Annotated in this window: 50 protein-coding genes (1 of these 50 cut by a window edge); 33 read left to right on the plus strand and 17 right to left on the minus strand. The window is 67.7% G+C overall.

Annotated features, from left to right (window positions below):
* Positions 1-103 precede the first annotated feature (103 nt).
* The 13 genes from ACWF4Z_RS18775 to ACWF4Z_RS18835 all read left to right on the plus strand — a co-directional run bounded on the left by ACWF4Z_RS18775 (position 104) and on the right by ACWF4Z_RS18835 (position 15804).
* Entirely contained in the window at positions 104-1153 is a 1050-nt protein-coding gene (locus tag ACWF4Z_RS18775) for an ABC transporter ATP-binding protein (protein ID WP_452244338.1), read from the plus strand.
* On the plus strand, positions 1150-2124 hold the full coding sequence (locus ACWF4Z_RS18780; RefSeq protein ID WP_452244339.1) for an ABC transporter permease: 975 nt from the start codon (positions 1150-1152) through the stop codon (positions 2122-2124). Before ACWF4Z_RS18775 ends, ACWF4Z_RS18780 begins: the two co-directional genes overlap by 4 nt.
* Positions 2125-2126: 2 nt before the next feature.
* Entirely contained in the window at positions 2127-3161 is a 1035-nt protein-coding gene (locus tag ACWF4Z_RS18785) for an ABC transporter permease (RefSeq protein ID WP_452244340.1), read from the plus strand.
* Positions 3158-4162 carry an ABC transporter ATP-binding protein gene (locus tag ACWF4Z_RS18790; RefSeq protein WP_452244341.1) on the plus strand — a complete coding sequence of 335 codons (1005 nt, stop codon included), beginning with the start codon at positions 3158-3160 and terminating at the stop codon, positions 4160-4162. The genes ACWF4Z_RS18785 and ACWF4Z_RS18790 overlap by 4 nt, the downstream gene beginning before the upstream one ends.
* A gap of 14 nt (positions 4163-4176) precedes the next feature.
* Complete coding sequence (locus tag ACWF4Z_RS18795) at positions 4177-5574, plus strand: GH1 family beta-glucosidase (RefSeq protein WP_452244342.1); 1398 nt, start codon at positions 4177-4179, stop codon at positions 5572-5574.
* 206 nt (positions 5575-5780) lie between these two features.
* Complete coding sequence (locus ACWF4Z_RS18800; protein ID WP_452244343.1) at positions 5781-7073, plus strand: cytochrome ubiquinol oxidase subunit I; 1293 nt, start codon at positions 5781-5783, stop codon at positions 7071-7073.
* 13 nt (positions 7074-7086) lie between these two features.
* Positions 7087-8034: a cytochrome d ubiquinol oxidase subunit II gene (cydB, locus tag ACWF4Z_RS18805; protein ID WP_452244344.1), complete on the plus strand. Its 948-nt coding sequence runs from the start codon at positions 7087-7089 to the stop codon at positions 8032-8034.
* Positions 8035-8047: 13 nt separating this feature from the next.
* Positions 8048-9757: a thiol reductant ABC exporter subunit CydD gene (cydD, locus tag ACWF4Z_RS18810; protein ID WP_452244345.1), complete on the plus strand. Its 1710-nt coding sequence runs from the start codon at positions 8048-8050 to the stop codon at positions 9755-9757.
* The gene (cydC, locus tag ACWF4Z_RS18815; protein ID WP_452244346.1) at positions 9754-11541 is read left to right on the plus strand and encodes a thiol reductant ABC exporter subunit CydC; all 1788 of its coding nucleotides are present in this window, start codon (positions 9754-9756) and stop codon (positions 11539-11541) included. Before cydD ends, cydC begins: the two co-directional genes overlap by 4 nt.
* A gap of 29 nt (positions 11542-11570) precedes the next feature.
* Entirely contained in the window at positions 11571-12755 is a 1185-nt protein-coding gene (locus ACWF4Z_RS18820; protein WP_452244347.1) for a sensor histidine kinase, read from the plus strand.
* Positions 12752-13423: a response regulator gene (locus ACWF4Z_RS18825; RefSeq protein WP_452244348.1), complete on the plus strand. Its 672-nt coding sequence runs from the start codon at positions 12752-12754 to the stop codon at positions 13421-13423. Before ACWF4Z_RS18820 ends, ACWF4Z_RS18825 begins: the two co-directional genes overlap by 4 nt.
* A gap of 92 nt (positions 13424-13515) precedes the next feature.
* Complete coding sequence (locus ACWF4Z_RS18830) at positions 13516-14163, plus strand: dihydrofolate reductase family protein (protein ID WP_452244349.1); 648 nt, start codon at positions 13516-13518, stop codon at positions 14161-14163.
* Positions 14164-14196: 33 nt separating this feature from the next.
* Positions 14197-15804 carry a beta-N-acetylhexosaminidase gene (locus ACWF4Z_RS18835; RefSeq protein WP_452244350.1) on the plus strand — a complete coding sequence of 536 codons (1608 nt, stop codon included), beginning with the start codon at positions 14197-14199 and terminating at the stop codon, positions 15802-15804.
* A 174-nt stretch (positions 15805-15978) separates the two neighbouring features.
* Here the strand turns inward: ACWF4Z_RS18835 and ACWF4Z_RS18840 are convergent, their stop codons facing one another.
* From ACWF4Z_RS18840 to ACWF4Z_RS18860, 5 genes are all read right to left on the minus strand, one after another.
* Positions 15979-18054, minus strand: a complete 2076-nt coding sequence (locus ACWF4Z_RS18840) for an NPCBM/NEW2 domain-containing protein (RefSeq protein WP_452244351.1) — start codon at positions 18052-18054, stop codon at positions 15979-15981.
* Positions 18055-18086: 32 nt separating this feature from the next.
* Entirely contained in the window at positions 18087-20093 is a 2007-nt protein-coding gene (locus ACWF4Z_RS18845; RefSeq protein WP_452244352.1) for an alpha-galactosidase, read from the minus strand.
* Positions 20090-20911: a carbohydrate ABC transporter permease gene (locus ACWF4Z_RS18850; RefSeq protein ID WP_452244353.1), complete on the minus strand. Its 822-nt coding sequence runs from the start codon at positions 20909-20911 to the stop codon at positions 20090-20092. The genes ACWF4Z_RS18845 and ACWF4Z_RS18850 overlap by 4 nt, the downstream gene beginning before the upstream one ends.
* Entirely contained in the window at positions 20908-21858 is a 951-nt protein-coding gene (locus ACWF4Z_RS18855) for a carbohydrate ABC transporter permease (RefSeq protein ID WP_452244354.1), read from the minus strand. The genes ACWF4Z_RS18850 and ACWF4Z_RS18855 overlap by 4 nt, the downstream gene beginning before the upstream one ends.
* A gap of 157 nt (positions 21859-22015) precedes the next feature.
* Positions 22016-23314 carry an ABC transporter substrate-binding protein gene (locus ACWF4Z_RS18860; protein ID WP_452244355.1) on the minus strand — a complete coding sequence of 433 codons (1299 nt, stop codon included), beginning with the start codon at positions 23312-23314 and terminating at the stop codon, positions 22016-22018.
* Positions 23315-23545: 231 nt separating this feature from the next.
* Here ACWF4Z_RS18860 and ACWF4Z_RS18865 point away from each other — a divergent pair, with 231 nt between their 5' ends.
* The 4 genes from ACWF4Z_RS18865 to ACWF4Z_RS18880 are packed head-to-tail and all read left to right on the plus strand — an operon-like array spanning position 23546 to position 26956.
* Positions 23546-24268 (plus strand): SDR family NAD(P)-dependent oxidoreductase, encoded by a 723-nt coding sequence (locus tag ACWF4Z_RS18865; protein ID WP_452244356.1) that lies wholly within the window; start codon positions 23546-23548, stop codon positions 24266-24268.
* Positions 24265-25017, plus strand: a complete 753-nt coding sequence (locus ACWF4Z_RS18870; RefSeq protein WP_452244357.1) for a FadR/GntR family transcriptional regulator — start codon at positions 24265-24267, stop codon at positions 25015-25017. Before ACWF4Z_RS18865 ends, ACWF4Z_RS18870 begins: the two co-directional genes overlap by 4 nt.
* Complete coding sequence (gene dgoD / locus ACWF4Z_RS18875) at positions 25014-26159, plus strand: galactonate dehydratase (RefSeq protein WP_452244358.1); 1146 nt, start codon at positions 25014-25016, stop codon at positions 26157-26159. Before ACWF4Z_RS18870 ends, dgoD begins: the two co-directional genes overlap by 4 nt.
* Positions 26153-26956: a hypothetical protein gene (locus ACWF4Z_RS18880; protein ID WP_452244359.1), complete on the plus strand. Its 804-nt coding sequence runs from the start codon at positions 26153-26155 to the stop codon at positions 26954-26956. The genes dgoD and ACWF4Z_RS18880 overlap by 7 nt, the downstream gene beginning before the upstream one ends.
* A 2-nt stretch (positions 26957-26958) precedes the next feature.
* Here ACWF4Z_RS18880 and ACWF4Z_RS18885 read toward each other — a convergent pair whose 3' ends face one another.
* Positions 26959-28758: an exo-alpha-sialidase gene (locus ACWF4Z_RS18885; protein ID WP_452244360.1), complete on the minus strand. Its 1800-nt coding sequence runs from the start codon at positions 28756-28758 to the stop codon at positions 26959-26961.
* A gap of 147 nt (positions 28759-28905) precedes the next feature.
* Between ACWF4Z_RS18885 and ACWF4Z_RS18890 the strand changes: the two genes are divergently transcribed.
* Together ACWF4Z_RS18890 and ACWF4Z_RS18895 are read left to right on the plus strand one after the other, a co-directional pair.
* Positions 28906-29526: a bifunctional 4-hydroxy-2-oxoglutarate aldolase/2-dehydro-3-deoxy-phosphogluconate aldolase gene (locus tag ACWF4Z_RS18890; RefSeq protein ID WP_452244361.1), complete on the plus strand. Its 621-nt coding sequence runs from the start codon at positions 28906-28908 to the stop codon at positions 29524-29526.
* A 148-nt stretch (positions 29527-29674) separates the two neighbouring features.
* On the plus strand, positions 29675-30607 hold the full coding sequence (locus tag ACWF4Z_RS18895; RefSeq protein ID WP_452244362.1) for a sugar kinase: 933 nt from the start codon (positions 29675-29677) through the stop codon (positions 30605-30607).
* A 120-nt stretch (positions 30608-30727) separates the two neighbouring features.
* Here the strand turns inward: ACWF4Z_RS18895 and ACWF4Z_RS18900 are convergent, their stop codons facing one another.
* The 5 genes from ACWF4Z_RS18900 to ACWF4Z_RS18920 all read right to left on the minus strand — a co-directional run bounded on the left by ACWF4Z_RS18900 (position 30728) and on the right by ACWF4Z_RS18920 (position 38560).
* Positions 30728-32194, minus strand: a complete 1467-nt coding sequence (locus tag ACWF4Z_RS18900; protein WP_452244363.1) for an ATP-binding protein — start codon at positions 32192-32194, stop codon at positions 30728-30730.
* Positions 32194-33855, minus strand: a complete 1662-nt coding sequence (locus tag ACWF4Z_RS18905) for an FAD-dependent oxidoreductase (RefSeq protein WP_452244364.1) — start codon at positions 33853-33855, stop codon at positions 32194-32196. Before ACWF4Z_RS18905 ends, ACWF4Z_RS18900 begins: the two co-directional genes overlap by 1 nt.
* A 101-nt stretch (positions 33856-33956) precedes the next feature.
* Positions 33957-35711, minus strand: coding sequence for a chitinase (locus tag ACWF4Z_RS18910; RefSeq protein ID WP_452244365.1), 1755 nt, complete (start codon positions 35709-35711; stop codon positions 33957-33959).
* 98 nt (positions 35712-35809) lie between these two features.
* Positions 35810-37138, minus strand: a complete 1329-nt coding sequence (locus ACWF4Z_RS18915) for a diguanylate cyclase (protein WP_452244366.1) — start codon at positions 37136-37138, stop codon at positions 35810-35812.
* Positions 37139-37306: 168 nt separating this feature from the next.
* On the minus strand, positions 37307-38560 hold the full coding sequence (locus tag ACWF4Z_RS18920; protein ID WP_452244367.1) for an MFS transporter: 1254 nt from the start codon (positions 38558-38560) through the stop codon (positions 37307-37309).
* A 132-nt stretch (positions 38561-38692) separates the two neighbouring features.
* On the opposite strand from ACWF4Z_RS18920, the gene ACWF4Z_RS18925 reads away from it, so the two are divergent.
* Complete coding sequence (locus tag ACWF4Z_RS18925) at positions 38693-39472, plus strand: class I SAM-dependent methyltransferase (RefSeq protein ID WP_452244368.1); 780 nt, start codon at positions 38693-38695, stop codon at positions 39470-39472.
* Between the two features lie 3 nt (positions 39473-39475).
* Here the strand turns inward: ACWF4Z_RS18925 and ACWF4Z_RS18930 are convergent, their stop codons facing one another.
* From ACWF4Z_RS18930 to ACWF4Z_RS18940, 3 genes are all read right to left on the minus strand, one after another.
* Entirely contained in the window at positions 39476-39952 is a 477-nt protein-coding gene (locus tag ACWF4Z_RS18930; RefSeq protein WP_452244369.1) for a winged helix-turn-helix transcriptional regulator, read from the minus strand.
* Positions 39949-41190, minus strand: coding sequence for an MFS transporter (locus ACWF4Z_RS18935; protein ID WP_452244370.1), 1242 nt, complete (start codon positions 41188-41190; stop codon positions 39949-39951). The genes ACWF4Z_RS18930 and ACWF4Z_RS18935 overlap by 4 nt, the downstream gene beginning before the upstream one ends.
* A gap of 161 nt (positions 41191-41351) precedes the next feature.
* On the minus strand, positions 41352-41717 hold the full coding sequence (locus ACWF4Z_RS18940; protein WP_452244371.1) for a hypothetical protein: 366 nt from the start codon (positions 41715-41717) through the stop codon (positions 41352-41354).
* 202 nt (positions 41718-41919) lie between these two features.
* On the opposite strand from ACWF4Z_RS18940, the gene ACWF4Z_RS18945 reads away from it, so the two are divergent.
* From ACWF4Z_RS18945 to ligD, 3 genes are all read left to right on the plus strand, one after another.
* A complete protein-coding gene (locus ACWF4Z_RS18945) occupies positions 41920-43188 on the plus strand; it encodes a helix-turn-helix domain-containing protein (protein ID WP_452244372.1) in 1269 nt (422 codons plus the stop codon).
* 10 nt (positions 43189-43198) lie between these two features.
* Complete coding sequence (locus ACWF4Z_RS18950) at positions 43199-44326, plus strand: branched-chain amino acid aminotransferase (RefSeq protein ID WP_452244373.1); 1128 nt, start codon at positions 43199-43201, stop codon at positions 44324-44326.
* A gap of 88 nt (positions 44327-44414) precedes the next feature.
* Positions 44415-45392: a non-homologous end-joining DNA ligase gene (gene ligD, locus ACWF4Z_RS18955; RefSeq protein ID WP_452244374.1), complete on the plus strand. Its 978-nt coding sequence runs from the start codon at positions 44415-44417 to the stop codon at positions 45390-45392.
* Positions 45393-45449: 57 nt separating this feature from the next.
* Here ligD and ACWF4Z_RS18960 read toward each other — a convergent pair whose 3' ends face one another.
* On the minus strand, positions 45450-46052 hold the full coding sequence (locus ACWF4Z_RS18960; protein WP_452244375.1) for a TetR/AcrR family transcriptional regulator: 603 nt from the start codon (positions 46050-46052) through the stop codon (positions 45450-45452).
* Between the two features lie 82 nt (positions 46053-46134).
* Between ACWF4Z_RS18960 and ACWF4Z_RS18965 the strand changes: the two genes are divergently transcribed.
* Positions 46135-47490: an FAD-dependent monooxygenase gene (locus ACWF4Z_RS18965; RefSeq protein ID WP_452244376.1), complete on the plus strand. Its 1356-nt coding sequence runs from the start codon at positions 46135-46137 to the stop codon at positions 47488-47490.
* Here the strand turns inward: ACWF4Z_RS18965 and ACWF4Z_RS18970 are convergent.
* The gene (locus tag ACWF4Z_RS18970) at positions 47487-48566 is read right to left on the minus strand and encodes a substrate-binding domain-containing protein (RefSeq protein ID WP_452244377.1); all 1080 of its coding nucleotides are present in this window, start codon (positions 48564-48566) and stop codon (positions 47487-47489) included. The two genes, ACWF4Z_RS18965 and ACWF4Z_RS18970, sit on opposite strands and share 4 nt — an antisense overlap.
* Before the next feature lie 78 nt (positions 48567-48644).
* On the opposite strand from ACWF4Z_RS18970, the gene ACWF4Z_RS18975 reads away from it, so the two are divergent.
* From ACWF4Z_RS18975 to ACWF4Z_RS19010, 8 genes are all read left to right on the plus strand, one after another.
* The gene (locus ACWF4Z_RS18975; RefSeq protein ID WP_452244378.1) at positions 48645-49040 is read left to right on the plus strand and encodes a MarR family winged helix-turn-helix transcriptional regulator; all 396 of its coding nucleotides are present in this window, start codon (positions 48645-48647) and stop codon (positions 49038-49040) included.
* 101 nt (positions 49041-49141) lie between these two features.
* Positions 49142-50782 carry a purine-cytosine permease family protein gene (locus ACWF4Z_RS18980; RefSeq protein ID WP_452244379.1) on the plus strand — a complete coding sequence of 547 codons (1641 nt, stop codon included), beginning with the start codon at positions 49142-49144 and terminating at the stop codon, positions 50780-50782.
* Positions 50783-50975: 193 nt separating this feature from the next.
* A complete protein-coding gene (locus ACWF4Z_RS18985; protein WP_380176056.1) occupies positions 50976-51278 on the plus strand; it encodes an urease subunit gamma in 303 nt (100 codons plus the stop codon).
* A gap of 11 nt (positions 51279-51289) precedes the next feature.
* Positions 51290-51673, plus strand: coding sequence for an urease subunit beta (gene ureB, locus ACWF4Z_RS18990; RefSeq protein WP_452244380.1), 384 nt, complete (start codon positions 51290-51292; stop codon positions 51671-51673).
* Entirely contained in the window at positions 51666-53369 is a 1704-nt protein-coding gene (locus ACWF4Z_RS18995) for an urease subunit alpha (RefSeq protein ID WP_452244381.1), read from the plus strand. Before ureB ends, ACWF4Z_RS18995 begins: the two co-directional genes overlap by 8 nt.
* A complete protein-coding gene (locus ACWF4Z_RS19000; protein ID WP_452244382.1) occupies positions 53369-54163 on the plus strand; it encodes an urease accessory protein UreF in 795 nt (264 codons plus the stop codon). The genes ACWF4Z_RS18995 and ACWF4Z_RS19000 overlap by 1 nt, the downstream gene beginning before the upstream one ends.
* Complete coding sequence (gene ureG, locus ACWF4Z_RS19005) at positions 54156-54866, plus strand: urease accessory protein UreG (RefSeq protein WP_452244383.1); 711 nt, start codon at positions 54156-54158, stop codon at positions 54864-54866. The genes ACWF4Z_RS19000 and ureG overlap by 8 nt, the downstream gene beginning before the upstream one ends.
* On the plus strand, positions 54850-55515 hold the full coding sequence (locus ACWF4Z_RS19010) for an urease accessory protein UreD (RefSeq protein WP_452244384.1): 666 nt from the start codon (positions 54850-54852) through the stop codon (positions 55513-55515). Before ureG ends, ACWF4Z_RS19010 begins: the two co-directional genes overlap by 17 nt.
* A gap of 246 nt (positions 55516-55761) precedes the next feature.
* Here the strand turns inward: ACWF4Z_RS19010 and ACWF4Z_RS19015 are convergent, their stop codons facing one another.
* Positions 55762-56526 carry a TetR/AcrR family transcriptional regulator gene (locus ACWF4Z_RS19015; protein WP_452244385.1) on the minus strand — a complete coding sequence of 255 codons (765 nt, stop codon included), beginning with the start codon at positions 56524-56526 and terminating at the stop codon, positions 55762-55764.
* An 82-nt stretch (positions 56527-56608) separates the two neighbouring features.
* On the opposite strand from ACWF4Z_RS19015, the gene ACWF4Z_RS19020 reads away from it, so the two are divergent.
* Positions 56609-57477 carry the 5' portion of an ATP-binding cassette domain-containing protein gene (locus tag ACWF4Z_RS19020; protein ID WP_452244386.1) on the plus strand. It continues 37 nt past the right edge of the window, so the window shows 869 of its 906 coding nt (coding positions 1-869); the start codon lies at positions 56609-56611; its stop codon lies beyond the right edge, outside the window.

Genomic DNA, 57477 nt, shown 5'->3' on the forward strand with positions numbered 1-57477 from the left:
TCATCCTCACCCTGACGCCCGCCGGCCCCCTGTGTGCCCGGCCGGGGGCGCGGGTTTTACCCGCCCCGGGCGCCGCGGTGCCATGACAGGAGACCCGAATCCCATGACGGTGACCGACACCGAGGTGGTCCTCGAGGCCGAAGGCCTCACCAAGCACTTCCCGGTCCGACGAGGTCTCCGCGACCTCCTCACCCGGGACCGCAAGGTCGTGCACGCGGTCGACGACATCCAGCTGATCCTCCGGCGCGGTCGCGTCACCGCGCTGGTCGGCGAGTCCGGCTCGGGCAAGTCGACCGTCGCCCGGCTGCTCGCCCAGCTGTACGGGCGCACCTCCGGCGACATCCGGCTGCACGGCGACACTGTCACCGTCCACGGTGGCCGCAAGTTCCGGGCGTACTGCCGCCAGGTACAGATGATCTTCCAGGATCCGTTCGCCTCGCTGAACCCGACGCACACCGTGCGGTACCACCTGACCCGCGCGTTGAAGATCCACAAGCGGGCCGGCGACGACGCGGTCGAGCTCGAGAAGAACCTGGGCGACCTGCTGCTCCGGGTCCAGCTCACTCCGCCCGAGCGGTACCTGGACAAGTTCCCGCACGAGCTCTCCGGCGGTCAGCGCCAGCGCGTCTCGATCGCCCGGGCCCTCGGTGCGAATCCCGAGGTGCTGCTGGCCGACGAGCCGGTCTCGATGCTGGACGTGTCGATCCGGCTCGGCGTCCTCAACCTGCTCCGCGATCTCAAGGAGCGGCTCGACCTCGCGATCCTCTACATCACCCACGACATCGCGTCGGCCCGGTACTTCGCCGACGAGACGCTGGTGATGTACGCCGGCCGCATGGTCGAAGGCGGTGACTCCGAGACCGTCACCCAGCGCCCGGCCCATCCCTACACGCGCCTGCTGATCGAGAGCGCGCCCGATCCCGACCGGCTCGATCGCGTCGGCGACCTGCGCGCCCCCGAGGACCAGGGCAGTGGCGAACCGCCGAGCCTGATCGCACCTCCGACCGGTTGCCGGTTCCACCCGCGCTGCGTGCATGCGATGCCGAAGTGCTCGACCGATCTCCCGCCCCGGTTCGACCTGCCGGCCGACGAGGACAACGGCGAGGGGCACTGGGCCGCGTGCTGGCTCTACGAAGAAGGAGTAGCCAAATGAGGTTCCTCCTGCAGCGGATCGTCTTCTATCTCTTCACCGCGTGGGCCGCGCTCACCATCAACTTCTTCGTTCCCCGGTTGATCCCGGGTGACCCGGTCAGCTCGCTGATCACGAAGTACCAGATGAACACCGACGCGATCCACTCGCTCCAGGTGCTCTTCGGTCTCGACAAGAACACGAGCCTGTGGCAGCAGTACGTCCAGTACTGGGGTCAGGTCTTCCACGGTGACCTCGGCCTGTCGTTCGCGTTCTTCCCGACTCCGGTCTCGGAGATCCTCAAGCAGAGCCTGCCGTGGACGATCGCGCTGGTCGGCATCACGACGTTCGCCAGCTTCATGATCGGTACGGCGCTCGGCGTGCTGGCGGGCTGGCGGCGGGGTTCGTGGCTGGACGGCTTGTTGCCGGTGACAACCTTCCTGTCGTCGATCCCGTACTTCTGGCTCGGTCTGCTCGCGATCACGCTGCTGGCCGGTCCGAACAGCATCTTCCCGTCGTCGGGCGGCTACGAGCCCGGCCTGGTGCCCGCCTGGGACACCGTGTTCATCGGGAGCGCGATCCAGCACAGCCTGTTGCCCGCGCTGACGATCCTGATCTCGTCGGTCAGCGGCTGGATCCTCAGCATGCGCAACATGATGGTGACGGTCGCGTCCGAGGACTACATCACCGTTGCCCATGCCAAGGGTCTGCCGGAGCGGCGCGTGATGTTCAGCTACGCGGCCCGCAACGCCTTGCTGCCGAACGTCTCCGGGTTCGCGCTGTCGCTCGGCTTCATCGTCGGCGGCACGCTGCTGGTGGAGATCGTCTTCTCCTATCCGGGCATCGGCTACAACCTGTTCCAGGCGGTCGGGGCCAAGGACTACCCGCTCATGCAAGGCGTGTTCCTGGTGATCACGCTGTCGGTACTGGTCGCCAACCTGATCGCCGATATCGCGTACCTGCTCCTCGACCCGCGCACCCGCAAGGAGGGCTGACAGTGTCCGCACCAGCCAGCACCATCACCGCGGTATCCCCCGGCGGCCCGCAGGTCGCGGCGCAACCGGCCAAGCGGCGCCGGTTGCGGTTCGTCGCCAATCCGAAGGCCGCGACCGGCCTGATCGTGCTCGCGTTCTTCTGCCTGATCGCGATCATCGGCCCGTGGATCGCGCCGTACGATCCGTCCGCCCGTAGCAACCAGTTGGTCAAACCACCGTCGAGCCAGCACTGGTTCGGGACCACGCACCTCGGCCAGGACGTCTTCAGCCAGGTCCTGGTCGGCACCCGTGGTGTCATGTTCGTCGGTCTCCTGGCCGGGATCGTGGCGACCGCGTTGTCGGTCCTGATCGGCGTCAGCGCCGGCTTCCTCGGCGGTGCCGCCGACGACAGCCTGTCCGCGCTGTCCAACGTGTTCCTGGTGATCCCGGCGCTGCCGCTGATCATCATCGTCGCCTCAACGATCCCGAGTGCGGGTGACCTGATGGTTGCCCTCGTCATCGGCTTCACGTCGTGGGCGTGGGGTGCACGTGTCCTGCGAGCCCAGACGTTGTCGCTACGGCGGCGTGACTACGTCGAGGCCGCGCGCGCGACCGGCGAGAGCACGTGGCGGATCATCACCGCCGAGATCATGCCGAACCTGACCGCGATCATCGCCTCGAGCTTCATCGGGACCGTGGTCTTCGCGGTCATGTCCGAGATCACGCTGGCCTTCATCGGCATCTCGACGATCTCCGAATGGAACTGGGGCACGATCCTGTTCTGGGCGCAGAGCCAGCAAGCGCTGGCCCAGGGCGCCTGGTGGTGGTTCGTGCCGGCGGGTCTCGCGATCGCTCTGCTCGGTACGGCGTTGTCGCTGGTCAACTTCGGGATCGACGAGTTCGTCAGCCCGCGGTTGCGCAGCGCCGGTCATACCCGGGTGAAGACCAAAGAGGGCCACTCGGTCCGGATGCGGGTCGGGTTCACCCCGGTCCTGTCGTCGAAGACCGAGCCCGTGACCCCCGTCGTACGCCGCACCGGCAAGGAGGACGCCGCATGAACGAGCCGGTGCTGGAGATCAAGGACTTCCACGTCGACTACGGCCTCGGCGACCAGGCGGTGCAGGCGGTCCGCGACGTGACGCTGACGCTGCATCGCGGCGAGGTGCTCGGACTGGCCGGGGAGAGCGGCAGCGGCAAGTCGACGCTCGCGTACGGCGTGACCCGGCTGCTCCCACCGCCGGGCGTGATCACCGGTGGCTCGGTCGTCTACCACCCGCCGGGCGGCGACCCGTACGACGTGATGGCGCTGACGGACTCGGAGTTGCGCAAGTTCCGCTGGGCCGAGACGTCGATCGTGTTCCAGGGGGCGATGAACTCGCTGAACCCGGTGCACAAGGTCTCGACCCAGATGCTCGACGTGATCAGGGCGCACGAGCCGCAGCTCAGTTCGGCGGCCCGGGTCGCGCGGGCTCAGGAGATGCTCAAGCTGGTGGGGATCTCGGCCGACCGGATGGACGCGTACCCGCATCAGCTGTCCGGCGGTATGCGGCAGCGGGTGATGATCGGGATGGCGCTCGTCCTGGAGCCGCAGGTCGTGATCATGGACGAGCCGACGACCGCGCTCGACGTGGTGATGCAGCGGCAGATCCTGGCGCAGCTGGTCGAGCTGCGGGAGCGGCTCGGGTTCTCGGTGCTGTTCATCACCCATGACCTGTCCCTGCTGGTCGAGTTCTCCGACCGGATCGCGATCATGTACGGCGGCCGGATCGTCGAAGAGGCGCGATCGGCGGACCTCTACAAGGACTCGTTGCACCCTTACAGCGAAGGGCTACTGAAGTCCTTCCCGGCGTTGCGTGGAGCCCGCAAGGAGCTGGCCGGGATCCCCGGTTCGCCGCCTGATCTGCGCGGGATGCCGTCGGGGTGTTCGTTCCATCCGCGCTGCCCGCACGCGTTCGACCGTTGCTCTGCCGAGGTCCCGTTGCTGGGTATCCCGTCGGCGCGCAACGACCCCAGCCGATCGGTCGCCTGCTGGCTGCCCGGCCGCGTTCCCGTTTCCTAATCCGAAGGATGACTATGAGCACAACCTCTGTATCGGGGGCGGCCGACCTGGTCGCGGGCCTGCCGACCGATTTCCGGTGGGGCGTGGCGACGTCGGCGTACCAGATCGAAGGTGCGATCGACGCCGACGGCCGCACCCCGTCGATCTGGGACACGTACTGCCGGGTGCCGGGGGCGATCGACAACGGCGACGTCGGGGATGTTGCCTGCGACCACTATCACCGGATGCCGGCCGATGTTGCCCTGATCAAGGAACTCGGCATGGACACGTACCGCTTCTCGGTTGCCTGGCCGCGCATCCAGCCCAGCGGCAAGGGACCGGTGAACCCACTCGGACTCGCCTTCTACGACCGCCTGGTCGACGAGTTGCTTGCCCAGGGCATCGACCCGTGGGTGACGCTGTATCACTGGGATCTGCCGCAGGAGCTCGAGGACGCCGGCGGCTGGCCGGTGCGGGACACGGCGTACCGGTTCGCCGACTACGCGATGATGGTGTTCGACGCGCTGAGCGACCGGGTCGACACCTGGACCACGCTGAACGAGCCGTGGTGCTCGGCGATGCTGGGCTACGCGTACGGCGCTCATGCCCCCGGCCGGCGTGAGTACCCGGCCGCCATCGCCGCCGTCCATCATCTGCTGCTCGGGCACGGGCTGGCGACGCAGCGGATGCGGGAGGCGTCGCCGCGCAAGCTCGACATCGGGATCACGATCAACGTGGCGACGTCGTACCCGGCCTCGGATGCCGAGCCCGACGTCGAGGCGGCCCGGCGCGAGGACGGGACGAGCCGGCGGATCTACCTCGACCCCATCGTCTTCGGACGGTATCCGGCCGATGTGGTCGCGGACCTGGCGGCTCAAGGCGTCGAGATCCCTGTGGAGGAAGGGGATCTGGAGATCATCGCGGCGCCGATCGACGTCCTCGGGGTGAACTACTACTTCAGCCAGAAGTTCACGGGGTACGCCGAGGACGGCAGCACGACCGACGCCGAGGGTCACCCCGTCACGCGGGACATCCCGATGGGCCTGCCGAAGACGGCCATGGACTGGGAGATCTATCCCGAGGGCTTCACCGACCTCCTGGTCAGCATCGCCCGCGACTATCCCGGCCTCCCGATGGTCGTCACCGAGAACGGCTCCGCCTTCGAGGACGTCCCCGACGAGTCCGGGTTCGTCAACGACGCCGACCGCACCGCCTACTTCACCTCCCACCTCACCGCCGTCGCCGAAGCCATCCGCCAGGGCGCCGAGATCCACGGCTACCTGGCCTGGTCCCTGCTGGACAACTTCGAATGGGCCTACGGCTACGCCAAACGCTTCGGCATCGTCCGGGTCGACTACGACACCCAAACCCGCATCCCGAAGGCCAGCGCCCAGTACCTGAAGGAACTGGCAGACCAGCACCGCAACCGCTGAACCCCGATCTCCAGGCCATCACAATCCCGCCACGAGCGGCCCGTCCCGCGGGTCTGCGTTCGTACGGGCCGATTGTGATGGCCTGGAGATCCGCACGACTACCACTGTGGTGGTACGCGCCGGGCCTGGACGGGGGCCGGATTCGGTAGGAGGGTTCGTCGTTCTGGGGGACGACCGTTCCAGGTCGCGCCAGAAGACTTGGGCGAGTGGACATCATCCCTCTCGACGTGACCGCCTTGGGGCTGGCTCGGCTGCAGTTCGCGTTGACCGCGGGGCTGCACTTTCTCTTCGTGTCGTTGACGCTCGGCCTGGTCCCGCTGATCGCGATCATGCAGACCCGGTACGTCGTCACCGGCCGGGCGATCCATCGGACCATGACGAAGTTCTGGGGTCAGCTGTACCTGATCAACTACGGCATGGGCATCGTCACCGGGCTGGTGATGGAGTTCCAGTTCGGCCTGAACTGGAACGGGTTGTCGATCTTCGCCGGCAACATCTTCGGTGCCCCGATCGCGCTGGAGACGCTGATCGCGTTCTTCCTCGAGTCGACGTTCCTCGGGATGTGGATCTTCGGCTGGGACCGGCTGCCGAGGTACGCGCACCTCGCGCTCATCTGGCTGGTCGCGCTCACCGCGTTCGCATCGGCGTTCTGGATCATGGTCTCGAACGGCTTCCTGCAGCATCCCGTCGGCGGTGTCGTCCGGGACGGCGCCTTCCAGCTGACCGACTTCGCGGCGCTGATCACGAACAAAGAGGCGGTCGTCGGGATGACGCATCTGCTCGGCGGAACCTGCCTGACCGGCGGGGTGTTCGTGGCCGGGATGAGCGGCTGGCATCTGGCCCGGCGTACCAGTCAGCACGAGTTCTTCCTGCGCTCGCTGCGCATCGGCCTGACTGCCGCCGTCCTGGGCGCTGCTCTCGCCGTCCATCAAGGCTTCGCGCAGTTCGACTACCTGCAGACCGACCAGCCCGGCAAGATGGCCACGGCGTTCGGCAGTCCGAATCCGGAGGCGGCACTCCACGCACAATTCGGGCCAGGTCCGGTGATGCCACCGTCGTGGTTGAGCATCCCGGCAAACCTCATGCAGTACGGCGGATTCGTCCTCGGCGCACTCGCTCTGATCTCGTTGATCGTCGTACTCGCGCTCCGCGGCAGGCTGACCCGCGTACGCGGGCTGATGCGGGTACGCGGGCTGATGCGGGTGCTGTCGTGGGTGGTGCCGCTGCCGTTCGTGCTCGTGCTCTGCGGCTGGGTGGTGCGCGAGGAAGGGCGGCAACCCTGGGTGGTCTACGGGCAGTTACGTACCGAGGACGCGCTCTCGCAGGTGTCGCTGGCCAGCGTGATCACGTCGTTCGTGGTCTTCGTCGGGATCCTGTCGCTGCTCGCGGTGATCGACTACGGCGTCATGCGCCGCTACGCCCGCCGCGCGCCGGACGATCCAGCTGTCGACACAGGTCCGATGCCGGTTGAGACCGGCGTCTATCGGCACGAGCTCTGAGGAGGAATCGGACATGCCGCACACACTGTGGTTGATACTGCTCGGCGGTTTGCTGATGGGCTACCTGACGCTGGACGGCGCCACGTTCGGGGTCGGGATGCTGCGGTTGTGGCTGACCCGCGACGAGGCCGAGCGCCGGCTGACGCTGAACGTGATCGGCCCGTTCTTCCTCGGCAGCGAGGTGTGGATCGTCGCGACGGTCGGCGTCCTGTTCGGTGCCTTTCCCACCTTGGAGGGCTCGCTCCTGACGGCGTACTACCCACTCGTCGTTCTGATCGTCGGCAGCCTGATCGCCCGCGATGCCGGTATCTGGTTCCGGAGCCGGTCCGGCAATTCGTGGTGGCGTTCGCGATGGGACCGGACGATCGCGGTGGCGAGCGTGTTGCTGCCGATGGGGTGGGGACTGCTGCTGGGCAACCTGGCGCAGGCAGTGCCGGTGGAGCACGGCGCGCCACTCGGAGCGAGCCTGTTCGATCCGTTCGCGCTGCTGTGCGGTCTGAGCCTCGCGCTGTTGTCCGCATGTCATGGCGCCGCGTTCATGATGCTCCGCAGCCCGCAGCCGTTGAGTGCGCGCGCCGCACGTGTCTCGCAGCGTCTCGCCGTACCGGCAGCGATCGCGCTGGCCGCGAGCGTTGCCCTCGGCACCTTTTCCGCACTCGGAATCGTCACCGCCGTCTTCGCGCTCGCCGCGGTCCTCGCGTTGTTCGTCGTACGGCGTCCAGCCCCCGCTCCCGGGCACTGGATCACCTTCGGGTGTACGGCGCTGTCGATCATGCTCCCGATCATCGGCATCGCCGTGGGCGTGGCTCCCGCCGTACGGGCGATGGCCGCTCCGGCTGCCACCCTCGCCGTGCTCGGCGGATTCCTGATCGTGGTTCTGCCGGTGATGGCCGCGGCGCAGCTCTGGCTGTGGCGTACCTTTCACGGCCGGCTTGCCATCACATCGCCGATGTACTTCTGAGAAGGGAGTGCCCGTGCCACGCGACGAGGTGATGAACCGGATCCGGCGGCTGCCGGGGGTACGCCGCGTTCTGTTGACCTCGACAACTATCGCGGTGGTGTCGGCGGTCCTGATCGTGGCGCAGGCAAACCTGCTCGCGATCACCCTCGCTGGGATCGCACTCGGCACCTCGGCCAAGGCTCCCCTCCTTGCCCTCGGCATCATCTTCGCACTCCGAGCCGGCCTGGCGTGGGTTCGCGAGTCAACCAGCCGGACTGCCGCAGCCCGGGTCAAGCTGGGTCTGCGCCAGCGGCTCTTCGTCGCGATCCAGCAGCTCGGCCCGGTGCGGTTACACCGTGAGCGTGGTGGCGAGCTGGCCACGGTCGCGGCCGGGCTCGACGGCCTGGACGATGCTGTGGCCGGATACCTTCCTCGCCTCGCGCCTGCCGTCGTACTGCCGATCGCCGTCCTGGCGATGACTGCGATCGCCGACCCGCTGTCGGCCGGCGTGATCGCGGTGACGCTGCCGCTGATCCCGATCTTCGGCGTACTCGTCGGGATGCACACACGAACCGCGGCCCGCGGGCAGTGGCGAGCGCTCGGCGAACTCGGGGGCCATTTCCTCGACGTGGTCCGCGGAATGCCGACGCTGCGGGTGTTCGGACGCGTCGAGCATCAGGTCGGGGTGGTCAGGCGAACCGCGGAGAACTACCGCGTCGCCACCTTGCGAACGCTGCGCATCGCCTTCTTGTCCAGCCTGACGCTGGAGCTGGTAGCGACGATCTCGGCGGCCCTCGTGGCGGTGCCGGTCGGGCTGCGGTTGCTGGCGGGTCAGCTCGACCTCACGACGGGTCTGCTCGTGCTGTTCCTCGCACCCGAGGCCTACCGCCCACTCCGTGAGCTGGGCTCGGCCTTCCACGCCGCGGCCTCCGGCCAGGCGGCGGCCGAGCGCGCCTTCGCGGTGATCGACCAGGCCAACGATCCGCCACCGACCACCGCCTCTAACGCGCCCCCGCCTCCCGCCGTTCTGCCCGGCGGTCACGACATTCGGTTGCACCAGGCAACGATTGGCTATCCCGGTGGTGCCACGCCGATTCTGCGTGCTGTCACCCTTCACATCGCCGCGGGCGAGAAGGTCGCTCTGGTCGGGCCGAGCGGGGCCGGCAAGAGCACGTTGCTCGCCGTGTTGCTCGGCTTCCTCACGCCGATTGAAGGAACCGCCAGCGTGGGCGGTGCCGACCTGCGCGACCTCGACGCCGACGGGCTGGCGCGGTGGCGGGAGCGAGTGACCTGGGTACCGCAGCGGCCGCACCTGTTCGCCGGGACGATCGCGGACAACATCGCCCTCGGCGCCCCCTCCGCAACGCCCGCACAGATTCGTACGGCAGCCCGATCGGCCTCAGCGGCCGAGTTCGTCGAGGCGTTGCCCGGTGGGTACGACGCCGTACTCGGCGATCACGGCGACGGCCTGTCCGTCGGGCAGCGGCAACGCATCGCACTGGCGCGAGCATTCCTGCGCGACACACCGATCCTGCTGCTCGACGAACCCACCGCGGGGATCGACGCGGGCAATGAAGCAGCCGTCCTCGACGCGATTCGAACCCTGGCGAACGGACGAACCTTGATCGTCGCGACCCATCGACGCGCGCTCCTGCACGAGGTCGACCGGGTGCTAGCCGTCGTCGACGGCTCGGTCCAAGAACTCGATCACGAGGTCGCCCTCCGCCGGACGGCCGTCGCATGAGCAGCAACTCGTCGGCTGCGCTCACCATGGAGTCGTCGCGGTGGCGCGCAACGGCGCGCGTCCTGCGGCTCATCGGCGCAGCATCGCTCGGCAAACTCACCGTCGCCGCGTTCGCGGGCGCAGCCGCCGAGGCTGCCGCAATTGCGTTGATGTCGACCGCGACGTGGATGATCGTGCGTGCCGCCGCTCAGCCGCCGATCGCGGTGCTCGGGCTCGCGATCGTCGGCGTCCGCGCGTTCGCCCTCGCTCGCCCGGTACTGCGGTATCTCGAGCGGCTCGCCGGCCACGACTCAGCGCTGGCCGCCCTCGCCACCTTACGGGAACGGGTGTACGCCGCGCTGGCGCGGTCCAAACCGGGCAGGCTGCCGGGTGGCGACGTACTCAGCCGAGTCGTCTCGGACGTGGACGCCGTACAGGACCTGCTGCTGCGGGGCCTGCTGCCGGTCGTCGCCGCGGTGGGGAGCGGGACCCTGGCCGTTGTCCTGTGCTGGGTGCTGTACCCGGCCGCGGGTGCATTGCTCCTCGCCGGCCTGTTCCTCGCAATCGGCGTCGTGCCTCTAGCGACCTATGGCATCGCGCGGCGCTTCGCGGTGTCGGAGGCACGGGTCCGGGCAGAGCTCGCCCGCCGCAGTCTCGATCTGATCGACGGCGCCGCCGAGCTGTCCGCGTACGGCGCCGACCACATCGCGCTGGCCGCGGCCGACAGCGTCGCGCATCGGTTGGCGCGCATCCAGCGAGCCACGGCACGCCTCGAAGCGGCGGCCACGGCAACGACTCTCGCGATCCAGGCGGCAACCACCCTCAGCATCCTGATCACGTCGACAAACCATGGCCTGCACCCGATCCTGATCCCGGTGCTCACTTTGACCTGTCTCACGGCGTTCGAGCCCACGATGGCGCTTGCCCTGGCGGCCCGGCAGCTGATCACCGTGACCGCCGCATCCCAGCGCCTGATCGAGGTGTTCGACACGCCGCCGGAGATCATCGATCCGGCTCGCCCGCATCCACTCGATCCAGGACCCGTCACCGTCGACCTTCACGACGTCCGGGTCAGGTACAGCGCCGACCGGCCGCCTGCGCTCGACCGGATCTGTCTGCGCATCGGTCCGGGCGAACGGATCGCGGTGGTCGGGCCGAGTGGATCGGGCAAGAGCACACTGCTCGCCGTACTGGCACGACAGGTAGACCACGAGGCGGGCACGGTAACAGTGAACGGCCACGACGTCCGAACACTCGCCACGGACGAGGTCCGCGCCCGGCTGATCGGAGCCACCCAGGACGCGTACGTCTTCCACGCAAGCCTGCGCGATAACCTGATCCTCGCTCGTCCCGCTGCCACGCCGACGGAACTGGCACACGTCGTACGGCGGGCCGGGTTGGCGGATTGGATCGCGACTCTGCCGGCCGGCCTCGACACCGTGGTCGGCCACGACGGCGCGTCGATGTCCGGCGGGCAGCGACGTCGCCTGGTGCTCGCCCGCGCGCTGCTGTCCGATCCCGACGTACTGCTGCTCGACGAACCACTGGAAGGTCTGGACACCGCCACTGCCGACGCCGTGTGGTCCGAGACCCTCGCCGCGACGCAGGGCAAGACGACGGTGCTGGTCACCCACCGCCTCGCCGGGCTGGACACCGTCGACGACGTGATCGTCCTCGACCGGGGCTGCGTCGCTCAACGTGGCCGGCACGCCGACCTCGTCGCTGTCCCAGGGCTTTACCGCGAGCTCTGGTACGCCGAGCAACTCGCCGACCGGGTGTCGGGCCGGGCGGTGGCTACCACATGATCAGCCTCGGGCGGAGGACAATGCGGAGCGTGCCAACTGCCGGAGGTCGCCGTCGGGACCTGCTGATCGTGGTCGTCACGGTGGCCGTCAATGTCGGCGGAGTGCTCAGCGAAGTCGCCAAGTCCGATCAGACGCCGCTGGGTACGCCGTTTGCCGGCCTGCTGATCGGCGTCGTCGCGGGCGTTGTGCTGTGGTGGCGCAAACGAGCCCCTGCCTGGGTGATGTCCGGAATCGTCGGGCTCTGCCTGCTGTACCACCTCGTCGGCTACCCCGGGCTGGCACCGGCAGCCGCGCTCTTCGTCGCGGCATACGCCGTCACCGCGAACGCGCCGAGCCGCCGCCTCCTGCTCGCGATCGGCCTGATCGCGATCGCCGCCGTGATCCCGCTCCTCCCGCCGCACCCGGCCGACTTCAATGTCGGCGCGCTGTTCGGCCCGCCGATCGGCATGGTCGGCCTCGCGGCCATGGGCGAGGCGACCCGGGTCCAGCGTGCCGCGATGGCCGAACAGGTTCGGGCCGCGCACCACGCGACCCAGCAGGAGGCCGGGCGGCAACTCGCCGAGCAGCGCCTCGAGATCGCCCGGGAACTGCACGACGTACTGGCGCACACCATTACGATCATTTCCGTGCAAGCCGCGGTGGGCGCCGAGGCGCTGGGGAAACGTCCCGAGCAGGTCGCGCAGTCGCTCGCCGCCGTGCGAAGCGCCGCGCGGGAGGCGCTGTCGGAGCTTCGCGGCGTACTCGCCGGGCTCCGGACCGACAGCGACCTCGACAGCGCCAACCTCGACAGCGCCAACCTCGATAGGGTCGCCGCTCCCCAACCCGGTCTCGCTGACCTGCCCCGGCTGATCGATCAGACCATCGCGGGCGGAGTCGCCGTACGGTTCGTCACCACAGGTACGGCGCCGACGATGACGGCCACGATCGAGCTCACGATCTACCGCGTCGTGCAGGAAGCACTGACCAACATCATCAGGCATTCCCACGCCGACACGGCTGCGGTCTCGCTGGCGTACGCGCCGGGACACGTCGTCGTCGACGTGTCAGACGACGGCCCGGCGGTCGAGGCCCGCCTGAATCCGAACCACGTCGGACATGGCTTGGTCGGGATGCAAGAGCGGGTCCGGCTCCTCGGTGGCAGGCTGACGGCCGGGCCGACGCAGCAGGGCGGCTTCCAGGTCCTGGCCGAACTACCGATCCGGTCGTCGCTGTGACGGTCCGGGTCGGGCTGGCCGACGACCAAGCACTCGTCCGCGCGGGCTTTCGGGAACTGCTCGGCCATGACGACGGCATCGAGATCGTCGGTGAGGCCGCGACCGGTCGGCAGGCCGTCGACCTGGCTCGCCGTACGCGTCCCGACGTACTGCTGATGGATATCCGGATGCCGGAGCTGGACGGGATTCGCGCGACCCAGGAGATCTGTGCCGATCCCGCGCTCGGTGCCGTCCGGGTCGTCATGCTGACCACCTTCGAGCTCGACGACTACCTGTTCGCCGCGCTACGCGCCGGCGCCAGCGGCTTCCTGCTCAAGGACATCGAGCCTGATGACCTGCGCGCCGCGGTCCGGGTCGTCGCCGCCGGCGAGGCGTTGCTCTCGCCCAGCGTCACCCGCACCCTGATCGCTACCTTCGCCGGTGAACCCGACCGGCTCCCCGACAGCGACGACCTGCTCGCTCGTCTGACCGCGCGGGAACGCGAACTCACCGTCCTCGTCGCGCACGGACTCGACAACGCCGAGATCGCGAAGCAGCTGATCATCAGCGTTGCCACCGTCAAGACGCACGTCGCCAGGGCGATGACCAAGATCGGCGCCCGGGATCGCGCCCAACTGGTGGTGTTCGCCTATCAGAGCGGACTCGTCCAGTCCCCTCGCAGCCGTTGATGTCAAAAGGGCTGAATCGGCTCCGACCTGGTTGTGCAAGCGTCACCAGGCCCCACATATCCCCGGCGGAGCCGGGCTAGGAAGTGATTCACATGTCCGCAGTTCGCGTGCACAACTTCTCGATCTCGCTGGACGGGTTCGGTACCGGCGAAGGTCAGGCGCTCGAGGCGCCGTTCGGGCACGCCGGCGAACGGCTGCACGAGTGGTTCGTCAGCACCCGGTACTTCCGCTCGATGGACGACCTCGCCGGTGGCCGCCTCGGCGTCGACGACGCGTTCGCCGCGCAGCACGAGCCCGGGATCGGCGCCGAGATCATGGGCGCCGGCAAGTTCGGCCCGCCCGGATGGCAGGACGACCCGGAGTGGAAGGGCTGGTGGGGCCCGAACCCGCCGTACCACACGCCAACCTTCGTGCTCACCCATCGCCCGCGGCCGTCGATCGAGATGGAGGGCGGTACGACGTTCCACTTCCTCGACACCACGCCGCAGGACGCTCTCGAGCAGGCGCGGACCGCGACGAACGGCGCCGACATCCGGATCGGCGGCGGCGCTACCGTCATCCGCGACTTCCTCGCCGCCGGGCTGATCGATCACCTGCACGTCGTTCAGGTCCCGATCCTGCTCGGCCGCGGCGTCCGCCTCTGGGACGGCCTCGAGTCGCTCGAACAGAACTACGACATCGAGGCCGTCTCAACCCCAAGCGGCGTCACCCACCTGACATTCGTCAAGAAGACCCGGTAGTCGGCTCGGGTCCTCCTGCCGCAGACTGCGGGTATGAGTCTTCCCCTGATCCCAGCACCCACGGTGGCGACCACGACAACGACTGTGGACGGCGGGACGTTCGTGGTCACCGACGCCCTCGGAGTCAGCTACCCACCGGAGCTGGCCACCCTCGCGGTCCACTTCGCCGACGACCTGGAGACCGATTCCGGCATCACCCTGACCCCCGGCGCGGCCGGCATCACGCTGGAGCTCAGCGGCGGCGGCCTGGACGACGTCCCGCAGGCCGCGGGATTACGCGCCGATGGCCGCGAGGCTGACGCCGACGAGCGGTACGGCCTGGAGGTCACCGGCGACGGGATCCGGATCTGGGGTCCGACGCCGGAGGCCATCCACCGCGGCCTGACGTCACTGCGGCAACTCGTCACGGCCAACACCGATGACGGTACGGCGACCCTGCCCACGATCCGCATCCTCGATGGGCCGCGGTTCTCGTGGCGCGGGCTGTCCCTGGACATCGTCCGGACGTTCCACGCGCCGGTCGTCGTACGGCGGGTCATCGACATGTGCTCGCTGTACAAGCTGAATGTCCTGCACCTGCATCTGACCGACGACCAGGGCTGGAGGGTCGAGGTGCCGTCCCGGCCCGCGCTCACCGAGATCGCCGCGGCCGGAGCCACCGACGACCGGCCCGGCGGTTTCTACAGCCAGGCCGAGCTGGCCGAACTCGTGGCGTACGCGGCTGAGCGCTTCGTGACCGTCGTACCCGAGATCGACATGCCGGGTCACACGTCTGCGGTCTTCAAGGCCTACCCGGAGCTGGCGCCGGCGGAGATTCGCAGCGTCGAGCTGGGCAACGGCACCACGCTCCAGCTCAACACTCTCGACCCGAGCCGCCCCGAGACCTGGACGTTCGTCGAGGACGTGCTGGATGCGGTCATCCCACAGTTCCCGCACAGCGCCTATGTGCACATCGGCGGCGACGAGGCGTGGGGCATGTCCGACGAGGATCACGCAGCCTTCGTCGACCTGGCCGCAGGCCTGGTTCGTACCCGCGGCAAGCGGGTGGTCGGCTGGCAGGAGATCGCCCGGGCCGCGATCACGTCGGACGACGTCGTCCAGTACTGGCTGGAGCCCGGCGTACTGTCCGACGGCGAGGCTCCGGCCGATCTGCCCCCTGATCTGCTGCCGATTCTGGTTGAGCATCTGCGGAAGGCTGAGCAGGACATCCCGCGCGCGCTGACGCACGGATCCCGGCTGCTTCTGTCGCCCACGAGTCGCCTGTACTTCGACACCCCGCACGCTGACACGTCCTCGGATCCGGCGCAGGAGGAACTCCGCAAACGCGTCGGTCTGCCCTTCTACACCCCGGCCTCGATCCAGCACGGGGTCGACTGGGATCCCGTCGAGTACACGCCGGGCATCGATTGCGACGACCAGGTGGTCGGAGTGGAGGCGGCGATCTGGTGCGAAACGATCACGACCCCGGCCGAGCTCGAGTTCATGCTGCTTCCCCGCCTCCCCGGCGCCGCCGAGAAGGGCTGGTCCAGCGCCGGCCCGACCGACTGGCCGGACTACGCCGGACGCCTCGCCGCGCAGTCTCCCGCCTGGCGGCGCCGGACCTGGAACTACCTCCACTCGACCGAGGTCGACTGGGCATGACGGGCTGAGATGAGTACCTGGTCCGCCGGTCCCATTTGAGGGGCCGACCCCTCAAATGGGGGGTTGGTCACTGATCTTCACCGTCCGCAACCCACCATTTCAGGGGCCAGCCCCTGAAATGGGTCCACATCACCCGAGCCGAGGGGGCAGCCAGTAGCTGCCCCCCTCACTCAGCTAGCAGGTCGCGGTCGGCGCGGCCCAGTCGGCGCGGTCGTTGTAGCCGCCGTCGCCCGCGTCACCGACGACCAGGTCGAGGACACGGACGCCGGTCAGGTCCACGTCCACCTGCTTCGGGGTGAACCGGTCGACGACCCCGCTGTCGAAGAGAACCTTGCCGTCGCCAACGACCTGGAACGTCGACGTCCCGCCTTCCGGCCCGACATTGCTGACGACATCGTCGATCCCGACAGTCCCGGTCAGTCGCGAGCAGGACTTGCCCAGGTAGTACCGGATCAGCGACGGCGACGCGACGCCGATGCCGGTCGGGTACGTCTGCCCAACCAGCTTGATCGGGTTGCCCCCACCGACACTCTCGTCGATGGTCGGCGACATCCAGCCACTGGTCGCGGTGATCCAGTCGTGGTGCGACAGCGGCACCGTTCCCGACGGCGGCGCGGGGGCGATCACGACCGGCGACAACACGGTCGACTGCCGCTGCACGCCGTACCCGATCGCCTGGTACGACGTCGACGCGGTGATGCTCGCGGATCCGGGCGCCGCTCCGGCCGGCAGCGTCAGCGTGAAAGCGAACGTCGCCTGCTTGCCGCCGGCAAGGAGAGTCGGCGCCTTGGACAACGGCTTCACGGTCCAACCAGTGCCGCCGGCAACGGTCACGGCCGGCTGAAGCACCGGCAGCAGACCGTCGTTACGAACGTTGACCTGCACGGTCAGCTCGTCGCCACCGGCAACAACCGGCGAGGCGTCGGCAGGCTGTGCGTCCGTACCGACCTTCGTCACCTGCGGAATCGCAGCTGTGACGTGGGGAATCCCCGGCAGCCCACGGGCCGGACCGACCCGGAACAACGCCGTACCGTGAGCCGGCACCGCCGCGCTGATCGTGCCCGCGCTCTCGGTCACCTTGTTCGTCCACGCATTCTCCAGGGTGAACCGTGATCCGTGCAGTCCGACCGCGGCCGCGGTCGTGGTCAGCGTCTTCGCGCTGTCGCCACGGTTCAGCAGCACTACGGCACGGCTGCCATCCGCGAGTCGCTTCACCCACGTCTCCGTCGTACCCGCGGCACCGACCCGGACAGCCTGAACCGCAGCCCGGTCTTGGTTGATCGCGAGTACGTCGGGATCCGTCAGCATGCCAACGGTCGTCGCACTGAGCTTGCGAATGTCGCTGCCGACGATCAACGGAGCCGCCGCAACCGCCCACAGCGTGAACTGGGTCCGGAACTCCTCGTCAGTCATCCCGAGCTCAGGCGCGAGGTAGTCGGGATCGCTGAACGCGCCGGGCTTGACCACCTCAGGGTGCCGCGCGTTCGCGTCGTAGTTGCGCAGCACGTCCTTGAACTTGATGTCGCCTTGGAAGCCGACATCGGTGTAGGTCCGCCACGACTGGGCGATCCCCGGCGCGTACGTCCAGGAGTTGATCGACTGCTGCGATTCCGGGTAGTTGCCCCAGTCCGGCGAGGTCACCGGGTTGCACAGGTTGAAGATCATCGGCCGATGGCTGGCGTTGTTCCGCAAGGCCTGCGCGAACTCGGTGAACACGGTCTTCGGATCGAGGTTGGCCGCGATCCCGCACAGGTAGTCGACCTTGACCGAGTCGAAACCCCAGGCGGCGAAGGTGTCTGCGTCGTGCTGGTAGTAGCCGCCGCTGCCGAGACCACACTTGCCCGGGATGTACGGACCGGCGTCGGTATAGATGCCGGCCTTCAGGCCCTTGCTGTGGATGTAGTCCACGAGCGGCTTGAGCCCGTTCGGGAACTTGGCCGGATTCGGGACCAGGTCACCGGCCGCACTGCGCGACTGGTCGGCCTGCCAGCCGCCGTCCAGCCAGACGATGTCGTAGCCGGCCTTCGCCAGCCCACGACTCACCAAGGAGTCGGCAACGGACTTGATCGTGTCCGCGGTGAAGTCGCCGCCGAGGCCGTAGTACGTGTTCCAGCCCATGTACGGCGTGGGGCTGAGAACGGCCTGGGTGGTCTGGGTCGTGGCTGCGGCTGGGGATGCGGTGGTCGCGACCGCGCCGGCCACCAGGACCGCCGCGATCACCCCACTCAGCACAGCGGAAAGTCGTTTCATCTGTTGTCCTTTGCTGCCGTTGAGCGGAACGGTCAGTCGACTGGTTCGACGACCAGACAGAGCGAATCGACGGAACCGTTTGATGGGCCCCCGAACGGAACGCCGACCTGCAGCAGGTAGCTGCCCGGGTGGGTTTCGTCGCCCACCCGGTAGTTCTTCGCGGGATCCAGTCCGGCCAGCGGCACGTACCGCGGACGGCTCGGCAGCGTGCCGCGGACATTGCCGTCGCCGGTCTCCCACAGGAACACCACGGACCGCGTCGTACCGACGTACTGGACGCCGGCGGACAATCCGTAGACCTTGCTATCGGCAACCAACTCACGGATGCCCTTGTACTGCTCGAGGTGACGCGTCGCGGTCTTCAGCTGCTCGTCGTTCCACCGCGACAGATCGGCGCCGATCCCCAGGACGCCGGACATCGCGACATGGAAGCGGAAGTCGAGGGACCGCTCGCGCCCGTCATGGGTGCCTTCGGCATCGGTCACCCACGAGCTCATCAGGTGCGGCGCGAACCCGGTCCGGAAACCCCGCTGGATCCTGAGCCGATCCAGTGGAGCCGTATTGTCGCTCGGCCAGAGCGTGTCGACGCGCGCCGCCATCCCGAGATCGACCCGCCCACCGCCGCCCGCGCATCCCTCGACGTACACGTCCGGGTGTTCAGCGCGGATCCTGTCCAGGACGCCGTACACATTCGTGACCACGCGACCATCGAGGTCGCGCCGCTGATCACCGGAGTCCAGCCGCGGCCGGTTGGCGTCCCATTTCAGATAGGAGATGTCGTACGTCGACAACAGCCGATCCAGCGTGGTCCAGACGAACTCCGCGACGTCGTCACGACTCAGATCGAGCAGCAGTTGGTTGCGGATCAGGATCGGCTCACGCCCCGGCGTCCGCAGGATCCACTCCGGATGCTCCGCGGCCAACTGGGCGGACGGGCTCACCGACTCCGGCTCGATCCACAACCCGAAGTCGAGCCCGATCCCCTTCAACTGCGCGATGAAACCGTCGAGCCCGCCCGGGAACTTCGCTGGATCGACCTCCCAGTCCCCCAGCCCGCCGGTGTCATCCGACCGGCCGACGAACCAGCCGTCGTCCACCACAAAGGTCTCAACTCCGATGCTCGCGGCTCGCTGCGCCAGCTCGAGCTGGTGCTCGGCGCGAATGTCGAACTCGGTCGCGAACCAGGAGTTGTAGAGCACTTTCGACGGACGCCCGCGCGACAGCGAGCGCTCGTAGTCGTGGAAAACTCTCGCCAGTCCGTCCGCACCCTCGGCGCTGCAAGCACCCACCGCCTTCGGCGACATCCAGGTCTCACCCGAGGCAAGCTTGAGTCCGAGGCTGGACGGCAGTCGGCCGGCCTGGATCCGCATCAGCCCGGTCGTATCGACATCGGCCGACATCTCCCAGGACCCGCTCCAGGCGAGCTGAACGCCGTACGCAATCTCTCCGTCGACTGCGAGGAACGGCGAGTAGGAGTGACCAGTGATCCCTTGAGCACTGCCGATCGTGAACCGGCCGCGATCCAAGGTCACGGAGGCTTGCTGGAACTCGCTGTTCCACTCACCCCACAGGTACTTGACCGTGTTTCCGGTCGGCACGATGAAGCCCGCGGAGTCGTGCCGGTGCAAGGTGAGGTGGTCGGCTCCGTCGTTGCGGACGCTCACCCACCGCTCGACCACATCGCCGACTCCTCGGTAGTGCAACACCAGCCGTAGTCGACGGACCTCGTCCACGAAGTTCAGCTGCAGCCCATCCACTCCAGTGGTCGCGTCGGCGAAGACGGGACGGAGCTCGTCGGAGCCGTCCGGACCACTCACGACGAGATCCACGGGTGCGCCGTACCGGACGCCCCGCACCGCGTACTCCAACGGCTCGACGTCCGCACGGGGAAGGAAGTGCTCGGTGCCCTCGACCGTGACGACCGAGGGGCCTGCGGCAACCGCATGCGGGCCCCAAGCAACCAGCTGAGCCCATTGGCCATGGTCGGGCACACCGACGACGTACGACGTCGTTGCGCCACGCAACGTCCAGGTCTTCACTTGACGGCTCCGATGGCGAGACCACCGACGAAGTGTTTCTGGAACCGCAGGAACACGGCGACCGTGGGAACCGCGGCAATCACGGTGCCGGCGGCAATCACGTTCCAGGAGGACACGAAGAGCCCTTGCAGACCGAGCAACGCCGGCGTCACGGGCATCCTGTCCTCGGAGCGGATCACGGTGATCGACCACAGCAGGTCGTTGAAGATCCACGTGAACGAGAGCGCGCCCAGTGCGGCGAGTGCGGGCCGGGTCAGCGGCAGGATCACGCTCGCGTAGATCTTCCCCGGTCCGGCGCCGTCGATCGTCGCCGCCTCCTGGATCTCGCGGGGTAGATCACGCATGAAGCCGTGCAGCACGAACGTGTAGAACCCCAGCCCGAAGCCGACATGGACCGCGATCAGCGCGATCAGAGTGTCGTAGATCCCGGCCAGCTCGACGAACCGCGAGATCGGGATCAGCAGGATCTGCGGGGGCAACAGGTTCCCCATCAGCATCAGCAACAGGACGGTTCGCCGGAAGGGGATGTTGTACCGCGCCAGCCCGTACGCCGCGATCGAGGCAAGCCCCAGACTCAGGATCACCGCCGGGATCGTCACCAGCAAACTGTTGATCAACGCCCTGAACTCGTCCGCGTCCTCCCACGCCGACTTGTACGTCCCGAACGTGAACGAGTGCGGCAAAGACCCGAGCCCGTTCGCCGCGACATCGTCAAAACTACGGAACGAGATCACAATCACCCAAAGAATCGGCGCAACCCACAGAAACGACACCAGCCCCATCGCGACGTGGTACCCCGAGGTCCTCAGGCGGTTCATGCTTCCTCCTTGAAGGCACGGATCAAGTAGCCGAGGATGACGGTCAGGGCGAGTAGGAAGATCACCACGGCGATCGCGGAGGCGTAGCCGAGTTGGGTGGACTGGAACGCCGTCGAGTACATGTAGGTGCTCAGGAGTTCGGACGAGTGATAGGGCCCGCCCTTCGTCATCGACCAGACGATGTCGAAGGATCGCAGTGAGTCGATCACGATCACCGAGAGTACGACGGAGTTGACGCCCTTGAGCTGCGGAATCGTGACGTACCGCGTCCGTTGCCAGGCGGTCGCACCGTCCACCTTCGCCGCCTCGTAGAGGACGGGATCGACTGCCTTCAGGCCGGCCAGATAGAGCACCATCACGTAGCCGATCTGTCGCCAGAGCGCGGGCACGATCACGGCGTACAGAGCGGTGTCGGGGTCGGCCAGCCACGGCCGAATGAAGTTGCCCAGGCCAACGGTGTGCAGGACGGTGTCGACCAGGCCGTCGGGCTGGTAGAAGACGCGCCAGATCAGCGCGGTGACGACCAGCGAGAAGACGACCGGCGTGAACAACGCCGCCCGGTAGATCCCAACGCCGCGCCGCTCCCGCTGAAGCAGCAACGCCATCCCGAACCCACCCAGCACGCTCAGCCCACCGAACAACACCAGCCAGATCGCCGTGTTCTTCAACGCCGTCCGAAAAATCGGATCCGACACCATGTCGCCGAAGTTCCCGAACCCCACGAACCGAGGCGCCGACAACCCGTCCCAGTCCGTCAACGCCAGCCAGAACCCCTGCAAAGCAGGCCAAAACACCCACACCGCCTCAACCGCAAACGGCACAAACACGAACAAGAGGATGAGCGGCGACACCCTCCGCGGCCCGTTCCGCTTGTTGCCCCGGCCTCCGGTCGTGCGGGCACCCGACCGAGCCGCCGGCTCCACCGCCTCCACCGCCGTGGACGTCATGCCGACCCCCTCCCGACGTCTTCACCCGCCGGGAACCGGCCGAACCGCTCCCCGCGCCTCAGCCAACCCCCGCCACCGATCCCGGCCTGGACTCTGCTCCAGCTCGTTCCTTCCCGCGGGTCCTGCCGCAGGCGGGACACGCGGGGTGCGGTGGAAGTCACGCCTTGAAGACCTTTGAGGCGGCGGCTTGCCAGTCCTTGAGGATCTGGTCGATCTGGTCCGGCTTGTCGAGGAACTTGGTGAGGGCGGCGTCGGCGGTGGGCTGAAGCGCGTCGCTGGAGTCGCGGTTGAAGAACTGCGTCAGCTCCGCCGCGCTCTCGATCATCGCCTTGCCCTTCTTCACCAGCGCGGTGTCCGCCGACTTCCCGTCCGGGTTCGCGGGAATCGCCGTACCGGAAGAGCTCGCGACGTAGAGCTCCTGCGCCTCCGGCGTCGCCAGCCACGTCATGAACTTCTTGACACCCTCAGGATCCTTCGCCTTCTTCGACGCGAAGTACCCGTCCGTCGGCGCCTCCTCGGCAACCGGTACGGCGGGATCGATGATCGGGAACTGGAAGAAGTCGATGTCGTCCAGCGCATCCTTGGGCGCCGAATCCGCGAAGAACGTCCCGATCAGGAACATCCCGGTCTTCCCACCCAGCAGCGCCGACGTCGCCTCCTGGAACGGGAACGACTTGCCCTTCGGGTCGAAGTACGGCAGCGCCTCACGCCACTTGGTGAAGACCGCCTTCACCTTCGGATCGGTGAAGTCCCCCTGCCCGGCCAGCAATTGCCGATGGAACGGCGCACCGTTGATCCGGATGTTCAGGTAGTCGAACCACGCCGACGCGACCCACGGAGTGTCGCCGAGACCGATCCCGATCGGCGGCACGCCCTTGCCCTGGATCGTCTTGCACACCGCGATGAACTCGTCCCACGTCTTCGGCGGGGTCACGCCCCACTTCGCGAAGTTCGACTTGCGGTAGAACATGCCCCACCAGTAGTAGCTGGTCGGCACGAAGATCTTCTGCCCGGCGCTGCTGGTCGACAGTGTCTGCATCGACTTCGGGTAGTTCGTCATGCTGTCCCACACGCTCGAGACATCGAGCAGCAGGTCCTTCTTCGCGTACGAGTCCGCGACCGAGCCGGCGTACCAGGTGTAGACGTCCGGCGGGTTCGCCGAGGTCAGGTACGTCGGAAGCTGGGTCCGGAAGATCTCCGCCGCGACCGTGTTCAACTTGACCTGGGATCCACCGGTCTTGTTGTACGCGGCAACGAGATTCTCCATCGCGGCCTTCGCCTGTTCACTGGAGAGGTTCGACTGCAGCGAGAGCTCACCAGTGGCCGCGCTACCACCTCCGGCTGTGCCTGCTCCTGGGCTCTTGGTCGAGGTCGCACACCCGGGCACGAGGGTCGCCGCCCCGAGCAGTCCGAGCCCCTTGAGGAAAGTCCGTCGATCTGCTGCCAGACCCGTCATGCCCAACTCCTGAGATCGCCTCGCCCGCATGGTGTCCTGCCATGCCAGTCGAGTGAGTGGTCCTTGTTGCCGACGATCTTGCGGCGGTCCGCCGCAAGTGTCAATATTAATTCGTAAATTACGAGCAAATCGCTTGACGTGACACCGCCGTCACGGTCAACTGGTGCCTCGTTCATCGTTGGAACGAGCCTGCCTGCGTGGTTGGGTAGGGCAGGGTCGAAGGAGGCGCGGGTGCGGCTGGCTGGGCGGGTGATCGTGGTGACCGGGGCCGCGTCGGGGATCGGTGCTGCCTGTGTCCAGCGCTGCCTCGACGAAGGCGCGTCGGTGGTGCAGGTGGACATCCATCCGTGTCCCGAGCAGCCCGGCCGAACCATCGCCGTGCTGGGTGATGTGTCGGCGCCGGATACCTGGGCCGAGGTGCTGTCGCGGGGCCGGGACGAGCTCGGGCCGATCGACGGATTCGTGAGCAACGCCTACATCTCCGACGTACGGCCGGCGCACGAGCTGACACCGGAGTCCTGGCGGCGCCAGCTCGACGTCAACCTGACCGCAGCCTTCCTCGGCTTCCATGCCCTGCACGACGATCTCGCCGCGCGGGAGGGATCCGTCGTACTGATCTCGTCCGTGCACGCTCTCGCCGGGATCCCCGGACACGCCGCGTACGCGGCGAGCAAGGGTGCGCTGGTCGCGCTCGCGCGCGAGCTGGGCGTCGAGTACGGCGGTTCGATCCGGGTCAACTCGGTGCTTCCGGGCCCGATCCAGACCGCCGCCTGGGATCGCTACGGTCCTGAGGATCTCGAGCGCAGCGCGCGGGCGACCGCGATCGGCCGGCTCGGGCAGCCGGACGAGGTGGCTCAGGCGGTCGCGTTCCTGTTGTCGGCGGAGGCCTCGTACGTGACCGCCGCCAGCCTGGTGGTCGACGGCGGATGGTCCGCGGCGAAGGACTCTGCATGAGGGAGAGCGGTGTGACGGGGATTCAGCGCGGTGTGACGCGGGGCCTGCACGGCCAGATCGTGGCGGTGATGGCGCAGCGCATCCTGTCCGGGCAGATCCCGGAGGGCGCGACCATCAACGTGCCGGATCTGCAGGCCGACCTCGGCGTCAGCCTGACCGCGGTTCGCGAGGCCTTGAAGGTGCTGACCGCGAAGGGGCTCGTCGACGCGCGGCAGAAGCGCGGCACGTTCGTCCGGCCCCGCTCGGACTGGAACCTGCTCGACGCGGACATGATCCGCTGGCACTTCGACGACGACGTACGCCCGGAGCTGCTCGAGGAACTGCATGAGGTCCGCGGCATCGTCGAGCCCGCCGCGGCCCGGCTCGCGGCGGTCCGGGCCTCGGACGCCCATGTGCAGGCGCTCGAGGTCGCGCTGGAGTCGATGTCGTCGGCAACCAATGATCTGGCCGCGGTCGACGCGGATCTCGCCTTCCACAAGGCGTTGCTGGCGGCAACGGGCAACGAACTGCTGACAAAGATGGAAGTGATCATGGAGACCGGCCTCGCCGATCGCGATCGGCTCGTGCACAAGGTGAAGCCGTCCGACGATCCGGTCCCGAGCCACCGGCGCGTGGTCGACGCCGTCCGCGCGCACGATCCGGAGGCGGCCGAGCTCGCGATGCGCGAGCTGCTGGCGAAGGCGGCCGAGGACCTCACCGAGGTCCGCGGATCGTCGTCCCGCCGTTCGCCTAAAGGGCGGCGGAAGTGAAGATCGAGCGGATCGAGACGTTCCTGGTCCCGCCGCGGTGGCTGTTCTGCCGGATCGAGACGAGCGACGGCGTCGTCGGCTGGGGTGAGCCCGTGGTCGAGGGTCGCGCCGAGGTCGTCCGGGCCGCCATCGACGTGCTCTCCGAGTACCTCATCGGCCAGGACCCGCTACAGATCGAGCGGCACTGGCAGGTGCTCACCAAGGGCGGCTTCTACCGTGGCGGTCCGGTGCTGAGCAGCGCGGTCGCCGGGCTCGACCATGCGCTGTGGGACATCGCCGGCAAGGTGTACGGCGCTCCGGTGTCGTCGCTGCTGGGTGGCCGGGTCCGCGATCGCGTTCGGGTGTACGCGTGGGTCGGCGGCGACGAGCCGTCCGAGATCGCGGACTCGGTGGCCGAGCAGGTCGAGGCCGGGATGACCGCGGTGAAGATGAACGGCAGTGGCCGGATCCAGACCTCGCCATCGGTTGCCGAGATCAACGACATCGTCGCCCGGCTGGGTGCCGCGCGATCTGTCCTGGGCGACTCGCGGGACGTCGCCATCGATCTGCACGGCCGGGTTGGGGTCGCGGGTGCGCGGCGGATCTTGCATGCGGTCGAGGAGCTGCAACCGTTGTTCGTCGAGGAGCCGGTGTTGCCGGAGCACATGGCGCATCTGGCCGATGTTGTTGCCACATCGACCGTTCCGGTTGCCTTGGGTGAGCGGCTTTATCACCGAGCGGAGTTCGTGAGCCCGCTGAGCGCGGGTGTCGCCGTCGTACAGCCTGATGTGTCCCACGCCGGCGGGATCTCCGAGCTGCGGCGGATCGCCGTACTCGCCGACACACATGGCGCGATGCTGGCGCCGCATTGCCCGCTCGGCCCGATCTCTTTGGCCGCGAGTCTGCAAGTGTCGTTCGCGACGCCGAATTTCCTCATCCAGGAGCAGAGCCGCGGGATCCACTACAACCTGGCGAGCGACTTGACGTCGTACGTGACCGATCCGACTCCGTTCACCTGGGTCAACGGGCACGCCGAATGGAATCCCCTGCCAGGCTTGGGAATCACGGTCGACGAGGACGCCGTCCGCGCCGCCGACAAGACCGGCCACGCCTGGCGGAACCCGGTGTGGACCCACGAAGACGGCTCCTTCGCCGAATGGTGACCTCGGCAGCCGGCCGCCAGGTCGCGATCGACCCCGCCGACGGCGGCCGCTGGACATCGCTGTGGTTGGCCGGCCGCGAATGGCTCTGGGCCGGACCTGGTCTGCTCACCGGTCCACGCACCGGCGACTCGGCGTTCACCGATGCCGGCGGGTTGGACGAGTGCTTCCCGACGGTCCGCGGTACGCCGGATCACGGCGGGCTGTGGAATCAGCCGTGGGACAGTTCGGTCGAGTACGACGGCGCCGTGCTGACCCGCGCTTTCACCGCCGGGGATGACACTCTGGTCGTCGATTACCACTTGGAGGCAAAGCCGGGATTCCGGTTCATCTGGGCGTCCCACGCATTGCTCGACTGTGCTGTCGGAGCAGTCATCTCCGCACCGACAGGGACCGAGTGCAGGGTGTATCCGGAAGCAGCAGCTCTGCTTCCGTGGTCCTGGCCCGAGGGCGCACCCTGGGTGACAACCGGTTGGCCCACTCCGCTGGATCTGTCGGTGTACGGCGAGTCGGACGGGACCGCGGCCGGGTCGATCTTGGTGGACTGCCCAACGGTCTCGGTGCATGATCGCACTGCTGAGCTGACGATGACGTTGAGTTGCCCTGGGCAACCAGTGTCCACCGCGTTGTGGCGGAATCAGGGCGGCTTTCCGGACGAGACGCCGTACCGGAGTCTTGGGGTCGAGCCGATGCTCGGGCGGGTGTTCGACCTCGCGGAGGCTGGTCCTGATGATGCTGCCGTCGTGCCCGCGAGTGGTGAACTGGCCTGGCGGCTGTCCATCTCCGCCAGGCCAGTGTGATGTCAGCCGAGCGGCAGATCGAGGACGACGTTCGGCACGGCTGTGCTGTTGGTGGTGCGGATGCTGTTGAGCTCGGTCGAGGTGAGGGCGCGCTTGTACAGGCGGACCTCGTCCAGCGAGCCGTCGAAGTGATGCGCGCCGTCGAGCCGTTGGCCGACGTACATCGTGAAGGGGCGACCCGGGCTCACGGATCCGGCCGGTGCGGTGACACTGGCGGCTTGGACGCCGTCGACCCAGATCGAGAGGGTTCCGGTTTTGCGTTGCAGGGCAACGTGATGCCACGCGTTGTCGTTGTAGGACTTGGTGGTCTGGACGGCCGCGGTGTTGCCGCCGGTGGTGATCAGTCCGCGGATCCGATTGTCGGCGGGCTCGGCGCGCAGCCAGAACTGCGAGAATTCGTTGATGTTGTACCCCCAGAAGATCGCCTGGGGTGTCGTGCTCGCGCCGTACTTGATCCAGGCCATCGCGGTGAAGTCACCCGCTCCGACCGCGAGCGATTCGGCGTACGGCAACTGGATCGCGTCGTCGACGCCGTCCAGGTCGCGGGCCTGACCGAACTTGCCGGCCACCGACGTCGTACCGCCGCGGAGGTAGCTGTTGTTGCCGAGGCCGGAGACGTCGGGAGTGGTTGGGCCGAGCGGCGCGTCCGGATGACCGATGTCGGTCTCGGTGAAGCGGGCGAACCGGATCTGGTCGCGGGCGTCGACCGAACCGCCTTCGTACAGCAGGCCGATCTCGCCGGTGTCGAGGATCGCCAGGTCGGAGTACCCGGACCAGTCGCTGGTGATTCTGGTGCCCTGGGCAACTGTCTGCCAGGTCTTGCCTTCGTCGAAGCTGGACCGGATCGTCAGGTATCGGCGCCGTTCCGGATCGGCCGGGGCGGCGAACAGGATCCGGTTGTACTTGTCGCCCTGGTCGACGGCACGCAAGCGCTGCAGCGAGCCTTGCACGGTCGGCGTCGTCAGTCCGGCGACGGTCGCGAAGGGCGCCGCGTACGTCTCGCCGCCATCGTTGCTGACCGCGGCCATCCGGCTGGCGCCGGCGCCACCGGCATTGTTGCGGGCACCGGCATAGATGCCGCCGTCAACCTTCTCGACGACGCTGATCTCCTGCGGGGTGGCGTCCGACCTGAGGTCCGTCGCACCCTTGTGCCACGTGACTCCATGGTCATCGCTGTAGACAAGCTGGGCACCGTTCTGAGCGCCGGAGCCGTAGTTGGTCCCGGCGACCAGCCGACCGGCGTGTGCGCCGCGGGTCAGTTGGATGCCGTGCACGGGACCGGTCGCGTACCAGCCCCAGGACGGATCGTCGATCTGGCTGCCGAGGTTCTTGGCCTTGCTCCAGGTCTTGCCGTCGTCGTCACTGAATTGCACGTACGGCGTCCTCGGGGTGCTCGACGTCCCCGGGTCCATGGTGGTCAACAGGACGATTCGCCCGGTCTGAGCGTCAACGATCGGAGTGGGATTACCGCGGGTCGCGACCGCATTCGGGTCGCTGTCGGTTCCGGAGAGAACTGTCGTGGCGGCCGACCAGGTGCGGCCGTCATCCTCGGAGCGACGCAGTACGAGGTCGATCTCCTGAGAGTCCGCGCACCACGTGCGGCGCGCTTCGGCAAAGGCGAGCAGGGTGCCTGCTGTGGTCCTCACGATGGCCGGGATGCGGTAGCAGCCGTAGCCGGCGTCACCCTTGTCGAAGAGCACTGTTTGGGTGACCGCGGCTTGGGCGGGTGTGGGCGGGATGCTCAGCCCGGCCGTTGCTGCAGCCAGGGTGAACGCGAGGAGGAGGGGAAGGCGTTTGGGCATGGGCGGATGCCTCCAGACAACTGGTAAGTAAACAACGGGGCGGTTGCTTACTTTGTTATTTAGCCACACATTCGGCGTCTCGACCAGAGCTCATCGGACGTCCTATGTCTAGATCGATCCACTAGGTTGAGACCTGAGGAGGAACTCATGGATCTGCTTGCCGAACTGCGGCACCGCAAGGTGCTCGCCATCATCCGCGCCGACGGACCGGACCGTGCCCTCGAGTGCATCCGCACGCTGGTGGACGCCGGGATCACGGCGCTCGAGGTGTCGCTGACGACACCGGGCGGCGTCGACGCGATCGCCAAGGCGCGCGCCGAGTACGACCCGAGCATCCTGATCGGCGCGGGCACCGTCATCACCCCGGCCCAGGCCGACGAGGTCGCCGCCGCCCGCGCCGGCTTCATCGTCACCCCCGCCATCACCGACGGCGCCCGCCGCAGCGTCCAACTAGGCCTACCACTCCTCTGCGGAGCCCTCACCCCCACCGAGGTCGTAGGTGCCCTGGCCCTAGGCGCCACCGCAGTGAAAATCTTCCCCGCCAAGGTCTACGGCCCCAGCTACTTCCGCGAACTCCGCGCCCCCTTCCCCGACGCCCCCCTCATCGCCGTCGGCGGCGTGGACGCCACCACCGCCCCCGAATACCTAGCCGCCGGCGCCGCCGCAGTAGGCGTCGGCTCCCCCCTCCTAGGCAACGCCGGCACCGGCGGCCCCCTCAAAGCCCTAACCACCAGAGCCACCAATTTCCGCACAGCCCTAGGCATCTAACAACCGCAGGTACCTCCGCCACGCACTGCTGGATCGGCCAAACGCCCAACAGTCTTTCCGGCCGGCGCGGCCTCGGCCCGGACAACCCGACCGGCCGCATCCAGGACGGCCGAACCCGGCACCACCCACAGAACTCCCGGAGTACGTGATGAGTGATTTGTTGACGGTTGGCGAGACTATGGTTTCGGTGCGGACGGGGCGGCCGATGCGTCTTGGTGGGGAGGCTCATCTGTCGATCGCTGGATCGGAGAGCAACGTGGCGATCGGGGTGGCGCGGCTCGGGCATGACGCCGCCTGGTTAGGTGCCGTGGGCAACGATGAGCCCGGCCGTCTGATCCAGCGGACCCTACGGGCCGAGAACGTCGACACCACCTGGATGCGATTCTCGGACGACTCGTTCACCGGATTCATCGCGTTCGACCAGCCGTCGCACGACATCACCCGCGTCAGCTACCACCGTCGCGGCTCCGCCGGCTCAACCCTCACCGCCGACGAAACCACCGCCGCACTCGACGCAACCCAACCACGCCTGCTCCACGTCACGGGCATTACGCCGGCCTTGTCGGACACCGCGCGCGCCGCGACGGTTGCCGCCGTACGCAAAGCCTCTGCGGCAGGCGTCCACGTCTCACTCGACGTCAACTACCGCGCGCGCCTCTGGTCTCGCGCCGCCGCTGCGGCGGCTCTCCGCGAGCTCCTCCCCCACATCCACACCGTGTTCGCATCGGACGACGAACTCGACCTCCTCACCGACGCTCCCGACCCCGTCGCCGACCTCCTGACGAACGTCGACCACGTCATCGTCACCGCCGGCGGCAAAGGCGCGTGGGCCCACTCAGCCGACGGCACCATCCACCGCCCAGCCCTCCCAGTGACGGTCATCGACAGTATCGGCGCCGGCGACGCCTTCGTCTCCGGCTACCTCTCCGCCACCCTCGACAACCTCTCCCCCGAAGCCCGCCTCGACCGAGCCACCACCTCCGGCGCCTTCTGCGTCACAGCATTGGGCGACTGGGAGTCCCTCCCCACCCGCACCGACCTCGGCCTCCTCAACCACACCCAGGGCACGGCGCTCCGCTGACCGCCGTGCAGCACAACAGGACGTAGTCGTCTACGTATAGCTTCGGCCAAGCGCAGTTCGCCGCCAACCGACGCCCGAAGCAGCACTACTACCTGTCGACCTGCACGCGTCGACTGGCTCTTACGACAGTAACGCCGGGTCGGACTCGAGCTCCTTCTCCGGGTCCAGCGGCAGGACGATCTTGAAGACCGTCCGGCCCGGCTCCGAGTCCACCCGGAGGTCGCCGTGATGCTTCTTCACCACGATGCGCCAGGAGATGTCCAGGCCGAGACCGGTCCCTTCGCCGATCGGCTTGGTGGTGAAGAAAGGCTCGAAGATCCGCCGGCGGATCTCCTCGGGGATGCCGGGACCGGTGTCGCCGATCTCGACGACCGCGTAGGCGCCGTCCTTCCTGGTCCGGATCGTCAGCGTGCCCGAGTCACCCATCGCGCTGACCGCGTTGTCGATGATGTTGGTCCACACCTGGTTGAGCTCTGCGGCGTACGCGGGGATCGGCGGCAGCTCGGGATCGAAGTCCTTCACCACCTCGAAGCCTTGCAGCTTGCCCGACATCATCACCAGCGTGGACTTCAGCAGCTCACGCAGATCGACGGTCTGGTACGGCGCCCTGTCGATCTGGGAGTACTGCTTGGCCGCACCGACCAGCGTCGAGATGCGCGTGACCGAATCGTCGATCTCGTTCATCAAGGACTCGGTGTCGATCGTGTACATCAGCCAGCGCACCGCGCCTTCGAGGTACGTCGGACCGACCGCGTGCCGGACGTTCTCCATCCACTCGACGTCGAGCCCGGCGGCGGCCAGGACCGGGGCCACGTCCCAGCTCGCCTGGACCCCGTGGTCGTCGAGCCAGTCGGTCAGAGTGTCCTCGGCGTCGGACAACTCCATCGGCGGAATGTCCTTGTCCTTGTTCTTCTCCAACCGCTCGACCGCATCGTCCTGCAGCGCGACGATCTGGTGCAGCTTGGTCGCGTCCAGCGTGCCGTCGGCGAGCATCGCCAGCTTCGACCGCATGCCGGCGACCCGCTGCCGCAGCGTCGCCGCGGCCCGGACCGCCGCCGCGGCCGGGTTGTTCAGCTCGTGCGTCAGGCCGGCCGACAACGAGCCGAGGGCAAGCAGCCGCTCGCGCTCGCCGATGGTCTCGCTGGTACGGCGCAGGCCCATCACAAAGCCCTCGATGAGATGCACCGCCATCGGGAACCAGGTGTTCATCATCGTGGCCATCGTGTCCGCGGCGATGAGGTAGAACTCCGACGGCTGGGTCACTTGCATCGTCGCCGTGTAGGACTTGTGGTCCGAGGCGCCGAAGAAGGCGTTGAACGCCCCGGAGTAGACCCCGCGCTGGGTGGTGCGGTTGATCTCGACCAACTCACCGTGCGACAGCTTGCACAGCCGGATCCCGCCCGACAGCAGGACGTAGCAACAGGTCGCCTCGTCGCCCTCGTTGAAGACGGTCCCCTCGTTGACGGTCTCGACGCGCCCCGCCTCGGAGAGCCACTGCAACTGCTCGTCGTTCAGACTCTCGAACAGGAACAGCGTGCGCAGCTCGTCCGCGCTCAGCCGCCGCGGCTCTACTGTCTGGTTGGTCATCAGAGCATCTCCAGGTATCGGTGCACCAGTGTCACGGCCATCGCTCCGTCGCCGACCGCGGAGGCGACCCGCTTCACCGACTCCGCGCGTACGTCCCCGGCCGCGAACACGCCGGGCATGCTCGTCTCCAGGTGGTACGGCTCCCGGTCCAGGGCCCAGCCCGGCGGCTTGCCGTGCAGGTCCGGTCCCGTGAGTACGAATCCGCGCTCGTCGCGCAGCAGGTCACCCGGCAGCCAGTCCGTCCGGGGCGCCGCACCGATGAACACGAACATCCACTCCGTGTCCACCTCGCGACTCTCGCCGGTCGTGCTGTTCTGCAGGGTCACCCGCTCGAGGTGCTCCGAGCCCTTGCAGGAAACGACCTGCGTGCAGGTGTGCACTTCGATGTTGTCGACGTCGTCGATCTGATTGATCAGGTACGACGACATCGTCGCCGTGAGCGATGGTCCTCTGACCAGCATATGCACACGCTTGGCATGCCTGGAGAAGTAGACCGCAGCCTGACCCGCGGAGTTGGCGCCACCGATGATGTAGACCTCCTGACCGGCGCAGGCCGGGCCTTCGGTCGTGGCAGAGCCGTAGTAGATGCCACGCCCACACAGATCGTCCACACCGGGCGCTTCGAGAGTCCGGTACGAGACGCCGGTCGCCAGGATCACCGAGTGCGACGAGATCTCGCTACCGTCCGAGAACCTCAGCCGCTGAGCGGATCCGAGGGTGTCCAGCCCGACTACCTGGCGAGCGGTCAGGAGCTCTGCCCCGAACCGGATTGCCTGTCGCCGGGCCCGGTCCGTCAACTGTGCGCCGGACACTCCGTCAGGAAAGCCCAGGTAGTTCTCGATGCGGCTGGACTGACCGGCCTGGCCACCGGTCGCGAGCTGCTCGACCAGCACAGTCCGGAGACCCTCGCTGGCGCCGTACACCGCCGCACCGAGCCCGGCCGGGCCGCCGCCGACCACCACGAGGTCGTAGAACTCCTTGGCGGGTGACGTAGACAGTCCAACCTTGTCGGCAAGCTCTGCCTCGGACGGCGCGACCATGACGGTGCCATCCGGAGTGATGACCACCGGTAGCGTCGATCCGTCGATCTCGGCCGCCTCGAGGAGTCGCTTGCTCTCGTCGTCGTCCACACTGAGCCAGCGGTACGGCACGGCGTTGCGGGCGAGGAAGTCACGGGCCGCGAACGACGGTGCCGACCAGCGGTGGCCGATCACCCGGGTCTCGTCGGTGGACGATTCCGGGGTCTCCTTCCACAGCTCGAGCATCGCGTCGACCACCGGGTAGAGCTTCTCCTCCGGTGGGTTCCACGGCTTCAGCAGGTAGTGGTCGAGGTCGACGACGTTGATGGCCTGGATCGCGGCATCGGTGTCGGCGTACGCGGTCAGCAGGACCCGGCGGGCCAGCGGGAACAGGTCCATCGCGGCCTCGAGGAAATCGATGCCGGACATCTGGGGCATCCGGTAGTCGGCCAGCAGCAGTGCCACCGGCTCACCGCGGAGCTTCAGCTCTTTCAGAGCGTCCAACGCCTGGGCAGGGGTCTCCGCCCGGACGATGCGGTTCTCCTCGCCGTACCGGCGCCGGAGGTCACGAGCGATCGACCGAGAGACACCTGGGTCGTCGTCCACGGTGAGGATCACCGGGCGGGTTGTTGACGCTGTCATGCCTCCTTCATACCAGCGCTCGGCCACAAAACGGGATCCGTTCATCCTTGGGCCGAATCTGTGGGCCGTCCGCGGGCCCTGTGGTGCCCGCGGACGGTCCGTCAGGGAAGGGCCGCGAGGTAGGGTGCGTGGCTGTTCTGGAACTCCCAGTTGTAGTACCGGTCCCAGTTGATCGACCACGTCATCAGCCCACGGAACGCCGGGGACGTACCGCCCCGGAGGCTGTAACCACCGCAGTTCTGGCCCTTCACGAGGCAGTCCAGCGCTTGATGAACGGCTGCTGGGGCGGTGTAGCCGTTCCCCGCGCTGACCGCCGCCGGTAGCCCGAACCCGATCTGGTCGTCCCGGAGCCCCGGGAACGTCTGACCGGTGTTCGCCACCGGGAATCCGGCCTTGACCATGTCGGTCATCGCAATGTGGAAGTCTGCGCCGCCCATGGTGTGGTACTGGTTGTCCAGCCCCATCACGGGACCAGAGTTGTAGTCCTGGACGTGCAGAACCGTCAGGGCGTCCCGCATCGCGTGAATCACCGGCAGATACGACCCGGTCCGGTTGTCGCCCCCACTGGTGCCGCCGTAGAACTGGTAGCCGACCTGGACGAAGAACGTCTCCGGCGCCATCGTCAGCACGAACTTCGCGCCGTACTTCGCCTTCAGCGTCTTCAGGGCCGAAATCAGGTTCACGATCACCGGTGTGGTCGGGTTGCGGAAGTCGGAGTCACCGGCGTTCAGGTACAGCGAGTGCCCCTCGAAATCGATGTCGAGCCCGTCCAGTCCGTACCGGTCGATGATCGCGCTGACCGAGCTGACAAAGGTGTCCCTGGCCGCTGTGGTCGTGAGCTGCACCTGACCGTTCGCACCGCCGATCGAGATCAGCACCTTCTTGCCGGCGGCTTGTTTGGCCCGGATCGCCGCGATAAAGTCCGCATCGCTCTCCACGTTCGGACACTCGCTCACCGAACAACGGTTGAACCGGATGTCCCCCGAGGTGACGCTGGTCGGTTCGCCGAACGACAGGTTGATGAGGTTCCACTCGGCCGGTACGTCGGCCATCCGCACGTATCCGGATCCGTTCGCGAAACTCGCATGCAGGTAGCCGATGAGCGCGTGCTTCGGCAATCCGGTGCTCGTGCAGCCTCCCGTCGTACCGGAGGTAGACGCTGACCTGGCCGACTCACCAACGCTGTTGTACGCCGCCACCGAGTAGGTGTGACTGCTACACGCCGCGAGCCCGCTGACGGTCGCCGTCGTACCAGAGACCGTCTGTACGACGCTCGACCCCTCGTACACGCGGTAGCCGGTGACTGTGCCCGTGGAGGCCGGCCAGCTCAGCGAGATCGCGGAGTTCGTCGTACCGGAGACTGTCGGCGGACCTGGAACGCTAGGTACACCCGGTGTGCCGCCAGGCCCATCGAGACTGATGTCGTCCGCCTGGTACGCCGGTTGCCCGTACCAGCCATGTACGTAGATCTGGGCCGATGTCTGACCGGCCGCAGTGGTGAACGACAGACTCAGCTGGGTGTAGCTAGCCGCCGACGGCGTCCACGTAGACGCTCCCCCGGTGACTCCGAGGTAGACGTAAGACCCGCGCACCCACGCCGACAAGCTGTACGCGGTATTCGGCTGCACCGCGACCGTCTGACTGCACTGTGCATAGTCGGAGCTCGTCACTCCGCCGTTCAGTGCATAACTCCCGCTCCGCACCGGAGTGGTCACCACAGACCCGCCAGAGCAGGTCCATCCACTCAGCGAACCGCTCTCGAACCCAGGATTGGTCAGAACGTTCGCGGCCTGCGCCGGCACCGTCATGCCCGCGAACAGAACCCCGACGACAACAGCCAGCCACCGTGCACGCATGGAGCCTCCTCAGAAGGTCCATTGAGTAGAGACGCTCCATAACTGAAGGGTCAATGCGTCACGGCCGTCGGAAACCCGACGCTGTCCGGATCCCGACCTCAGTCGACCGGACCGCCGCCGGCGACCGGCGCGGTGACAACCTGGTTCCGCCCCGACTCCTTGGCCGCGTACGTCGCGGAATCGGCCGCCAGCAGCAGGGCGTCGAGGCTGTGGCCGACGAGTGGATACGTCGCCGTACCGATGGAGCAGGTCAGGCCGTCGATCGCGGCCGGACCGCGGAGCGTGGTGGCGCTGACGACGAGATTCGCGATCCGACGACGGATCCGCTCGGCCGTCTGCGCGGTGTCGTCGGGGCTCGTGTTCGGGAGCAGGATCGCGAACTCCTCGCCACCCAGCCGTCCGACCAGGTCGTCGGTGCGAACCTCACGCTTGAGCTCGGCGGCGATCTCCTTCAGGACTTCGTCGCCCGCGAGGTGGCCATGGGTGTCGTTGACGACCTTGAAGTGATCGAGGTCCAGGTAGAGCACACCGAGCGGAGTGTTGTTGTTCTGCGACCGTTCGAGCTCTTTGGTCGCGATCTCGTGCCAGAACACGGCATTCGCCACGCCGGTGTTCGGGTCCGTGCGTGCGGCGAACTGGAACTGTCCCACCAACAGCGCACGGTGCAGCCCGAGGACGGTCACCAACAACGCAGCAGTGAGCCACGGCTGGTAGACGAGCAGGACCGCGGTGGTCACGCCGAGCCCTACGGCGCCGGCCACGATGAACTGGTCCGACAGCTGCCCAAGAGCCTTGCGTGCGGTGGCCTCGGGGTTGGACAGCAGTACGGCGCCGACCACGAGCGCGAAGTTGATCAGCCAGTAGGCCATCGCGGCAACGGTCACCGCGACCAGCCCCACGAGCCCACCGGCGTACCCGGGATCGTTGTGCGGGTTGATCGTCCGTAGGCACATCACGGCCACCGCCGAGCCCAGGATCACGGTCGAGGCGGAGAAGATGTTGCGGTGTGGTGCGCTGCGCCGCAGCCGCGAGCCGGAGTGCACAAAGCTCAGCACGATGATCGCGATCGCCAGTGGCGCCGGCAGGATCAGGATGGCGGCGAAGATCCAGACCGTCTTCAGGTTGGCGTAGGTGGCGCCCTCGGCGGCAGACCATCTGAGTCGCTCGATCTCGCGACCGGCCTCGATGTGGATGGCCGAACCGACCGCGAGAACGGCGAAGCGGATCCAGTCGCCGCCTGCGATCTCGACTCCGACGAACGACGCACCCAGTACGGCGAGTGCGAGCACGTCGACGGCGATGACGTACCCGATCACCGTCGAAGGCGCGGACCACAGCGCCCAACGGCGAGGCGACAACGCGCTCGCGACGGTATCGGTCTCGCGACGACGCCTGCGCCGCGGCCTCCAATGGCGGATACTCAGCATTACCGTTTCCCCCAGCCCCACTTGTCCTCAACAGCCAGAGTAAACGCAGGATCACGCAATGTCACTGCGTTGGCGGGACGGTGACAGGCGAGCCGGAGTTCGGGAGGAGGTGCGTCGCGATGCGGACCAACGACTGGCCGTGATCCGGTCTCGACTCTGCGCTTCGCCTCAGCCATCAGCCCTCCCTGGTCGAACAGCACGCTCAGCGTGCTGGTACCCCCGGGCGGCGCCGATCGCGAAGGCGACGCCGAGGACGCCCGCAGCGGCCACGACCATGGCCGGCTGCCAATGGTCTGCTGCCGTCCCGGCGACCAGAATCCCCATCCCCTGAGCAACAATCAGCGCAGTGCGGGCCAGGCCGATGACCTGGCCCCGCTGCGCGTCAGGAATCTCCTGGACGAACGTGGCCTGCGCTGTGGGCAGGTACGAGGCACACGCCCCCGACAACGCCCAGAGCACGACGGTCACCCAGAGCCCGGGTTGCAGAACGCAGGCGATCAGCACCCCGCAGCTCCCGACCGCCAGCGGCCCCATCAATGCCAGGCGCCTGGCCGGCGCGATCCGGGACGCCAGCAAGATCCCCACGACCTGCCCGGCCGGATTGGCCGCGAACAAGATGCCGGCCGCGATCGGCCCGCCGCCGACCGAGGCCGCGTAGGGAGTCGCGAGGCCTTCGACCGTGATGTAGAAACCCGGCACGCAGACGAGAGCGGTCAGGTACCGCAGCCTCCGATCACCCCAGACAAGCCTGGCGCCCGCCGACAGCGAACCCCACCAGCTCGGTTTGGCCGCCGGATCATCGCCGGTGGGGACAGGGCGATCCTGCAGGCCGAACCGCAGCAGGACGGCCGAGACCGCGAACGACACCGCGTTGAGAGCCAACGCTTGACTCGAGCCGAGGAAGGCGACAATGGCGCCGCCGGTCACGAATCCGACGAGTTGTGCGGACTGGGCGGTGACAGACGACAGGCCGACAGCAGACCGGTAGGTGTCGCCGGTCATCATCGTCGCCATGAACGCCGAACGGGCCGACTGGAACGGCGCCGCGAGCAGTTGCACCACGACCAGCAGCACGCACAGGATCCAGAGCGGTGCGCCCGGAATCGCCATCCCTGCCACCAGAATCGCTCGCGCGGCATCGCAGCCGACCATGATCCGCCGACGCGGAAACCGATCGGCCAGCCCGCCGAGCAGCGGTCCACTGACGATGTCGGGCAGCAGTGTCAGCGCGTAGGTCAGTGCGGACAAACCGGCCGAGCCGGTGCGGTCGAAGACCAGCACCGACAGCGCGACCCGAGCGAGCTGGTCGCCGATCACCGATCCGACCAGCGCCGCCCAGAGCCAGCGGAACTCGACTACGGCAAAGACCTGTGCGTACGTAGCGGAACGCTCGCCTGGATCAGGCCGGCCGGGGCGGGGCATGCAGTCCAAGCTACTCACGGTCCCCAGCAGACTGCTTGCAGTGCCGGTGCGCCGTTATCCGTTCGAGGCCTGCACTAACGACTGCACGATCAGTCGGTCGATGGCGGGCCGCACCCGGCTACCGTGTGAGGCATGACTGGGATCGACTGGGGTGCGGGGCGGTATGAGTCGACCGCTGGGGATTTGCTGCCGGCAGCGCGGGAGCTGGTGGAGGCGGCGAAGATCCAGCCTGGTGAGCATGTCGTGGACGTCGGCGCCGGGACGGGGAACGTTGCGCTGGTCGCCGCGGACCTGGGCGCGCGGGTGACTGCGGTCGAGCCGGCGGCTCGGCTACGTGAGGTCATCGAGGAGGCGTCCGGTGAGCGGGATCTGACAGTGGTCGACGGGACCGCCGCGGACCTGCCGCTCGCCGACGCGTCGGCAGACGTGATCCTGTCCAACTTCGCCGTCATCTTCGCGCCGGACCCGGGCGCAGCGATCGCCGAGCTGTCGCGGGTCGCGAAGCCGCACAGCCGGATCCTGCTGACCAGTTGGCTGCCTGGCGCTCTGGACCAGGTGGTCGGCACCGTCGCCACCACGGTCCGCGAGATCACCGGGACTGTTGCGGGCATGGCGGGTCAGATCGACTGGCACGACCCCAAGGTGCTCGCTGAGCTCTTTGGTGAGCACGGCTTCGAGGTGTCCGCCGTCACCAAGGACATCATCTTTACCGCGGCCTCCCCCGACGAGTACTGGGAGACGCGTATCGCCACGCACCCGCTGGGGGTCGCAACGACTCCCCTGCTGGAGAAGGCCGGTCGACTGGACGAGGTGCGCAGCCGCGTCGTCACAGTGCTCACCGACAACTTCGGGTCCGCGACCGGCGAGGTCCGCCTTCCTGCGCAGTACCTGCTGGCCACAGCCACGCGCTGAGGCTTAACGCCACAGGCTTCGGTCCGCTGGGCTACCCGCAACGGGCTCGAAGACCACGTCCTCATCGGGCACCTCCCGGCCGGCCTTGTCGACGAAACCGACGTCGACGAGCTCCCCGGACACGGTGTTGCGCCGGACCACGGTCGGCCCGTCCGCACGCGGCACGTGCACATCACCCCACTGTTGCAGTGACGCCAGCACAAGCTTCAGGTCCGCACCGGCCGGCGTCAGGTGGTACGACGACCTCGTCCGCTGCCCGTCGTCGTGGTACTCGCGTTTCTCCAGCAGGCCGGCCTCGATCAGCGCGGTCAGCCGGTTCGTCAGGATGTTCGGTGCGATGCGCAGGTAGTCGCGGAAGTCGGCGAACCGGGTCGTCCCGAGGTGCGCATCACGCAGGATCAGAAAGCTCCACCGGTCGCCCACCAACTCCAGCGTCCGGGCGATCGAGCAGTTCGGCCGGGTCGCCGTTCGTGTGGTCATTGCACCTCCTCCACCAACTGGCTGCGGTTGCGGGCCGCCAAGGCTCCTACGGCCGCGATCACGAGCAGCGCCAGGCTACCGATCACGATCACACCCAGGAGCAACGCCGTACCGAGTCCGGAGGCTGTTGCGACCAGTCCGAGTGTCAGCGCGATCGCACCCTGGAAGACATAGGCAACGAGGTAGACGGCCGCGACCGTGCCACCGCGATGGTGAGCGGGGGCGTGCGTGCTGATCAGTCCCAGCCCGCCAGAGAACAGCAGTCCGTAGCTGACACCACCCAGCACGGTCGTGACCATGAACAACGGCAGCGAATGCGTTCTGGCCGAGGCCTCGAGCAGCGACAGGTCAACCAAGGTGGCTACGGCTCCCACAGCCACCAGCCGGGCCGCAGGGAAGCGACGGCCGACGATTGCGGAGACACCGATCGTCACCGACATGATCGCCAGCACCAGACCGATGACAAAGATGTTCTCCGTCCTGATCAGCTGACGGGCGATCTGGGCGCCGAGCGCCAGAAAGACCGAGCCGAACGAGTACGCCACCGTCACTGCGGCCGCAGAAGCCAGGTAGAGAACGCGAATGCCTTTCGGTACGGCGATCGGACGCGGCCGCCACGGGCCACGGCTCTCGTCCTTGGTGTGCCGCGGCATCCGCCAGACCAGGCCGAAGACTCCGACGATCACCGCGAGCAGCACCCAGAAGTCCAGGTGGAGCGGAGCGGGTCCGTATTCGATCAGTCCGCCGCCGACGATCGTTGCGAGCGACAGACCGGCCGCAGTCGCAGCAGTGGTGATGGACGAGGCGCGTGCCGCCTTGCCACGCGCACTGAACTCCACCACCGCGGCTGTTGCCGGGGTCAGCGCCAGACCAACGCCCGCGCCCATCAGCACCCGCCCGGCGTAGACCCAGCCGACCGACGGCGCGATGGCGAACAGCAGGACGCCGGCCAGCATGGCACCGACGCCGTAGAGCATCGTGGTGCGCCGGCCGATGTAGTCGGAGAGCTGTCCGAAGAGCAGCAGGAAGACGACGAGCACGACCGGATAGACGGCGAAGATCGCGGTCGTCGCAGTGGGAGTGAGCTGCCAGGTCGAGGCGTAGAGCGGGTACGTCGTTGTCGGGGCAGCGCTGGTCCACAGGCTGATGCCCGCGACCGCGGCGGCGGTCCAGAAACTCGCCCTACGGCTCAGGGGACGGACGGCGGTCGTGACGGGCAATTCGAGAGCGGAGGTCATGCCGGGGGTTCCTTCCGGTGATGCTGCTGAGTTGCTCGATGCAACCCAGAACACCTGAGTTGCTCAATGCAATCCAGATCGGGAAGTGATCCCCGTCACACCACCGCCGGTCAGGGCCGCTGTTGGGTCAGGGGCCGCAGCCGTTCAGGGCCGCAGTTGGGTCAGGGGCCGCAGCTGAGGCAGGGCCACGGGCGACCGCAGCGGGAGCAGCGGCCGTCGACGCCCGGGGCCGGCAGCCAGACCGTCTCCAGCGACTCGGCCGGTGGCGGCGTCTTGCCGGGAACGGCGGGCGCACTGGGGAGCCAGTGGATCCGGGTGCGACCGCCGGTGCCGTGAACTGCCAGCACAGACTCGATCCCGCCGTCCCAGGTCGACGTGCTCGGCCACGGACCGCGCCACCTCAGCGCAACGGCACCGTCGGACCACTCCACGCCCTCGGCCAAGATGCCGGTGGCTGCGGACCTGTCGCTGCCTGCGGACGTGTCGGTGTGGCGGACCAGACGGAAGAGGCGAGCCTGTCGCTGCATCGTGTTCACCTCTGAAGCGTCGCCCAGCGCCCACTGTGCACAACAGGTGTGGTCTGTGGGCTGTGAGAACAGCCCACACCCCTGACTCCCCACTTGGGCTGGTTTTGTCGATGGGGCCTTGTAACTTCATCACCACGCACCGCAACCACCAGGCGGACCAGTGAGCGGGCCGGAGGGCTCGCAGCACGAACGGGGGCATCCTGTGGCTGACACAAGGTTGACCAAGGCAAGTACTACGCAGAGGTCCGGGAAGACTGCTTCCACCAAGGCTGCTGGGGGCCCATCAGCCTTCGGCGCGCAGTTGCGGCAGTGCAGGCAGGCGGTCGGCTTGAGCCTGCGGCAACTGTCAGGCCGCGTCGGGTACGACCACAGCTATCTCTCGCAGGTGGAGCGCGGCCAACGCCTGGGATCCGCCGACCTGGCGCGTCTCTGCGACCGCGAGCTCGGCACCGGCACGCAGCTCACCGCCCTGTACGCCGAAGCACACAGCGAGCCACCCCGTAGGCGTCCTCCCGTCGACAACCTTCCGATGGATCCGTTGGCAGCCGCGTGGCAGGAGCTGGCCGGTGGGTGCAGCGGAGTGGACGAGGATGCAGACCCTCAGAGCGTTCCGCCGGGCGCACTGCTGCCGGAGTTGGTCAGCGAGCTGCGGTTGCTGCAGGCCCGTGGGCCGGACGGCGTGACAGCGTTCAGCGCCAGAGTCACGCGACAGTGTGTGCTGATCGCCGAGACGCTCACCGCACTCGGCGAGGCACGTGGTGCGACCCGTTGGTGGTGGGCCGGGCGCGCGGTCGCGGACGACTCGGGCGAGGGCTGGCTGCGCAGCGAGGTGCGCGTGGCCGAAGCGGTCAGTGGGATGGCGGAGCGGCGGCCTTTGCCACACCTGCTGGAGCTGGCGGACGAGGCGTTGGCGCTCGCGCACCACGGGCGGGTCCGCCTCAGCATCGTCGTACGGGCTCATGCGCTGCGTGCACGAGTGCTTGCGGCGATGGGTGAAGCGGCCGAAGCACACCGTGCTCTCCAGGAGTTGCTGAGTTGTTCGGATGCGTTGCCTTCGGCAACCACGCAGGACCTCGCGCCGTACCAGGTGCATGGCTTGGAGGGTCGAGTGTGCGCCGGCCTGGGGTACGGGCCGGCCGGGTGCCTGCTGTTGGGACGTGCGGTGGAGTTGTGTCCGGAGGAGCGGGTGGGTGAGCGCGCGAGGCTGCAGGTGGCCCAGGCGGAGTGTCTTGCCGTGGATGGTGAGGTCACCGTCGCGCTGGCCGTGGCCATGCGGGTGCTGGTCGAGCTTCCCGACGAGTGGCACACCTACTACCTGTACGACGATGCCCATCGAGTGCTGTCGGCGACGCGAGAGCGTGAGCCCGGACTGTCCGCGGTGCGAGATCTGGAGGTGCTGCTGGAGCGCAAGGCATACCAGCGTGGCCGGAGTGTGGGCAGCGGGTCGTGGTCGAGTGAGTGGCGGGGGTAGCGTGCGCAAGGTGACAGCAGAGACGACGGCACCAGGCACGTGGGACTTTCCGGTCGAGTTGCGGAGTGATCCGGCCAGCGCGGAGGCTCGGGCCGAGGTGCTCGCGAAGCCCTCGTTCGGGCAGGCGTTCACGGACCACATGGTCGTGGCCAACTGGACGGTCGACCGGGGATGGCATGACTCGAAGGTGACGGCGTACGCGCCACTCACCCTCAGCCCGGCTGCCGCCGTATTCCACTACTCGCAGGAGATCTTCGAGGGTCTCAAGGCGTATCGGCACGCGGACGGTTCGGTCTGGGCGTTCCGGCCGGAGCGCAACGCGGCCCGGTTCACGGCGAGCGCCCAGCGGCTCGCACTGCCGCAGGTGCCCGAGGACGCGTTCCTGACGGCGCTGCGCGCATTGGTGACAGTGGACGAGCCATGGGTTCCGTCCGCGGCGGACGGCGAGACGAGTCTGTACCTGCGCCCGTACATGATCGCGACCGAGGCGGCGCTGAGTGTGCGGCCGGCGCATGAGGTGCTCTTCGGAGTTATCGCCTCACCGGCTGGTCCCTACTTCGGCACCGGCCCCAAACCGGTCTCGATCTGGTTGACGATGTCGACCATCCGCGCCACCCCCGGCGGGACGGGCGCAGCCAAGTGTGGCGGGAACTACGCCGCCAGCCTGGCCGGACTGGCCGAAGCGGTCGCCAACGGCTGCGAACAGGTCGCCTTCGTCGACGCCGTCGAGCACAAGTGGCTCGAGGAGATCGGCAGCATGAACCTCTTCTTCGTGTACGCCGACGGCCACCTCGTCACGCCCGCCCTCAACGGCTCGATCCTCGAAGGCGTCACCCGCGACTCGGTCATCGAGCTGGCGGCGGACCTCGGACACACGGTCGAGGAGCGCCAGGTCTCCGCGGACGAGTGGAAGGACGGCGTCCGCAACGGCGAGATCACCGAAGTCTTCGCCTCCGGCACCGCGGCGGTCATCACCCCCATCGGCCGCGTCGCCTGGCCGGACGGCGACCTCACCATCGGCGACCACTCCGTCGACCACGGCGTCGGCCCAGTCACCCAGTCGATCCGCAACACCCTCCTGGACCTCCAGTACGGTCGCATCCTCGATCAGCACGGCTGGCTGACCCGACTGACCTAGGACGGGTCCTCCCGATCCCGCGGCCTAGGCGTGGGATCGCGAGGCACGCCTAGTGCTAGTTGTCCCAGGCTGGGATTAGGTTGTGGGCATGGCTGAGTCCAAGGGGAAGGCGAAGAGTCCTGCGATCGAGTTGGAGATCGAGGGGCGGACGGTGCGGATCTCGAATCCGGATCGGGTCTACTTTCCTGCCCGGGGTGAGACGAAGCTGGATCTGGTCAAGTACTACCTGTCGGTCGGCGACGGGATTGTGAATGCGTTGCGGGAGCGGCCGTGCATGATGCACCGGTTCCCGGAGGGCGTCGCGGGCGAGAAGGTGCATCAGAAGCGGTTGCCGCATGGGGCGCCGCCGTGGATGGACACCGTGCGGGTGAAGTTCCCGCGCTACAACCGGACTGCGGACGAGCTCTGCGTGACCGAGATCGCGCACGTGGCGTGGGCGGTGCAGATGTCGACCGTCGAGTTCCACCCGTGGAACTCGCGCCGTGCCGACACCGAGAAGCCGGACGAATGGCGGATCGACCTCGACCCGATGCCGGACTGCCCGTTCGATCGCGTCCGCCGGGTCGCCCACGTCGCTCATGAAGTGCTGGAAGAGCTCGGCGCGGTCGGGTATCCGAAGACGTCCGGCGGTTCGGGGATCCACATCTACGTGCGCGTGGAGCCGTCGTACGGGTTCTCCGACGTACGACGTGCTGCCCTGGCCTTCGCCCGTGAGGTCGAACGGCGCGCCCCGGACGACGTGACCACGACGTGGTGGCGCAAGGATCGTGACCCGAAAAAGTTGTTCGTGGACTACAACCAGAATGCACGGGATCACACGATCGCCAGCGCGTACTCGGTTCGCGGCAACCCCGAAGGCACTGTCTCGACGCCGATCCGGTGGGACGAGGTGGACGACGTCAACCCGAAGGACTTCACCATCCAGACCGTCCCGCCCCGCTTCGCCGAGCTGGGCGATCTGCACGAGTCCATCGACGACAACGTCTACTCCCTCGACACCTTGATGGAGTGGGCCGCACGGGACGAACGCGACGGCGCCGAAGAACCACCCCCACCCGAGGAGTGAACGCCTCGGCCGCGCGGTGGTGGTGTAACGCCTCGGCCAGGCGGAGGAGTAAGCGCCTCAGCCGGCCAGGCCGTGGTGGAGGAGGTCGGTGAGGGTGTCGATGGCTTCTTCGTCGGTGATGGTCAGGCCGCTGGCCGGGTTGACCACGAGCCAGGTGTAGGCGAAGCCCTCCATCAGCGCGTTCATCGCGGAGATCGCGACCGTGGGATTGGCAGGCGGAGTGGGCAGGTGGGCGAAGTGATCGATCATGTGCTGGTCGTCGTCGGCCATGATCTCCTGCAACCGCCGACCGAGCTCCGGGTCGACCATCGCGGCCTGCTTCACCGCGATCATCTCCGGCAGATGCGCCCGGTAGAACGCCCAGAACGCCACGACGTGCCAGCGGACCGCTGACAGCTTGCTGAAGTCCTCGTCGTGACCGGCGAAGTCGAGCACCAGCTCGTCGGCCGACGCGAGCATGTCCTTCAGGAGCGCCTCGAGCAACTCCTCCTTGCTCGCGAAGTGGTTGTAGAACGACCCCGTCGCCCGGCCTGCGGCCGCGGTGATGTCGGTGATCTTCGTGGTCAGGTACCCGCGCTCCGCGAAGACCTCCCGCGCGGCCTGCTTCAGCGCGGCTTCGGTTCCGGCCGCCCGTTCCCGTCGGCTCACCGTGTCCGTCACAAGTTCCTCCTTGACACCGAACCCTAGTCAGGCCCAAACTGAATCCGAATTCAGTGAATCATAATTCATCCAAGGAGACCACATGAACGTTCTGATTGCCGGTGCCGGACCGACCGGCTTGACGCTGGCGATCGACCTCGCCCGGCGCGGTGTCGACGTACGCCTGATCGACAAGGCGACCGAGTTCTTCGACGGGTCGCGAGGTGACGGACTGCAGCCGCGGACCCAGGAGGTGTTCGAGGACCTCGGCGTACTGGACGAGGTGTTCCGGCAGGGACGCTCGATGCCGCTGATGAAGATCTACCTCGGCGGCCAACTGGTCGACGAGCGGCGGATGGCCGAGCCAGTCGAGCCCACCGCGGACATTCCGTACCCGAACGCCTGGTTCCTGGGCCAGTCCAAGACCGAGGACCTCCTGCGCGACAAGCTCTCCGAGTACGGCGTGGCCGTCGAACTGGACACGGCAATCGTCGGATTCAGCCAGGACGCCGACTCGGTCACCGTCGAACTCTCCACCGGCGAGACCGTCGTGGCCGACTACCTGGTCGGCGCCGACGGCGGCAAGAGCTTCGTCCGCAAGCACCTCGGGATCGCGTTCGAGGGGACCACCGACGAGTCGATCCGGATGCTGCTCGGCGACATGTCCGCCGACGGGCTCGACCACGAGTACGGCTACTGGTTCGCCGGACAGGACAACCCGATGGAGGGAATCGCCCTCACCCCGCTCTCCGGCGGCGACCAGTTCCAGTTCGGCGCTCCGCTCGACAACGACAACCCCGACACCTCACTCGAGGGTCTGCAGAAGCTCGTCGACCACTACGCAGGTCCCGGTACGGCGAAACTCCGCAACCTCACCTGGTCGACTGTCTGGCGGCCGAACGTCCGGCTCGCCGAGCGGTTCCGGGTCGGTCGCGTCTTCATCGCCGGCGATGCCGCCCACGTGCACCCGCCGACCGGCGGCCAGGGCCTGAACACCGGAGTCCAGGACGCCTACAACCTCGGCTGGAAGCTCGCGGACGGTCGCGAAGAGGTGCTGGCGACGTACGAGACCGAGCGTCGCACCAACGCAGCCCGGGTGCTAGGGATCTCCGACGACCTGATGCAGCGGCACCTCGAGGGTGATGTGTCCGCCATGGAACGCGGCGAGAACACCCGCCAGCTCGACGTCTCGTACCGCGACCTGTCCGACACCAGCCCGATCGCGTCCGGCGACCGCGCTCCCGACTCCCCACTGGTCGATGCCGCAGGCAACAAGACCCGTCTCTTCGAGCTCTTCCGCGGCCCGCACGAGACCCTTCTGCGCTTCTCCCCCACCACTCCGGCAACCCACCCGCACACCGTCGACCTCACCCGCGAGACTTCTCCCGAGGCCTTCGTGCACTACCACGCGACCGACGGCGACGAGATCCTGATCCGTTCCGACGGCTACATCGGCTAGGCGGTGTGGGCGATCTGCTCCTGGATCTTGAATTCGAGGCCGTCGGCGGCGGCGAGGTAGACGTCCTGGTCGACCAGATTGCCGTCGAGGCGGAGCAGACCGCGGGGGCTGTCGTAGAAGTGGCCGGTGGGGAGAGCGGCGACCGAGGACATCGCGATCGTGCCGCTCACCTCCCCGAGGCGGGCGAGGAAGCGGATCGCCTCGTAGCAGGATTCGCCGACGGCATTCAAGGCTGGAGCGAACTGCCCGTAGCGGGCGTAGTACTGCTGAGCAAACTCGCCACTCTCCACAGTCTCCAGACCATCGAAGTACGCCGCGGCCGCGTAGACACCGTGATTGGCCGCCGGGCCGGCGCCGAGGAGCGTGTTCTCCTCGATTGCGGGGCTCAGGCGGAGCAGATCCTCACTCAGTCCGGCCCGGGCGAACTGACGGTTGAAGTGAACCGCATCCTGGCCCATCAGGAGCATGATCACCCCATCAGCCTTGGTTGCCATCAGCCCCTTGATCACCGGCTCGAAGTTCGTGGTGCCGAGCGCAACATACTCGGCGCCGACAATCTCGGAACCCGTTCCCTGTAAGGCCTCCTGAGCCACACTCCCGGTCACCCGGGGGTAGACGTAGTCGTTGCCGACGACAACCCAGCGTCGGGCGCCGTGATGCTCGCGCAGCCAATGCGTTGCCGGCAGCAACTGGTTCACCGGACGTTCGCCGAGCAGGAAGACACCGGGCGTGTCGTCGCCGCCTTCGTGCATTGCCGCGAACGCGTAAACAACCCGCCCGCCGATCCGCCGGGCAAGCGCGACCCGTACGGCGGAGATGTGCCAGCCGGCGACCGCGTCGACCCTGCCACTGTCGACCAACCGGCCGACCTCCTCGGCGACGACCTGAGGCGAACGGCCGGCGTCGACGTGGACGAGCTCGATCCGGCGGCCGGCGATACCGTTTCGCGCGTTCAACTGCTCGACCGCGAGCTGACCGCAGGCCAGGCACGACGGCCCGTAGATCCCGGTCGGTCCCTGCTGCGGCACCACGAAGGCGATCGACACCACGTCGGCGTGCCTCCTTGGGCCGTTCATCTGGTCAGTGTGGCGCAACCGGAGGCGGATCTCCGAGCGAACGGCTATATTTCCCACCACCTAGGACGGAGGGGTGCGATGCCGACAAGCCTGCTCCTGCTGCTCAAGCGGGTCGAGCGCGAACTCGAGCTCGGTCTGCAGCCGCTGCTCGGCGAGTTCGAGCTGACGATCGAGCAGTGGCGGATCATGTCGGCGCTGCACGCGGAGCCTGGGCAACCGATGTCGGCGCTGGCCGATTCCGCCGTACTCGCGGCCGCCAGCCTGACCCGGCACGTCGACAAGCTGGTCGAGCGAGGCTTGGTGCTGCGGCGCATCCACGCCGACGACAAGCGTCGCATCGTCACCGCGCTCACGCCCGTCGGCGCGACCGTCGCCGACCGCCTCACGACCGCCCAGCGCAGCCTGGAAGCCGACCTCGCGGATTACTTCCAGATGGAAATACACGAACGTAGCGGCTCGGCAACACAGCGGTAACACCCCGTTCCTAGGTTCCTTCCATTCGGGTGCATCCCCCCCGGCAGCGTCGCCGGTATGCCGGAGCACCGCTCGTTCGAAGGTGCCGCAGGAGTCCCGCCATGACTGTTGAACCCTCGCTCGACCACCATGCCCCACCCCGGGCCGCCGGCCAGACGGCCGCGACCCGGGAGACGCTGGAGGACTACACGCTGCGGTTCGCGCCGCGCAGCTACCGCAAGTGGTCGACCGGCGTGGTCGCGATCTCGGCCCTCGGCGGCATCGCCTACCTCGCCGACTTCGCGATCGGCGCGAACATCGGGATCTCCTACGGCACCACGAACGCCCTGTGGGGTATCGGGATCTTCGCCGTGGTGATCTTCGTGACCGGACTACCGCTGGCCTACTACGCCGCGCGGTACAACATCGACCTCGACCTGATCACCCGCGGCAGCGGCTTCGGGTACTACGGCTCGGTGGTGACGAACGTGATCTTCGCGTCGTTCACGTTCATCTTCTTCGCGCTCGAGGGCTCGATCATGGCCCAGGGTCTGCATCTCGGGCTGAAGATCCCGGTGTGGCTCGGGTATGCGGTCTCGACGCTGGTGATCTTCCCGCTGGTGATCTACGGGATGAAGGTGTTGTCGACGCTGCAGGTGTGGACGACGCCGCTGTGGCTGATCCTGATGGTGCTGCCGTTCGTGTACCTGGTCGTATCGCACCCTTCCTCGGTCTCGACGTTCTTCGACTACGGACCCGATGCCGACCTGGGGTCGATGCTCCTCGCGGCCGGTGTCTGCCTGTCGCTGATCGCCCAGATCGCCGAGCAGATCGACTACCTGCGGTTCATGCCGCCGAAGACACCGGAGAACTCGCGCAAATGGTGGACCGCCGTCCTGCTGGCCGGCCCGGGCTGGGTGATCTTCGGCGCGATCAAGCAGGTCATCGGGCTGTTCCTCGCGGTCTACATCATCGCCCAGGTGGCCGACGGTTCCGCGATCGCGAACCAGCCGGTGCATCAGTTCCTCGAGATCTACCGCGGCTTCCTGCCGGGGTGGCTGGCGATGACGTTGGCCGTCGTACTGGTCGTGATCAGCCAGGTCAAGATCAACGTGACCAACGCGTACTCGGGCTCCCTCGCGTGGACGAACTCCTACACCCGGCTGACCCGGCACTATCCCGGCCGGCTGGTGTTCCTCGCCTTCAACCTGGTGATCGCGCTGGTGCTGATGGAAGCGAACATGTTCGACTTCCTCAACACCATCCTCGGCTTCTACGCCAACTGCGGGATGGCCTGGATCGTGGTCGTTGCCTCCGACATCGTTTTCAACAAGTACCTGCTTCGGTTGTCGCCGAAAGCGCCAGAGTTCCGCCGGGGCATGCTGTACGCCGTCAATCCGGTCGGATTCGTATCGATGGCGGTGGCCGCCGGCGTGTCGATCCTGGTCTTCTTCGGTGGTCTGGGCGACGGGATCAAACCGTACTCACCGCTCGTCGCGATCGGGCTCGCCGTCGTACTGCCGCCGATCCTGGCCGTGGCGACCCAGGGCAAGTACTACCTGCGGCGTACTGACGACGGTCTCGACCTGCCGATGTACGACGAACACGGGAACCCGTCGGGCGCCGTCCTGACGTGTCACGTGTGCCGGCAGGACTACGAGCGCCCCGACATGACCGCGTGCGAGACCCACGACGCGGCTGTCTGCTCACTGTGCCTAAGCACAGACAAGGTGTCCGACCACGTTCTACCTTTGCAGTCGTGATTGTCACTCGACGACCCACGAAACCGTACAGCTGGACAGGACGTATACGCCCACCGGTCGGTGAGTTGCCGAACCGCCCGGTGGGCGGTTACGGCAGTGGACATATACGTCCTGTCAAGCCGCACCTCAATCGCGAAGGGAGCCAGCGGGGGTTGCACTCCGGCCCGGCCGGCGGAGAAACCCCGCGTCACCGATGAACTTCACTCCCGCAGACGTCGAGAAGCTGCTGCTCTCCGTGGCCGGCATGGTCGCCCGCGACCGGCTGGCCCGGGGGGTGCTGCTCAACCACCCCGAAGCGGTGGCCCTTCTGAGCACCTGGGTGATCGAGCGAGCCCGCGAAGGCGCCCGCGTCGCCGACCTGATGGAGTCCGGACGGACAGTCCTGACTCGGGATCAGGTGATGCCGGGCGTCGCCGAGCTCCTGCACGACGTGCAGGTCGAAGCAACCTTCCCGGACGGCCGCAAACTCGTCACTATCCACAACCCGATAATCTGAAGGCGGATCCGATGCCTGGCGACGATAGACTTAGCAATGAAGGTCAGGGGGCGCAATCCGGCACCCCCGGCCCAGGGGCGATTCGCACCGCACCGGGCACCATCGTCCTGAACGCCGACCGCTCGGACGACGAACGTTTACGACTGGTGATCGTGAACACCGGAGATCGGCCGATCCAGATCGGCTCGCACCTGCATCTACCGGATGCGAACACCGCCCTGTCGTTCGACCGTGAAGCCGCACAAGGCTTCCGGCTGGACGTCCCGTCCGGCACGTCCCAACGGTTCGAACCAGGCGCCTCCCGCGAGGTGAACCTGGTTGCCTTGAAGGGCAACCGGCTGGTGCCGGGCATCCAGGTGAAGCCGGACTCCCCCAGCGAGGTGGATCGTGGTTGAGATCTCGCGGGCCGCCTACGCCGCGCTGTACGGGCCGACCGTGGGCGATCAGGTGCGCCTGGCCGACACCGACCTGTGGGTTGAGGTGGAGCAGGACCTCACCGTCGGTGGGGAGGAGGTTGTGTTCGGCGGGGGGAAGTCGATCCGGGAGTCGATGGCGCAAGGTACGACGACCCGCGCGGAGGGTGCCCCGGACACGGTCATCACGAACGTGCTCGTGGTCGACTGGTGGGGCATCGTGCGCGCCGACGTCGGGATCCGGGACGGGCGGATCGTCGCGCTCGGGCGGGCGGGGAATCCGGACATCGCGGACGGCGTACACCCGGATCTCCGGATCGGCCCGTCGACGGACGTGATCGCGGGTGAGGGCCGGATCCTCACCGCGGGTGCGATCGACTCCCACGTGCACCTGCTCTCCCCGTCCCAACTACACGAGGCGCTGGCGACCGGGATCACCACGATCGTCGGCGGCGGGACCGGGCCGAGTGAGGGGTCGAAGGCAACTACCGTCACCCCTGGCGCGTGGCACCTGGAGAAACTGCATCGAAGCCTCGACCATCTCCCACTCAACATCCTCCTGCTCGGCAAGGGGAACACGGTCAGTGCGGAGGCCCTCGCCGAGCAGGCACTCGCGGGCGCGGCCGGGTACAAAGTCCACGAGGACTGGGGTTCGACGCCGGCCGCGATCGACTCCGCGCTGCGGGCCGCCGACGAGTGGGGTCTTCAGGTGGCCCTGCACGCGGACAGCCTCAACGAGGCCGGGTACGTCGAGTCCACCCTGGGCGCGATCGCCGGTCGCGGGATCCACGCGTTCCACGTCGAGGGCGCGGGCGGCGGCCACGCGCCGGACATCCTGTCGATCGCGTCGTACCCGCATGTCATCCCCGGCTCGACGAACCCGACGCTCCCCCACACCGTGAACACAGTCGCCGAACACCTCGACATGTTGATGGTCTGCCACCACCTGAGCCCGGACGTTCCCGAGGACCTCGCCTTCGCCGAGTCGCGGATCCGGGCGACGACGATCGCGGCCGAGGACATCCTGCACGACCTCGGTGCGCTCTCGGTCACCTCGTCGGATGCGCAGGCGATGGGCCGGATCGGCGAGGTGATCACGCGGACCTGGCAGGTCGCGCACGTGATGAAGAACCGGCGTGGCGCGCTCGACGGCGGTCTTCCGGCCGACAACGAGCGGGTACGGCGGTACGTCGCGAAGTACACCATCAACCCAGCGGTTGCCCACGGCATCGATCACGAGGTCGGGTCCGTCGAGGTCGGGAAGCTGGCGGACCTGACGGTGTGGGATCCGCGGTACTTCGGGGTGCGGCCGAGCCTGGTGATCAAGGGCGGCGCGATCGCGTGGGCAGCGCTCGGTGATCCGAACGCGTCGATCCCGACCCCGCAGCCGGTGTTGATGCGACCTGCGTTCGGGGACGCGATCGGGGCCGACCTCTCGTTCACGTTCGTCTCTCCGGCAGCGTTGGACGATGGGCTGGCCGAACGGCTCGGCCTGCGTCGGCGGCTGCTGGGCGTACGGCCGACGCGCGAGATCGGCAAGGCGGACATGAAGAACAACAGTGCGTTGCCGTCGATCGACATCGATCCGGAGACATTCGCGATCGAGGTCGACGGGGACCTGGTTGAGCCCGCGCCGGCGGAGGTTCTGCCGCTGGCCCAGCTCTATGCGATGTTCTGATGTCCAGCGCCGAGGTGGTCGCGCTGATGCTGGCGGACGCGAGGTTGCCGACCGGCGGGCACACGCAGTCCGCCGGATTGGAGCCGGCCGTCCGGGCCGGGTTGGGTGCCGAGGGCAAGCAACTCGCGGAGGTTCCGACGTACGCCCGCGATCGTCTGCGCACCGTCACCCGCGTCGAGGCCGCCGTCGCCGTCCTGGCTCGCCACGTCACCCTCACCAACACTGCCCCATCGAGTCGTGCGGATTGGTCCGGGGCCGGTACGTCGAGTCGTGGATCGCGACTCGAAAATCCGGCCGTACCGAACCTCGATCCACGACTCGGAGGACGAGCCGGGGCGGCGCAGAACGTGGGGATGGTGGAGGCGGCGTGGGCTGCTCGGACCCCTAGCGATGTGTTGCGTGGCGTGTCTCGGCGACAAGGCCGGGCGTATTTGCGCCTGGCCGCGCGGGTTTGGCCAGAGGTCCTGAAACATCTGGCGCCGGACACCGAGATTCCGCGGCCGATCGTGGTCGGCGTCATCGGAGCGGTCAACGCGCTGTCGGCCGAGCAAGTCGCCCGAGTTGTCGCGTACGACGACGTCCAGACAGTCGTGTCCGCATCACTCAAGCTGCTCCCGGTAGACCCCGCCGACGCGGCCAGCTGGGTGGCGTCGATCAGCGACGACATCGAGCAGCTCGTGACCGAGGTCGCGCCGCTGACGGAGCTCGAGAAGATTCCCGCGAACGGCGCACCCCTGATCGACCTGTTCGCCCACGACCATTCGATCCAGAGAATGAGGTTGTTCCATGCCTGAGAAGACGCGTTCGTTCCGCCTCGGCGTCGCCGGCCCGGTCGGCACGGGGAAGAGTTCGCTGATCGCGACCGTCTGCCGCGAACTGGCCGCCGAGCTCCAGATCGGCGTGATCACCAACGACATCTACACCGACGAGGACGCCCGGTTGCTGCGCGCGGCCGGCGTCCTGGATCCGGAACGGATCCGCGCCGTCGAGACCGGCGCCTGCCCGCACACCGCGATCCGCGACGACGTGACGCCGAACCTGATCGCCGTCGAAGACCTCGAACGGGACTTCGCGCCGCTCGACGTCGTACTCGTCGAATCCGGCGGCGACAACCTGACCGCGACCTTCTCCCCCGCCCTCGTGGACGCGCAGATCTTCGTCCTCGACGTCGCGGGTGGCGGCGACGTCGCGCGCAAGGGCGGTCCGGGGATCGCGCGCGCGGACCTGCTCGTGGTCAACAAGACCGACCTCGCGCCGTACGTCGGGGTGGACGTCGACCAGATGGTGAAGGACGCCGAGGCTGCCCGCAACGGGAAGCCGGTACTGGCGCTCTCCCGCACGGACCCGCAGTCCGTCGCCCAGCTGAAGGACTGGGTCGTCGGCATGACCAGAATCGTCCACGGTGGCGACCACACCCCGGTCGATCCCGGTCCGATGGCACCGCACACGCATGTCGGCGAGGACGGGCAGCTGATCACTCATGTCCACGCGCATTGAGGTCACCGCGGATCCGGTCCGCGATCGGTGCGTACTGAGCACCGACCTCCTCTCACCACGCCGATTGCCTGCGGCACAAGGCGTCGTGCGGATCGCTTTAGTTGCCGCAGGCGCGCTTTTGCTCGCCGGCGATCAGGTGCACATCGAGATCGTGGCTGCGGGACCAGTGCGGCTCGAGATCATCGAGACCGCCGGCACCGTCGCGTACGGGATGCGCGGAGGGTCGGCGCGCTGGGACGTCGACATCCGGCTGACCGACGGCGCGAGCCTGCACTGGTACGGCGAACCGTTCGTCGTCTCCGCCGACGCCAACGTCACCCGCTCGACGACCACCCACCTCGCCCCAGGCTGTACGGCGGAACTCCGCGAGTCACTCGTACTCGGCCGGTACGGCGAAGTCGGCGGCACCCTGCACACGACCACCCGCGCCTGGATCGGCGACGACCTTGTACTCGCCGAAGACCTGACCCTCGATCCGGACACCCGGCACGGCTGGGCGATCCTCGGATCCGCCCGCTGCCTCGACACTCTCACCGCACTCGGCTTCCGCCTCCCCGAGGCGCCCCGCACCCTCCAACTCGAAGCCACCGGATCCATCGCCCGCCGCTTGGTCCACCACCAGCACGAAAGCGACCTCGTACGTACCTAAGGGCGCCTTGGCAGAGGAAGTCCGTCACGGGTCGGGGAGGTGCAAAGGCCGGCGGACCTGCGCCACTCACCAACAACACCGGCCAGCGCCCAAGCACCCGTCCAGCAGGCACACGATCCGCGGTTGATGAGTGGTGGACGTCCGCCGAGGCACGGATCCCCAGACCATCACAATCACCACCGACCGCAGCCATCACGCCTGAAGCCCATCCGGCGAGTGGATTGTGATGGCCTGGAGCTCCGGCAATCAGCTGGGCCGAGCAACCCGGGCGATGAAGCCGGCGACGCCGTCCAGGTAGAGCTCGAGGCCGAAGTCGAAGTCCTCCTGGTTGTCTTCCTCGTAGGTCACCGGCTCGTCGAAGACTCCGGACGCCATCAACCGGGCGACCGACGGATACACGCGCGGATCGACCACGCGCGCAAGGGTCGCACCGAACTGCCGGAACGCGGCCGGGTTCTCGCCGTACCCGGCCGCGAGGTCGGACGCGACCCGGATCTGTCCCTGCACATACGTCATCAACCCCATCACCACACCGACCTTCGCCTCCTCCGGCAGGCCGGTGTCCGTCAGCGCGCCGAGGGCGGAGTCGAACCAGGCGAGATTGTTCGGACCGGCGGGCGGACCGGAGATCGGGAGCTTCGCGTACCACCGATGCTTGCGGATCTCGGCCATCACGCTCCGCGTCCAGAACGTCAGCCCGACCCGCCAGTCGCCGTCCGAAGGCAAAGGCTGCGGGCGTTGGATCGCGGCATCGGACATCAGCACGAGCAGCTCGTCCTTGCTCTTCACATGCCGGTAGAGCGCCATCGTCGAGTTGCCCAGCCGCTCCGCCACGCGCGCCATCGAGACCGCGGCCAGGTCGTTCTCCTCGTCGGCGATCGCGATCGCGGCCCGGACGATGTCGTCCAGCGTCAGCGACGGCTTCGGCCCGCGCCGCCGTGGCGCCTCCTGCAACCGCCACATCAGCGCAACGTCCGCGGGCAGCTCAGCCGGCACCTCGTCGTAGCTCACCGGCTCAGTCTAGGGCTTGCCAACCGATACTGCGTATCTGTTACGCTATTTAGCGTATCTAATACGCAGTAAGGAGGGGATCATGATCGTCGAGGCAACCGGGCTGCAGAAGTCGTTCGGCCCGACCGAGGTGCTGACCGGCGTCGACCTGCAGGTCCGCGAGGGATCCGTGCTCGCGCTGCTCGGCCCGAACGGCGCCGGCAAGACCACCATCGTGCGGATCCTGACCACGCTGACCAGACCGGACGCCGGCCAGGCCACGATCGCCGGGTACGACGTACTCCGCGCGCCGGCCCGGGTCCGCGAAGTCATCAGCCTGACCGGGCAGTACGCCGCGGTCGACGAGAACCAGACCGGTCGGGAGAACCTGGTGATGGTCGGCCGGCTGATGCACCTGGACCGACCCGCGGCCCGACGCCGGACCGGTGAACTGCTTGAGCAGTTCGGACTGACCGACGCGATGGATCGCCGGGTGAAGACCTACTCGGGTGGGATGCGGCGGCGGCTCGACCTGGCGATGAGCCTGATCGCGCGGCCGCGGGTGATCTTCCTGGACGAGCCGACCACCGGCCTGGACCCGACGAGTCGATCGACGATGTGGGACGCGATCGGCGACCTGGTCCGGGACGGCACCACGATCCTGCTGACCACGCAGTATCTGGAGGAGGCGGACCGGCTCGCCGACCGCATCGTGCTACTCGATCACGGCACGATCGTTGCCAACGGCACAGCGGACGCCCTCAAAGCCCAGGTCGGCGGCGAACGCATCGAGTTGCACTTCGCCACCGAACCAGAGTTGCTCAAGGCAACCGGCGTACTGGACAACTCGCAGCAGACCGGCGGCCTGGTGCTCGGCCTTCCGTCGGACGGTACGGCGGCGCACCTGCATCACGTGCTCGACGTCCTGCGCGACAACGGTGTGGAGCCCGAGCGGGTGTCATCACACCGCCC

The sequence above is a fragment of the Kribbella sp. NPDC055071 genome (genome assembly GCF_053608045.1).

Excerpts from the sequence above, each read along its gene's own strand:
- ACWF4Z_RS18910 (WP_452244365.1), bottom strand. The coding sequence starts at position 35,711 with ATGCGTGCACGGTGGCTGGCTGTTGTCGTCGGGGTTCTGTTCGCGGGC.
- ACWF4Z_RS18840 (WP_452244351.1), bottom strand. The coding sequence starts at position 18,054 with ATGAAACGACTTTCCGCTGTGCTGAGTGGGGTGATCGCGGCGGTCCTG.
- ACWF4Z_RS18890 (WP_452244361.1), top strand. The coding sequence starts at position 28,906 with ATGGATCTGCTTGCCGAACTGCGGCACCGCAAGGTGCTCGCCATCATC.
- ACWF4Z_RS18835 (WP_452244350.1), top strand. The coding sequence starts at position 14,197 with ATGAGTCTTCCCCTGATCCCAGCACCCACGGTGGCGACCACGACAACG.
- ACWF4Z_RS19010 (WP_452244384.1), top strand. The coding sequence starts at position 54,850 with ATGTCCACGCGCATTGAGGTCACCGCGGATCCGGTCCGCGATCGGTGC.
- ACWF4Z_RS18885 (WP_452244360.1), bottom strand. The coding sequence starts at position 28,758 with ATGCCCAAACGCCTTCCCCTCCTCCTCGCGTTCACCCTGGCTGCAGCA.
- ACWF4Z_RS18970 (WP_452244377.1), bottom strand. The coding sequence starts at position 48,566 with ATGAACGGCCCAAGGAGGCACGCCGACGTGGTGTCGATCGCCTTCGTG.
- ACWF4Z_RS18915 (WP_452244366.1), bottom strand. The coding sequence starts at position 37,138 with ATGCTGAGTATCCGCCATTGGAGGCCGCGGCGCAGGCGTCGTCGCGAG.
- ACWF4Z_RS18930 (WP_452244369.1), bottom strand. The coding sequence starts at position 39,952 with ATGACCACACGAACGGCGACCCGGCCGAACTGCTCGATCGCCCGGACG.
- ACWF4Z_RS18830 (WP_452244349.1), top strand. The coding sequence starts at position 13,516 with ATGTCCGCAGTTCGCGTGCACAACTTCTCGATCTCGCTGGACGGGTTC.
- ACWF4Z_RS18940 (WP_452244371.1), bottom strand. The coding sequence starts at position 41,717 with ATGCAGCGACAGGCTCGCCTCTTCCGTCTGGTCCGCCACACCGACACG.
- ACWF4Z_RS18975 (WP_452244378.1), top strand. The coding sequence starts at position 48,645 with ATGCCGACAAGCCTGCTCCTGCTGCTCAAGCGGGTCGAGCGCGAACTC.
- ACWF4Z_RS18860 (WP_452244355.1), bottom strand. The coding sequence starts at position 23,314 with ATGACGGGTCTGGCAGCAGATCGACGGACTTTCCTCAAGGGGCTCGGA.
- ureB (WP_452244380.1), top strand. The coding sequence starts at position 51,290 with ATGCCTGGCGACGATAGACTTAGCAATGAAGGTCAGGGGGCGCAATCC.
- ACWF4Z_RS18895 (WP_452244362.1), top strand. The coding sequence starts at position 29,675 with ATGAGTGATTTGTTGACGGTTGGCGAGACTATGGTTTCGGTGCGGACG.
- ligD (WP_452244374.1), top strand. The coding sequence starts at position 44,415 with ATGGCTGAGTCCAAGGGGAAGGCGAAGAGTCCTGCGATCGAGTTGGAG.
- ACWF4Z_RS18905 (WP_452244364.1), bottom strand. The coding sequence starts at position 33,855 with ATGACAGCGTCAACAACCCGCCCGGTGATCCTCACCGTGGACGACGAC.
- ACWF4Z_RS18855 (WP_452244354.1), bottom strand. The coding sequence starts at position 21,858 with ATGACGTCCACGGCGGTGGAGGCGGTGGAGCCGGCGGCTCGGTCGGGT.
- ACWF4Z_RS18980 (WP_452244379.1), top strand. The coding sequence starts at position 49,142 with ATGACTGTTGAACCCTCGCTCGACCACCATGCCCCACCCCGGGCCGCC.
- ureG (WP_452244383.1), top strand. The coding sequence starts at position 54,156 with ATGCCTGAGAAGACGCGTTCGTTCCGCCTCGGCGTCGCCGGCCCGGTC.
- ACWF4Z_RS18900 (WP_452244363.1), bottom strand. The coding sequence starts at position 32,194 with ATGACCAACCAGACAGTAGAGCCGCGGCGGCTGAGCGCGGACGAGCTG.
- ACWF4Z_RS18790 (WP_452244341.1), top strand. The coding sequence starts at position 3,158 with ATGAACGAGCCGGTGCTGGAGATCAAGGACTTCCACGTCGACTACGGC.
- ACWF4Z_RS18870 (WP_452244357.1), top strand. The coding sequence starts at position 24,265 with ATGAGGGAGAGCGGTGTGACGGGGATTCAGCGCGGTGTGACGCGGGGC.
- cydC (WP_452244346.1), top strand. The coding sequence starts at position 9,754 with ATGAGCAGCAACTCGTCGGCTGCGCTCACCATGGAGTCGTCGCGGTGG.
- ACWF4Z_RS18985 (WP_380176056.1), top strand. The coding sequence starts at position 50,976 with ATGAACTTCACTCCCGCAGACGTCGAGAAGCTGCTGCTCTCCGTGGCC.
- ACWF4Z_RS18775 (WP_452244338.1), top strand. The coding sequence starts at position 104 with ATGACGGTGACCGACACCGAGGTGGTCCTCGAGGCCGAAGGCCTCACC.
- ACWF4Z_RS18780 (WP_452244339.1), top strand. The coding sequence starts at position 1,150 with ATGAGGTTCCTCCTGCAGCGGATCGTCTTCTATCTCTTCACCGCGTGG.
- ACWF4Z_RS18935 (WP_452244370.1), bottom strand. The coding sequence starts at position 41,190 with ATGACCTCCGCTCTCGAATTGCCCGTCACGACCGCCGTCCGTCCCCTG.
- ACWF4Z_RS18880 (WP_452244359.1), top strand. The coding sequence starts at position 26,153 with ATGGTGACCTCGGCAGCCGGCCGCCAGGTCGCGATCGACCCCGCCGAC.
- ACWF4Z_RS18920 (WP_452244367.1), bottom strand. The coding sequence starts at position 38,560 with ATGCCCCGCCCCGGCCGGCCTGATCCAGGCGAGCGTTCCGCTACGTAC.
- cydB (WP_452244344.1), top strand. The coding sequence starts at position 7,087 with ATGCCGCACACACTGTGGTTGATACTGCTCGGCGGTTTGCTGATGGGC.
- ACWF4Z_RS19000 (WP_452244382.1), top strand. The coding sequence starts at position 53,369 with ATGTCCAGCGCCGAGGTGGTCGCGCTGATGCTGGCGGACGCGAGGTTG.
- ACWF4Z_RS18965 (WP_452244376.1), top strand. The coding sequence starts at position 46,135 with ATGAACGTTCTGATTGCCGGTGCCGGACCGACCGGCTTGACGCTGGCG.
- ACWF4Z_RS18850 (WP_452244353.1), bottom strand. The coding sequence starts at position 20,911 with ATGAACCGCCTGAGGACCTCGGGGTACCACGTCGCGATGGGGCTGGTG.
- ACWF4Z_RS18925 (WP_452244368.1), top strand. The coding sequence starts at position 38,693 with ATGACTGGGATCGACTGGGGTGCGGGGCGGTATGAGTCGACCGCTGGG.
- ACWF4Z_RS18795 (WP_452244342.1), top strand. The coding sequence starts at position 4,177 with ATGAGCACAACCTCTGTATCGGGGGCGGCCGACCTGGTCGCGGGCCTG.